The organism is Thermopetrobacter sp. TC1 (genome assembly GCF_000746275.1).
Classification (GTDB): domain Bacteria; phylum Pseudomonadota; class Alphaproteobacteria; order Rhizobiales; family Aestuariivirgaceae; genus Thermopetrobacter.
In genome coordinates this window covers 72,129-129,679 of sequence record NZ_KN050829.1, presented here as the reverse complement: position 1 = coordinate 129,679, position 57,551 = coordinate 72,129, and the positions used below count along the sequence as shown (strand labels likewise).

The 57,551-nt window shown below is 62.1% G+C and carries 52 protein-coding genes and 1 tRNA gene (1 of these 53 only partly in view); 25 read left to right on the top strand and 28 right to left on the bottom strand.

The window, feature by feature from the left end; genetic code table 11:
- Positions 1-421: the 5' portion of a hypothetical protein gene (locus EK16_RS09015; RefSeq protein WP_038036476.1), read on the bottom strand. Its footprint begins 338 nt before the window's first position; only the first 421 of its 759 coding nucleotides appear in the window; its start codon is at positions 419-421; its stop codon lies off the left edge, out of view.
- A 406-nt stretch (positions 422-827) separates the two neighbouring features.
- On the opposite strand from EK16_RS09015, the gene EK16_RS09010 reads away from it, so the two are divergent.
- Positions 828-1,778, top strand: a complete 951-nt coding sequence (locus tag EK16_RS09010; protein ID WP_051929165.1) for a methyltransferase domain-containing protein — start codon at positions 828-830, stop codon at positions 1,776-1,778.
- 123 nt (positions 1,779-1,901) lie between these two features.
- On the opposite strand, the gene mce is transcribed toward EK16_RS09010, so the two are convergent.
- From mce to yajC, 6 genes are all read right to left on the bottom strand, one after another.
- On the bottom strand, positions 1,902-2,324 hold the full coding sequence (mce, locus tag EK16_RS09005) for a methylmalonyl-CoA epimerase (protein WP_038036475.1): 423 nt from the start codon (positions 2,322-2,324) through the stop codon (positions 1,902-1,904).
- A 187-nt stretch (positions 2,325-2,511) separates the two neighbouring features.
- Positions 2,512-3,369: a squalene/phytoene synthase family protein gene (locus EK16_RS09000; RefSeq protein ID WP_156098549.1), complete on the bottom strand. Its 858-nt coding sequence runs from the start codon at positions 3,367-3,369 to the stop codon at positions 2,512-2,514.
- 19 nt (positions 3,370-3,388) lie between these two features.
- Positions 3,389-3,865: an Mth938-like domain-containing protein gene (locus tag EK16_RS08995; protein ID WP_081910438.1), complete on the bottom strand. Its 477-nt coding sequence runs from the start codon at positions 3,863-3,865 to the stop codon at positions 3,389-3,391.
- A gap of 99 nt (positions 3,866-3,964) precedes the next feature.
- Entirely contained in the window at positions 3,965-4,909 is a 945-nt protein-coding gene (gene secF, locus EK16_RS08990; protein ID WP_038036472.1) for a protein translocase subunit SecF, read from the bottom strand.
- Positions 4,910-4,989: 80 nt separating this feature from the next.
- Positions 4,990-6,603, bottom strand: coding sequence for a protein translocase subunit SecD (gene secD, locus EK16_RS08985; protein ID WP_038036470.1), 1,614 nt, complete (start codon positions 6,601-6,603; stop codon positions 4,990-4,992).
- Between the two features lie 82 nt (positions 6,604-6,685).
- A complete protein-coding gene (gene yajC / locus EK16_RS08980) occupies positions 6,686-7,021 on the bottom strand; it encodes a preprotein translocase subunit YajC (protein WP_038036590.1) in 336 nt (111 codons plus the stop codon).
- 149 nt (positions 7,022-7,170) lie between these two features.
- On the opposite strand from yajC, the gene EK16_RS08975 reads away from it, so the two are divergent.
- Entirely contained in the window at positions 7,171-8,058 is an 888-nt protein-coding gene (locus EK16_RS08975) for an ATP-binding protein (RefSeq protein WP_231573657.1), read from the top strand.
- Positions 8,059-8,302: 244 nt separating this feature from the next.
- Complete coding sequence (locus EK16_RS08970) at positions 8,303-9,616, top strand: TadE/TadG family type IV pilus assembly protein (RefSeq protein ID WP_038036469.1); 1,314 nt, start codon at positions 8,303-8,305, stop codon at positions 9,614-9,616.
- A gap of 185 nt (positions 9,617-9,801) precedes the next feature.
- On the opposite strand, the gene EK16_RS08965 is transcribed toward EK16_RS08970, so the two are convergent.
- From EK16_RS08965 to EK16_RS08915, 11 genes are all read right to left on the bottom strand, one after another.
- Positions 9,802-10,464, bottom strand: a complete 663-nt coding sequence (locus EK16_RS08965) for a protein-L-isoaspartate(D-aspartate) O-methyltransferase (RefSeq protein WP_038036468.1) — start codon at positions 10,462-10,464, stop codon at positions 9,802-9,804.
- 82 nt (positions 10,465-10,546) lie between these two features.
- Positions 10,547-11,326, bottom strand: a complete 780-nt coding sequence (surE, locus tag EK16_RS08960; protein WP_038036466.1) for a 5'/3'-nucleotidase SurE — start codon at positions 11,324-11,326, stop codon at positions 10,547-10,549.
- Between the two features lie 46 nt (positions 11,327-11,372).
- A complete protein-coding gene (gene serS / locus EK16_RS08955) occupies positions 11,373-12,659 on the bottom strand; it encodes a serine--tRNA ligase (RefSeq protein ID WP_038036465.1) in 1,287 nt (428 codons plus the stop codon).
- Between the two features lie 103 nt (positions 12,660-12,762).
- The gene (locus EK16_RS08950) at positions 12,763-14,052 is read right to left on the bottom strand and encodes an MFS transporter (protein ID WP_051929164.1); all 1,290 of its coding nucleotides are present in this window, start codon (positions 14,050-14,052) and stop codon (positions 12,763-12,765) included.
- A gap of 83 nt (positions 14,053-14,135) precedes the next feature.
- Positions 14,136-14,654 (bottom strand): transcription antitermination factor NusB, encoded by a 519-nt coding sequence (gene nusB / locus EK16_RS08945; protein ID WP_038036463.1) that lies wholly within the window; start codon positions 14,652-14,654, stop codon positions 14,136-14,138.
- Positions 14,651-15,133, bottom strand: a complete 483-nt coding sequence (gene ribH, locus EK16_RS08940) for a 6,7-dimethyl-8-ribityllumazine synthase (protein WP_038036462.1) — start codon at positions 15,131-15,133, stop codon at positions 14,651-14,653. Before ribH ends, nusB begins: the two co-directional genes overlap by 4 nt.
- A gap of 64 nt (positions 15,134-15,197) precedes the next feature.
- Positions 15,198-15,809 (bottom strand): riboflavin synthase, encoded by a 612-nt coding sequence (locus EK16_RS08935; protein WP_038036461.1) that lies wholly within the window; start codon positions 15,807-15,809, stop codon positions 15,198-15,200.
- A 52-nt stretch (positions 15,810-15,861) separates the two neighbouring features.
- Complete coding sequence (gene ribD, locus EK16_RS08930) at positions 15,862-17,043, bottom strand: bifunctional diaminohydroxyphosphoribosylaminopyrimidine deaminase/5-amino-6-(5-phosphoribosylamino)uracil reductase RibD (RefSeq protein ID WP_038036460.1); 1,182 nt, start codon at positions 17,041-17,043, stop codon at positions 15,862-15,864.
- A complete protein-coding gene (gene nrdR, locus EK16_RS08925; protein ID WP_038036458.1) occupies positions 17,040-17,561 on the bottom strand; it encodes a transcriptional regulator NrdR in 522 nt (173 codons plus the stop codon). Before nrdR ends, ribD begins: the two co-directional genes overlap by 4 nt.
- Before the next feature lie 113 nt (positions 17,562-17,674).
- Positions 17,675-18,973, bottom strand: a complete 1,299-nt coding sequence (gene glyA / locus EK16_RS08920; protein ID WP_038036456.1) for a serine hydroxymethyltransferase — start codon at positions 18,971-18,973, stop codon at positions 17,675-17,677.
- 177 nt (positions 18,974-19,150) lie between these two features.
- Entirely contained in the window at positions 19,151-20,269 is a 1,119-nt protein-coding gene (locus EK16_RS08915; protein WP_038036454.1) for a pyridoxal phosphate-dependent aminotransferase, read from the bottom strand.
- Positions 20,270-20,552: 283 nt separating this feature from the next.
- Here EK16_RS08915 and EK16_RS08910 point away from each other — a divergent pair, with 283 nt between their 5' ends.
- On the top strand, positions 20,553-20,996 hold the full coding sequence (locus EK16_RS08910; RefSeq protein ID WP_197059665.1) for a hypothetical protein: 444 nt from the start codon (positions 20,553-20,555) through the stop codon (positions 20,994-20,996).
- A 30-nt stretch (positions 20,997-21,026) separates the two neighbouring features.
- Here EK16_RS08910 and EK16_RS08905 read toward each other — a convergent pair whose 3' ends face one another.
- Positions 21,027-21,683 carry a thioredoxin family protein gene (locus EK16_RS08905; protein ID WP_081910436.1) on the bottom strand — a complete coding sequence of 219 codons (657 nt, stop codon included), beginning with the start codon at positions 21,681-21,683 and terminating at the stop codon, positions 21,027-21,029.
- 91 nt (positions 21,684-21,774) lie between these two features.
- Between EK16_RS08905 and EK16_RS08900 the strand changes: the two genes are divergently transcribed.
- From EK16_RS08900 to EK16_RS08880, 4 genes are all read left to right on the top strand, one after another.
- Positions 21,775-22,734, top strand: coding sequence for a patatin-like phospholipase family protein (locus EK16_RS08900; protein WP_038036450.1), 960 nt, complete (start codon positions 21,775-21,777; stop codon positions 22,732-22,734).
- A gap of 60 nt (positions 22,735-22,794) precedes the next feature.
- Entirely contained in the window at positions 22,795-24,069 is a 1,275-nt protein-coding gene (locus EK16_RS12295; RefSeq protein ID WP_156098548.1) for a hypothetical protein, read from the top strand.
- A gap of 119 nt (positions 24,070-24,188) precedes the next feature.
- A complete protein-coding gene (gene crcB / locus EK16_RS08885; RefSeq protein ID WP_038036447.1) occupies positions 24,189-24,575 on the top strand; it encodes a fluoride efflux transporter CrcB in 387 nt (128 codons plus the stop codon).
- A gap of 125 nt (positions 24,576-24,700) precedes the next feature.
- A complete protein-coding gene (locus tag EK16_RS08880) occupies positions 24,701-25,723 on the top strand; it encodes an RluA family pseudouridine synthase (protein WP_038036446.1) in 1,023 nt (340 codons plus the stop codon).
- 153 nt (positions 25,724-25,876) lie between these two features.
- On the opposite strand, the gene EK16_RS08875 is transcribed toward EK16_RS08880, so the two are convergent.
- From EK16_RS08875 to EK16_RS08865, 3 genes are all read right to left on the bottom strand, one after another.
- Positions 25,877-26,131: a hypothetical protein gene (locus EK16_RS08875; protein WP_038036445.1), complete on the bottom strand. Its 255-nt coding sequence runs from the start codon at positions 26,129-26,131 to the stop codon at positions 25,877-25,879.
- A gap of 106 nt (positions 26,132-26,237) precedes the next feature.
- Entirely contained in the window at positions 26,238-27,035 is a 798-nt protein-coding gene (locus EK16_RS08870) for an RlmE family RNA methyltransferase (RefSeq protein WP_051929162.1), read from the bottom strand.
- On the bottom strand, positions 27,013-28,092 hold the full coding sequence (locus EK16_RS08865) for a Ppx/GppA phosphatase family protein (protein WP_051929161.1): 1,080 nt from the start codon (positions 28,090-28,092) through the stop codon (positions 27,013-27,015). The genes EK16_RS08870 and EK16_RS08865 overlap by 23 nt, the downstream gene beginning before the upstream one ends.
- A 361-nt stretch (positions 28,093-28,453) precedes the next feature.
- Here EK16_RS08865 and EK16_RS08860 point away from each other — a divergent pair, with 361 nt between their 5' ends.
- The 5 genes from EK16_RS08860 (at position 28,454) to der (ending at position 34,777) form a co-directional block, all read left to right on the top strand.
- Positions 28,454-29,335 (top strand): sensor histidine kinase, encoded by an 882-nt coding sequence (locus EK16_RS08860; protein ID WP_051929160.1) that lies wholly within the window; start codon positions 28,454-28,456, stop codon positions 29,333-29,335.
- Positions 29,336-29,398: 63 nt separating this feature from the next.
- Positions 29,399-31,507 carry an ATP-binding protein gene (locus EK16_RS08855; RefSeq protein ID WP_051929159.1) on the top strand — a complete coding sequence of 703 codons (2,109 nt, stop codon included), beginning with the start codon at positions 29,399-29,401 and terminating at the stop codon, positions 31,505-31,507.
- 181 nt (positions 31,508-31,688) lie between these two features.
- Positions 31,689-31,762, top strand: a tRNA-Gln gene (locus EK16_RS08850).
- 124 nt (positions 31,763-31,886) lie between these two features.
- Complete coding sequence (locus tag EK16_RS08845) at positions 31,887-33,173, top strand: RsmB/NOP family class I SAM-dependent RNA methyltransferase (protein ID WP_038036444.1); 1,287 nt, start codon at positions 31,887-31,889, stop codon at positions 33,171-33,173.
- 128 nt (positions 33,174-33,301) lie between these two features.
- Positions 33,302-34,777 (top strand): ribosome biogenesis GTPase Der, encoded by a 1,476-nt coding sequence (gene der / locus EK16_RS08840; RefSeq protein WP_051929158.1) that lies wholly within the window; start codon positions 33,302-33,304, stop codon positions 34,775-34,777.
- Positions 34,778-35,209: 432 nt separating this feature from the next.
- Here der and EK16_RS08835 read toward each other — a convergent pair whose 3' ends face one another.
- The 3 genes from EK16_RS08835 to EK16_RS08825 all read right to left on the bottom strand — a co-directional run bounded on the left by EK16_RS08835 (position 35,210) and on the right by EK16_RS08825 (position 37,905).
- Positions 35,210-35,851 carry a L,D-transpeptidase gene (locus EK16_RS08835; RefSeq protein ID WP_081910435.1) on the bottom strand — a complete coding sequence of 214 codons (642 nt, stop codon included), beginning with the start codon at positions 35,849-35,851 and terminating at the stop codon, positions 35,210-35,212.
- 452 nt (positions 35,852-36,303) lie between these two features.
- Entirely contained in the window at positions 36,304-37,560 is a 1,257-nt protein-coding gene (locus EK16_RS08830) for a nicotinate phosphoribosyltransferase (protein ID WP_231573656.1), read from the bottom strand.
- 15 nt (positions 37,561-37,575) lie between these two features.
- Positions 37,576-37,905, bottom strand: a complete 330-nt coding sequence (locus tag EK16_RS08825) for a DUF1476 domain-containing protein (RefSeq protein ID WP_038036578.1) — start codon at positions 37,903-37,905, stop codon at positions 37,576-37,578.
- A gap of 708 nt (positions 37,906-38,613) precedes the next feature.
- On the opposite strand from EK16_RS08825, the gene purC reads away from it, so the two are divergent.
- The 8 genes from purC (at position 38,614) to EK16_RS08790 (ending at position 47,988) form a co-directional block, all read left to right on the top strand.
- Complete coding sequence (purC, locus tag EK16_RS08820) at positions 38,614-39,387, top strand: phosphoribosylaminoimidazolesuccinocarboxamide synthase (protein ID WP_038036443.1); 774 nt, start codon at positions 38,614-38,616, stop codon at positions 39,385-39,387.
- Between the two features lie 192 nt (positions 39,388-39,579).
- Entirely contained in the window at positions 39,580-40,353 is a 774-nt protein-coding gene (locus EK16_RS11990) for an NYN domain-containing protein (RefSeq protein ID WP_081910434.1), read from the top strand.
- Between the two features lie 160 nt (positions 40,354-40,513).
- Positions 40,514-40,756 (top strand): phosphoribosylformylglycinamidine synthase subunit PurS, encoded by a 243-nt coding sequence (purS, locus tag EK16_RS08815; RefSeq protein WP_038036442.1) that lies wholly within the window; start codon positions 40,514-40,516, stop codon positions 40,754-40,756.
- Positions 40,757-40,761: 5 nt separating this feature from the next.
- Complete coding sequence (gene purQ, locus EK16_RS08810) at positions 40,762-41,436, top strand: phosphoribosylformylglycinamidine synthase subunit PurQ (protein WP_038036441.1); 675 nt, start codon at positions 40,762-40,764, stop codon at positions 41,434-41,436.
- Between the two features lie 247 nt (positions 41,437-41,683).
- Positions 41,684-43,921 carry a phosphoribosylformylglycinamidine synthase subunit PurL gene (purL, locus tag EK16_RS08805; RefSeq protein WP_051929157.1) on the top strand — a complete coding sequence of 746 codons (2,238 nt, stop codon included), beginning with the start codon at positions 41,684-41,686 and terminating at the stop codon, positions 43,919-43,921.
- 601 nt (positions 43,922-44,522) lie between these two features.
- Positions 44,523-45,230, top strand: a complete 708-nt coding sequence (locus EK16_RS08800; RefSeq protein WP_038036440.1) for a hypothetical protein — start codon at positions 44,523-44,525, stop codon at positions 45,228-45,230.
- 299 nt (positions 45,231-45,529) lie between these two features.
- Entirely contained in the window at positions 45,530-46,552 is a 1,023-nt protein-coding gene (ilvC, locus tag EK16_RS08795; protein WP_038036439.1) for a ketol-acid reductoisomerase, read from the top strand.
- A gap of 617 nt (positions 46,553-47,169) precedes the next feature.
- On the top strand, positions 47,170-47,988 hold the full coding sequence (locus EK16_RS08790) for a trypsin-like serine peptidase (protein WP_197059664.1): 819 nt from the start codon (positions 47,170-47,172) through the stop codon (positions 47,986-47,988).
- A gap of 154 nt (positions 47,989-48,142) precedes the next feature.
- Here the strand turns inward: EK16_RS08790 and EK16_RS08785 are convergent, their stop codons facing one another.
- Both EK16_RS08785 and EK16_RS08780 read right to left on the bottom strand, forming a co-directional pair.
- Complete coding sequence (locus EK16_RS08785; protein ID WP_156098547.1) at positions 48,143-50,404, bottom strand: GGDEF and EAL domain-containing protein; 2,262 nt, start codon at positions 50,402-50,404, stop codon at positions 48,143-48,145.
- 837 nt (positions 50,405-51,241) lie between these two features.
- Positions 51,242-52,186 (bottom strand): uracil-DNA glycosylase, encoded by a 945-nt coding sequence (locus tag EK16_RS08780; RefSeq protein ID WP_051929155.1) that lies wholly within the window; start codon positions 52,184-52,186, stop codon positions 51,242-51,244.
- A 972-nt stretch (positions 52,187-53,158) separates the two neighbouring features.
- Here EK16_RS08780 and EK16_RS08775 point away from each other — a divergent pair.
- On the top strand, positions 53,159-54,334 hold the full coding sequence (locus EK16_RS08775) for an acetyl-CoA C-acetyltransferase (RefSeq protein ID WP_038036437.1): 1,176 nt from the start codon (positions 53,159-53,161) through the stop codon (positions 54,332-54,334).
- Between the two features lie 61 nt (positions 54,335-54,395).
- A complete protein-coding gene (gene phbB, locus EK16_RS08770) occupies positions 54,396-55,121 on the top strand; it encodes an acetoacetyl-CoA reductase (RefSeq protein WP_038036436.1) in 726 nt (241 codons plus the stop codon).
- Positions 55,122-55,205: 84 nt separating this feature from the next.
- Here phbB and EK16_RS08765 read toward each other — a convergent pair whose 3' ends face one another.
- Positions 55,206-56,516, bottom strand: coding sequence for a hypothetical protein (locus EK16_RS08765; RefSeq protein WP_038036435.1), 1,311 nt, complete (start codon positions 56,514-56,516; stop codon positions 55,206-55,208).
- A 356-nt stretch (positions 56,517-56,872) separates the two neighbouring features.
- On the opposite strand from EK16_RS08765, the gene EK16_RS08760 reads away from it, so the two are divergent.
- Complete coding sequence (locus EK16_RS08760) at positions 56,873-57,241, top strand: hypothetical protein (protein ID WP_051929154.1); 369 nt, start codon at positions 56,873-56,875, stop codon at positions 57,239-57,241.
- Between the two features lie 122 nt (positions 57,242-57,363).
- Positions 57,364-57,551, top strand: a 188-nt coding sequence (locus EK16_RS08755; protein ID WP_038036434.1) for a hypothetical protein, incomplete at its 3' end; no start/stop codon positions are given.

Genomic DNA, 57,551 nt, shown 5'->3' with positions numbered 1-57,551 from the left:
ATTCATCCGGGGCGGAGCCTTTCATCAGCACGTCCTGCAGGAGGGTGGGCACGTGCGTCTTGTTGAGGTCGGCCTGTTTGATGAATACGCGGCTGCGCAGGAAGATGTCGGACTTGTCCATGAGATGACGGATGCGCGGCAATGCCAGCAGCACATCCTCGAAATCCTCGGTGAACCAGCCGGCGGCGAAATATTCGAGACGGCAGCGCCCCTCCTGCACCGCCAGCCAGTCCATGGCATAATAGAGCGATGCCCAGTTGGGCGCGAAGAGATGCCAGCGCACCGTGATCAGATCGCGCTCGACGATGATCTGCACATAGCCATCGCCCAGCAGGCGATCCTCCACCGCCAGATCACGGGCGGCGGTGGTGTTGATGCTTTCCAGTCGCCCTTCGCGGATCCACAGCTGTTGCGTATCCATGCCGTCCCCAAACCCTTGAGAACGCTTGCCCCCGCGAAGCGTTTCGTGGCGAATCCAAGACTGACAATAGGGGGACAATCCCTGCGGAAACGTTAAAGCCACAGGTCAAATCCCGGCGTCCTTAACCATATTCACAGTCTTTCGCTGCGCTGGCGGGCCGGATGGTTAAGAATTCCTTGCCAGAGGGTGCGCATCAAGACCTGAGCCCTTTGCCTTTTCAGCGCGGCGGGGGCCCTGAAAGGGCAAGGCCAGGTCTTTCCACACCCTCCTTGGCATCACGGGCGGCAGAAGGCCGGTGCGGCAAGGGCTGTGCCCTGCCCTGCGCTTGAGCCCTCTGCTTCCGCCCGCCGATTTTCAGGGGACGCCAACCGGAAAGACACCGGTTCATCGAGGGGATGGACGAACCATGACGCAGCAGGTGAGCAAAGCCGCCCTGAACGGGGCGCAAACCCCCGCCAACGACACCGTTCACACCCTGCCGACAGGGCGGGACAAACGGGCGATCGGCCCGGAGAACAGGCCCTTTCCGGCCTGGCATTACGCCATGCTCAATGATCACGCCCGCAACGGCGCCATCGCCGCCGCCATCGCCGATCTCGACCTTGCCGGCAAGACGGTGGTGGAAATCGGGGCCGGCTCGGGCATCATCGCCATTCTCTTCGCCCGCGCCGGGGCGGCGCGCATCGTGGCCTGCGAGATGAACCCGGCCATGGCGGAGGTGGCCCGCGAGACGATTGCACGGGCCGGCATGGCGGACCGCATCGAGCTGCTGGCCTGTTCCTCCACCGAGGCGATCGAGAAGGGACTTTTGCCCGAGGCGCCGGATGTGATCTTCACCGAGACGGTGGACTGCGGCGTCATCGGCGAGGGATTTCATGCCATCGCCCGCGATATCCGGCGCCTGGCCGGCGAAAAGACCATCGTACTGCCGCATGAGATCCGCCAGTATGGCCTGCCCGTGTGCGCGCCGGCCATCTGGGGGCTCAATCATGTGGATCAGGTCTTTGGCGTGGACATGGCGCCGCTGAACGCCTGGGCCACGCGCACCTATTTTCCGGTGCGTGCCGCCTGGCACGGGTTTGAGACGGCGGCCTCGCCACAGCGGGTGCGCACCTATGACTATCTGCAGGAGCGGCCGGCAAGGCCCGTGATCTTCGAAAGCCGCATCAACGGCATCGTGCACGGCCTGCTCAGCTGGTTCGAGCTGCAGATGGGCCGGCATGTGATCACCAACGCCATCGGCGAGCACAGCCACTGGCATCAGGCCTTCCACCCCTTCCCAGAACCGCTGAAGGTGCACGAAGGCCAGAAGATCGCCCTTCGCATCGCCGATGACGGCCGCGTGGAATTGCTCTGAAAGACTTTCGCGTTAAGGCCCTGAAACGACGAGGCCCGGCCATTGATCGATCGGCCGGGCCTTCTTGCGTTATGCGCCCTTGTCGGCTCAAGGGCGGGCTTGAAATGGCTTCTGCAGGATCGTTCAGGACTTTGACGCCTCGCCGGATTCCTCGAGCTCAAGAAGGGTGCCGAAAAGGTCCTTGGGGTGCAGAAAGAGCACGGGCAGGCCATGAGCACCAATCTTCGGTTCGCCATCGCCGAGGATGCGAATGCCCTGTTCCTTCAGCCGGTCACGGGCGGCATGGATATCGTCCACTTCCACACAGATATGATGAATGCCGCCAGAAGGGTTGCGCTTGAGGAAATTGGCGATGGGCGAATCCGCGCCCAAGGGTTCCAGAAGCTCGATGCGGGTGTTGGGCAGCTCCACGAAGGCGACACGCACGCCATGATCGGGCTGATCCACGGGCCCTTTCACCTCCGCATCCATGACATCGCGCCACAAGCGCATGGCCGCCTGCAGGTCGGGAACGGCAATGGCAACATGATTGAGCCGGCCGAGCATGGGCTTTCCTCCCGGTTCGGTTCATTCCATCAGGCCCTGATGCAAGCGCAGGCCGGCGTTGTTGACAATGCCTCTTTCCGGTGAATGCGCCGGGGTGTGTGGTTTGAGAGATTGATTCAAGAAATTGGAATCCGGATTCGAAAACGGCTCGTAATATGCTGAATTTATTCACGATCCGTGAGCGGCTTCAGATGATTTTTCCGCGCAGCCAGTGTGAGAGCAGCCAGAGCTGACGGCGCGGTTGCGCAATGTGCAGAATGGGATAGTCCGTGCGCGTGTGCGAAGCTCTGGTGGATGGGGCGGCTGTGTGTGCCTTGCGCGCCGCTTTCAGCCACAGGGCGCTCATGCCAACGGGCAGCAGGGCGGCAAGGCATTCACGCGGCGGGCGCGGCAGGCGGCGCATGTGCGCAAGATCCCTGGCCAGCGCATCAAGAAGTGCCGTGCGCACAGATGGCTCCTCTGCCAGCAGCGGCAGGCCGCTGCGGCGCTTGAAGGGCGCGCGCTTGAGCAGCTGCGCATGGCCCCAAACCCGGCAGAGAAGATCAAGGCGCGTCTGATCCTTTTCCCCCCGGGCCACTTCCTTGGGCATTTTCTCATGCAGCCAGGTTTCTTCCCTGCCCTCAGCGGAAGCGATGCACGCAAACAGGGGCTTGAGTGTCTGTGTCCAGGCAGCGGCGCGCTCCATATCGAGCGGTCCTTCAAACAGTCTGGCCTGCCCCTGCACGAAAGGCTGCAGGGCCTGCCGCGCTTTCTCATCAAGCCAGGCATGCAGCACACGCCCCAGTGCGAAAGGCGCGGGATACGGGGCTTTTAACGCATCGATCCACCATTGCAGGCGAATGAGGCCAAGCGCCGGCTCGGAGACCTGCCAGGGCAAATTGAACACATCGGCGGCAAAGGCCCACAGGGCGAACAGCCGGGGCCTGTCGTCCGGGCGGGCCAGAAGGGTGGCCAGCCAGGCATCGAGGTCATGGGCGCGCAACCGGGCGGAGACCTCCTGAACATCGGCTGCTGCTGCGGGCGGGCGCTGGCTGCTTTGCGGCATGGGCATCGCAATGGCGGCTTTAGGGCACGGGCAGCAGGAAGGTGGCAGGCAGGCGCTCTTCCTCGCGGCAGACATTGTAGGTGCGCACCGCCGCGCCGGTAGTCATGACCTCAAGGCCGATGCGCAGACGCGCACAGGCGCGCACGAGCCACTCCGGCGGCGGCCGGTGCTGTTCACCAAGGCCAAAGAGAACGAAATCCACATGCGCATCGCTCTCCTGCGGCGAGGGTTGGTCAAAGGCAAAGGGATCGGCCCGGGCGTTCATGCGTGCGATCAGCTCAAAGGCGGGGGTGAAATCCTCTTCCCGCACCTCATCAAAATGCTGGCGCGGCCAGGCGTAGATCCCGGATGGGAGGATGCACAAGCCTCCCGCATGACGCAACTCAAGAAAGCGAAAGGCGCCATTGCCATAGCCCTTCAGGGGCACAGGCTGGGGATGCAGGCGGCGCAAGCCTCCTTCTTCCTCACCGCTTCTGTCTGGCATCATGCCGCTCATGGCGCGTATCCAACCCTGCCCTGTCCAAGGACTTTCGCTTTTGCAAACACAACGCAGTGTTTCACGAGAGCCTGTTCCGCACAAGGGCCGGAAAGTCCCTCAAGGGCGGCTGGCCGCTTTCTCCTTGGCGGCGGCGGCCTCTTCTTCCGTGGGCAGGCGCGCGCCCAGCCAGATGAGAATGGGCGCGGCGATGAAGATGGAGGAATAGGTGCCAACGAGAACGCCCCAGATCATGGTGAAGGTAAAGCCGCGGATGACCTCGCCGCCGAAGAAATAAAGCGCCAGCAGCGCCACCAGCGTGGACAGCGAGGTGAGGATGGTGCGGGAGAGCATCTGGTTGATCGAAAGATCAATGAGTTCCGGCAATTTTTTCTTCTTGTAGCGGCGCATGTTCTCGCGGATGCGGTCATAGACCACCACCGTATCGTTGAGCGAATAGCCGACGATGGTGAGAATGGCCGCAATGATGGAAAGGTTGAATTCCAAGCGCGTGAAGGCGAACAGGCCGATGGTGAGCAGCACGTCATGTGTTAACGAGGCGACGGCGCCGAGGGCGAACTGCCACTCGAAGCGGAACCAGATGTAGATCATCACGCCGACAAGGGCGGTGAGCACGGCGATGATGCCGTCCTTGGTCAGCTCGCCGGAAACCTTCGGCCCCACGATTTCCACGCGGCGATATTCCACCTCCGGGCCCAGGGCCTCCTTGACCTTGCGAATGGCCTTCTGCTGTGCCTCCTCGCCGCCCGGCTGGGTTTCAAAGCGGATGAGAATGTCACGGGGATCGCCGAATTCCTGCAACTCGTAACTGCCCAGGCCCAGCTTGCCGATGGTCTTGCGCAAAGCTGCAATGTCGGCAGGGCCCTTGGTGCGGATCTCGATTAGGGTGCCGCCCTTGAAATCGATGCCGAAATTGAGCCCCAGCACGAAGGCGCCGGCGATGGATACGAGGATGGCGATGGTCGAGGCGATGATCGCCACCTTCGACCAGCGCATGAAGCCAATGTTGAGATTGTCCGGTATCAGCTTGATCGGCTTGAGCATCGTGCGTGTCCCGTATCCTCTGCTCTGTCCTTGCGCCCCTTTTTCCGCGTCCGTCCCTGACGGGCAGATGCCATGTGCTCCTAAAGCGGCAGTTCCCTGGGCCGGGCATAATGCACCCAGATGGCCACGATCAGGCGGGTTAGGGTATAGGCGGTGAACACCGTGGTGACGATGCCAACGCCCAAGGTGACGGCAAACCCGCGCACGGGGCCGGAGCCCAGTCCGAAGAGAACGACGGCTGCAATCAGCGTGGTGATGTTGGCATCAAGGATGGTGCCGAAGGCGCGGGAAAAGCCCGTCTCCAGGGCATTGAGCACGGAGCGCCCCGCCCGCAGCTCCTCGCGCACGCGCTCAAAGACGAGCACGTTGGAGTCCACCGCCATGCCAAGCGTGAGCACGATGCCGGCGATGCCGGGCAGTGTCAGCGTGGCCTGAAAGGCGGTGAGCACGCCGATGAGCAGGATCAGGTTCGCCAGCAGGGCGATATCGGCGAAAATGCCAAACAGCCCGTAGGTGAAGATCATGAACACCAGCACGGCAACGAGGCCGATGACGGAAGCGGTGACGCCGGCACGGATGGAGTCCGATCCCAGCGAGGGGCCAACGGTGCGCTCCTCCACGATGGTCAGCTTGGCCGGCAGGGCGCCGGAGCGCAGCACGATGGCAAGCAGCTTGGTCTCCTCCACGGTGAAGCGCCCGGAGATCTGTCCGGTGCCGCCGAGGATGGGGGTTTGGATGACGGGGGCGGAGACCACCTTGCCGTCAAGGATGATGGCGAAAGGCTTGCCGACGTTGGCCTTGGTCAGACGCCCGAACTTGAGCGCGCCTTTCTGATTGAAGCGGAAGGTGACGATGGGCTCGCCCGTTCGGGAATCGAAGGCGGGCTGGGCATCGACGAGATCGGTGCCTTCCACGGTGGCGCGGCGGGAGGTCTGCACCCAGTATTTCTGGTTCGGGTTCTGGGCATCGGGCAGTTCGATACAGCCAGGCGGCACACGCTCCCCGGGCCGGCCCGTGGGCTGCGCCTCACACAGAAGCTGGAAGGTCAGCCGGGCCGTCTGGCCGATGGCCTTCTTCAGCCGGGCCGGGTCCTTCATGCCCGGCGCCTGCACGATGATGCGGTCCGGCCCCTGCTGCTGGATGGTGGCCTCGGTCATGCCCAGCTCGTCCAGACGGCGGCGGATGACCTCGATGGCCTGTTCCACCGCCCGGCGGATGCGGGCCTCCAGCCCGGCCTCGGTAAAGCGCAGGATGAAGCGGTTGCCATCCTGGCGCACCTCGATCTCCGGCGCGCTGCCGCCGGTGCCGAACAGCCCCACCTGCACCGGCCTGGCCAGATCCTTGAGCACCTTGGCCGCTTCCTCCACCCTGGCGGGATCGGTGATCGTCACCAGCAGCGAGCCATCCTTGCGGATGGAGATGGTGTGCCGGATCTTGCGCTCCACCCACAGCCCCTGGCGAATGTCGCCGCGCAGCTGCGTGAGCAGCGTCTTCTTCAGGGCCTGCTTGTCCACCTCCCACAACAGGTGCGAGCCGCCCTGCAGATCCAGCCCGAGCACGATGCGGTTCTTGGGCAGGAAATCGGGCAGTTTGCTGAGCACGCTATCCGGCAGGGCATTGGGCAGGGCGAAGAGAAAGCCCAGGAAAATGATGCCGAATATGCTGACGATCTTCCAGGTGGTGAGGCGGAACATGACCTCGGGTCTCTCCTTCGCAGACGATTCTCAAGACAGGGAAAGGCTGCCCCGGCATGGGAAAGCGGGCATGCCCCCTGCCCTACGATGCGCTCGAATCGGCCGGCGCGCCCTTCACCCGCACTTCGGCGATGTAGGATTTCCTGACCTTCACGCGCACATTCTCGGCCAGCTCGACAGTGACCTCGTCATCGGCCACTTTGGTGACCTTGCCGATGAGACCGCCGGAAGTGACCACCGTATCGCCACGCCGCAGGTTCTCCAGCATGGCCTGATGCTCCTTCATGCGCTTCTGCTGCGGCCGGATGATGAAAAACCAGAACACGGCCATGATCAGCAGAAGCGGCAGGAACATGCCGAGAAAATCGCCGGCGCCACCGGGCGCGGCGGCTTGGGCATAGGCTGGGGTTACCAACATGGATCCTTCCATCGTTTTCCTGACTTGCCCCCGGATGCGAAAGAACGCACAGAACGCATAAAGGGGAGTATGATGACAGTTCAAGCTTCGCGTATATATCGCCCATGCGGGCTTTGCAAAGGCATTTGCGGCGCAGGGAGGGCTTTTTCGTGACCAGAGGCATTAAAGATCGGCAATCATCGGCGCAGCACACGTTAAACGCCCTGTTGCGCATTGCCGAGGCACTGGAGCGGTTGAGCCCGCCGCCGAAGCCTTTCGACCCCGAAGCGGCCGAGGCTTTCGTCTGGGAGGAAGAGAGCGGTTCGCTGTTGCCGGTCGATCGCGTCAATCGCGTGCCGCTTTCCCTGCTTCAGGGCATCGATTCCCAGAAACGGGTGCTGCTGGACAACACCCGGCGCTTTGCCAAAGGGCTGCCGGCCAACAACGCGCTGCTCTGGGGCGCGCGCGGCATGGGCAAGAGCTCGCTGGTCAAGGCGGTGCACGGCGCGCTCATTGAGGATTATCCCGCGCTCAAGATCGTGGAGATTCACCGCGAGGACATCGACAGCCTGCCCAAGGTCCTCGCTCTCCTGCGCAGAAAGGCGGCATTTCGCTTCATCGTCTTTTGCGACGATCTCTCCTTCGATGCCGGCGATTCCAGCTACAAGTCGCTGAAAGCGGCACTGGAAGGCGGCGTGGAGGGCCGGCCGGAGAACGTGATCTTCTATGCCACGTCCAACCGCCGTCACCTGCTGCCGCGGGAAATGATCGAGAACGAGCGCTCAACCGCCATCAATCCCTCTGATGCCGTGCAGGAGAAGGTCTCCCTTTCCGACCGCTTCGGCCTGTGGCTGGGCTTTCACAATTGTTCGCAGGAGGACTTCCTGCGTATGGTGGAGGCCTATGCCGAGGCCTTCCGCCTCGATATCGGGCGCGAGGCGCTGCATCGCGCCGCCCTGGAGTGGGCGAGCGGCCGCGGCGCGCGCTCAGGCCGCGTGGCCTGGCAGTTCATTCAGGACCTGGCCGGGCGCATGGGGAAAAAGGCGACCTTCCAGTGAGACTCTCTTGCTGATTGCAAAAAATTTACGAGTTCAATCATATGACCAAAGTATAATGCAAAGCAGTCATGTCATTATCGCGGGTTGCGTTTTTTCTCTTTACATATTTCTGAGTGCGTTAATAAAAAATGGCACCTAAAAATAAAAAGTTCTACTTCGTGCAAAACGTGTATTCATTTGATTGTGCCAATAATGACGCCCAGAAACGTTCGACCGACCAGTTTCGACACAAGGGGCGTCAAACATGTTCAGGACCTTTAACGACCGCATCCGCAAGGATGAGCGGGGCACCGTGGGAATCCTCTTCGCTTTGGCGGCGGTTCCCGCTTTCGTGCTCTTCGGCGGCATGACCGACCTTGCCTATGTGAACAACCAAAAGGCAAAGGTGCAGGCCGCCATCGACGCGGGCACGCTCGCCGCCATGCACAAGAACAACCTGACGGCCGCAGAAGCCCGCAAGGTCATCCTCAACTATCTGAAATCCAACTTCGAAAATGACGGCCGCATCGAGCTGGATTACGACTCCCTTCAGGTGAGCGTCACCGAACCCGGCCGGGGCCAGGTCAAGGTGCATGCCTCGATCAAGGCGCAGGTCCGCACGGCTTTCCTCGGCCTCATCGGCATCAAGCGGCAGGACTTCACGGTCACGGCCGAGGCCAAGAACGGCTCGGCGGGTCTGGAGGTGGTCATGGTGCTGGACAACACCGGCTCCATGCGCGGCAGCAAGATCCGCGAGCTGCGCCGTGCGGCCAAGAAGCTGGTGAAAATTCTCAAGGACATGTCGGCCAGCACCGGGGCCTCGACGGTCAAGGTCGGGCTTGTGCCCTTCACGTCCTATGTGACGGTGGGACGCAAGATGTGGAATGCCGACTGGCTGGATACCAGCAACTGCCACTGCAGCAAAAGCGCCTGGGAGGGCGTGGTCGGCTATCGCGAGCCGGACTATGACATCAAGGATCAGGAATACGACGCCTACAAGGTGCCGGCCATCCACAGCTACTACGTCTATAAGTGGTGGAAATGGTATTACACCTACTACACAACCCCGCCCAAGGCCATTGCGCCTTTGCGCGAGCTGGATGACGATGGCGTGAATGATCTCAACAAGGAAATCGACGGCATGAAGGCCAGTGGCTGGACCTACATCCCCGCCGGGCTCGTGTGGGGCTGGCGGGTGCTGAGCCACAAGGCGCCCTACACGCAGGGTGTGGATGATGCCACGGCCAACCGCAAGAACATCAAGAAGGTCATCGTTTTGATGACCGACGGCGCCAACACATGCAAACGGTATGACAAAAAGGTGTTGAATGGCCGCGGGTACATGCGCTGCGGCACCTCCAGCACGGAAGCGGACAAGACCATGCGGCGCCTCTGCAAGAACATCAAGGCGCGCGACATCGGCATCGTCACCGTGGCTTTCGATGTGCGCAGCAGGCGCATCAAGGATTTGCTGGCCGAATGCGCCAATCTCGGTTCCTATGACCCGAGCAGTGGCGAGCTGGAGAACGTTTTCGGCACCATCGCGCGCAAGATCTCGCGGCTGTATCTTTCCAAGTGAGGAGGACACGATCCCGCGTCTTCATTGCATGCCCGTTTCTTTCCCCTCTCACGCCGCAGATGGCCCCTTTCCGGTATGTCGGAAAGGGGCCGTTTGGTCTTTGCAATTCATATCCCTGCGCGCACCCCACATTGGGTTGCGGCCCGCTTTCGCTTCCGGATGATATTTCCTCTGCGCCTTGAAAGTTATTTGCGCTCGTCATCGCTGCGGGATTTGCGGGCGATGCCGTGCAGCATGGGCACGAAGCGCACCGGAATGAGGGTTTCGCGCTCAAAGCCCTCCGGCGTGCGCCTGATCTTGACCAGCTCCTGATAGAGCGGGCCGGCATCGACGGGAATGATCATGATGCCGTCCTCGGCGAGCTGATCGAGCAGCGCCTTGGGCGGACGCGGCGCAGCGGCGGTGACGATAATGCGATCGAAGGGGGCGGCCTCCGGCCAGCCGCGATAGCCGTCGCCAATGCGGCTTTCGATATTGGTCAGGCCCAAGGCCTCGAAGCGTTTTCGCGCCTCTTCCAGCAGCGAACGGTGGCGCTCGATGGTGTAAACACGGCGGGCAAGGCGGGAGAGAATGGCGGCCTGATAGCCGGAGCCGGTGCCGATTTCCAGCACGCGGTGGGTGGGCTTCAGTTCCAGCTGCTCGGTCATGTAGGCGACGATGTAGGGCTGGGAGATGGTCTGGCCGCAGGAGATGGGCAGGGCCATGTCATCCCAGGCGTGATCCTGAAAGGGCCCGGGCACGAACATGTCGCGGGGAATGCTCTCCATGGCCTCCAGCACCCGCTGATCGCGGATGCCCTGATGGCGAAGAGCCATGATCAGGCGCGCCTTTCTGCTCTCGTCGGTCATGCCCAGCCCCCGCGCGCGGATGGCGCCTTTTGCTGATTTTGCCGATGAGCCCCAAGGCTTCGGCCTTGCGATTCAAGGTTTTTCACGAACCCGCAGCCGGGTCAAGCGCCCTGCGCAAGGTCTTGAGCACCTGCTCGTGGGTGAGGTTCATCTGCAAGGGGGTTACGGCTATCAGGCGGTGGGTGATGGCATAAAGATCGGTATCCTCAGGCGGGCGCTCCACCCCGCGGCGAAAGCCCAGCCAGTAATAGGGGCGGCGGCGCAGGTCGATGCGCTCTTCCACGATCAGCTCGTTGATATCGCGCTTGCCCTGCCGGCAGAGGCTGATGCCGGCAACCTGTTCAGGGGCGCAGTCGGGAAAATTGATGTTGAAGAGCACGCCGGTGCTCCGGCAGGCCTCCATCACGGCGCGAATGACGGCAGCGCCATGATGTGTCGCCACCTCGAAGGGGGCTTCCTTGCGCTCGATGCCATAACACTGGGAGAGGGCAAAAGCGGGAATGCCGAGCTGCGCGCCTTCCATGGCAGCGGCGATGGTGCCGGAATAGGTGATGTCATCGGCCAGATTCTGACCGCGGTTGACACCGGAAAGGATAAGATCGGGCGGCTCGGTCATGAGATGGCGCACGGCCATGATCACGCAATCGGCCGGCGTGCCGCGCACGGCAAAGCGGCGCGCGGCAATGGCATGCAGGCGGATGGGCATGGACAGCGACAGCGAGCGCGAGGCGCCGGACTGTTCATCATGCGGCGCCACCACCCAGACCTCGCCGTCCTCTCCGGCGAGATCCCGGGCAATGGCCTCCGCCGCCCTCAGCCCCTCGGCATGAATGCCGTCGTCATTGGTCACCAGAATGCGCACGAGACCTCTTCCGTTTCCGCCCTTTTGTGAAATTCCTCAAAGATCGTCACGCGGCAGGAGGGCCGATCCGCTCCAGGCCGCCCATGTAGGGGTGCAAGGCCTCGGGGATGGTGATGGAGCCATCGGCGTTCTGATAGTTTTCCATCACGGCGATGAGGGTGCGGCCCACCGCCAGGCCGGAGCCGTTGAGCGTGTGCACGAAGCGCGGCTTCTTTTCGCCTTCCGGGCGGTAGCGGGCGTTCATGCGGCGGGCCTGAAAATCGCCGCACAGGGAGACCGAGGAGATTTCCCGATAGGCGTTCTGGCCGGGCAGCCAGACCTCGAGATCGAAGGTGATGCTGGCGGAAAAGCCCATGTCACCGGCGCAGAGCAGCACGACGCGATAGGGCAGCCCCAAGCGCTTCAGGATCTCCTCGGCACAGGCGAGCTTTCTGTCCAGCTCCGCCCTGCCCTCTTCCGGGGTGGTGATGGACACAAGCTCCACCTTCTCGAACTGATGCTGACGGATCATGCCACGGGTGTCGCGCCCGGCAGCACCGGCCTCGGAGCGGAAACAGGGGGTTAAGGCGCAAACGCGCATGGGCAGCTTTGCCTGGGGCACGATCTGCTCGCGCACGAGATTGGTAAGCGGCACTTCCGCAGTGGGGATGAGCCAGCGGCCGTCGGTGGTGCGGAAAAGGTCTTCCTCGAACTTGGGCAACTGACCGGTGCCGAAGACGGCCTCGTCCCGCACCAGAAGCGGCGGGTTGACCTCCTCATAGCCGTGCTCGCCCGTCTGCACATCGAGCATGAACTGCGCCAGCGCCCGTTCCAGGCGGGCGAGCGGCCCCTTCAGGATGACGAAGCGGCTGCCGGCGATCTTGGCCGCGGTCTCGAAATCCATCATCCCCAAGGCCTCGCCGAGCTCGAAATGCTGCTTCGGCTCAAAGTCGAAGCGGGGCGGTTCGCCCTCGCGGCGCACCTCGACGTTGGAACTCTCGTCCTCGCCGTCGGGCACTTCATCGAGGGGAATGTTGGGCAGGGCGGCCAGCGCGGCGCGCAGTTCGGCCTCCTTCTCGCGGGCGGCCTCCTCCAGCTCCTGCAGGCGCTGTTTCATGGCCGCGACCTCGGCCTTCAATGCCTCGGCGCGGTCCTTCTCGCCGGCGGCCATGGCCTTGCCGATCTCCTTGCTCAGCGCATTGCGGCGGTTCTGCAGCTCCTGCAGCTCGGTAAGGCTCTTGCGGCGTTCCTCATCCAGCGCGATGAGCTTCTCCGACTGTGGCGCAAGGCCGCGGCGGGCCATGCCGCGATCGAATTCTTCTGGGTGTTCGCGAATCCAGCGGATATCGAACATGATCGGGCCTTTTGCTGTTTTTCCGGCCAGAAGCGGCCGTGCCGACTTAATTTTGCGTTTCCTGCCGCTTTTAGGGCCGTGCGCCCCTCATGGCAACACGGTTTCACTCCGGGCGCGGGCCGGAAGGGGGCAGCTCGCAGGCGACTTCGCCGCGGGTCTTCACCGCCAGCCAGGCAAGGCCGCCGGCGGCCAGCGCCAGCATGGGAAAGAGCGCGAAGTTCACGGCCTTCCAGCCAAGCAGGGCATAGAGCTGACCGGAGAGGAAGGAGGTGAGCGCCACGGTGGAGAAGACCATCAGGTCATTGAAGCCCTGCACGCGGGCGCGATCGGCCGGTGCGTGACATTCGGCCACCATGGTGGTGGCGGCGATGAAGGCGAAGTTCCAGCCAAGCCCGAGGAGCACGAGGCCGAAGCCAAAGTTCTCCATGCGCACGCCAAGCAGGTGAATGACGGCGGAAACGGCAGTCAGCAGCAGGCCCAGCGCGGCGATTCGTTCCGCGCCGTGGCGGGCAATGAGGGCGCCGGTCATGAAAGAGGGGGCATACATGGCCAGCACGTGCCACTGAATGACCCAGGAGGACTGCTCCACGGTGAAACCGCAGCCGACCATGGCCAGGGGCGTGGCCGTCATCAGCAGATTCATCATGCCATAGGCCAGCATGCCGGTCAGCACGGCCACGCGCAGCCGCGGCTGGGCGAGGAGCGCCTTCAATGGGCGGGCGCGCGTGCTCTCCCCCTGCCCTGCCCCCTCCTCTTCCTGCGGCCTGGGCAGGTTGATGAAGCTCAACAGCAAAGCGGCAAACAGCGTGATCACGCCGGCGGCCGCGAAATTGCCGGCAAAGAGGACAGGGGCGAAGAGATCCTTGGTGGCGCTGATGAGAACAGGGCCGAAAAGCGCCCCGGCGATGGAGCCCATGAGCACCCAGGAAACGGCGCGGGGGCGGAAGGCGGGGCTGGCGACATCCGTGGCGGCAAAGCGGTAATACTGGGCGAAGGCCTGATAGATGCCCTGCAGGAAGGTGGCGAAGACGAAGACGAGAAAGGTGCGCTCGAAGATGGCCCAGGTGGCGAGCAGGCCGGCGATGATGCCGGCGGAGGCGCCGATGAGAAAGCCGGCGCGGCGGCCAAAGCGCTGCATGAAATGCGCGGCCGGCCAGGTGAACAGGGCGGTGCCGATGACATAGGTGGTGATGGGCAGGGTGGCCCAGCGCTCCGCCGGCGCCAGGATCTGCCCTGCGAGCGCGGCGGTGGAGAACATGTTGATGCTGGCCAGGGAATAGAGCGCCTGCGCCATGGAAAGCAGCCGGGCATTGTAGCGGGCGCGGGCATCATCAAAACGGGCCGCACTCCCTCCCGGCTGATCCTTCAACAGCGGTATCGGCGCATCGCTCATGGCCGGTTCGTTCTCCCGTCTTGCGAAAGGATTTCAAAAACCTGCGCCGCACAGTCAATGTGGCATCTTGGCCGGGCACCCCCTTAGCGCGTGTGCAGGTCATCGGCGCGCTTTTCGCGGGCGATGGCGTCCAGCACGCCGTTGATGAAGGCCGCTTCGTCGCCCTCGTCGAAAAAGGCGTGGGCGAGATTGACATATTCCGAGATGGTCACGCGCGGGGGGATGTCCTCGCGGAACATCAGCTCATAGGCGCCGGCGCGCAAAATGGCGCGCACGGTGGCATCCAGCCGCGGCAGCTTCCAGCGTTCATCGAGATGGCGGTTGATCACCCGGTCCACCGCCGTCTGCTCGCGCACGACACCGCGCACGATATCCTCGAGAAGGGCCAGGTCCGGATGGCCGATCTCGCCGTCCTCGATGCGCTCGCCAATGCGGCGGGAGGCACACTGGGCCAGAACCTCGGCAAGCGGCGCACCGCCCACCTCCATCTGATACAGGGCCTGCACCGCGCCCAGACGCGCCTGACGCCGGGCGAGACGGCGCGCCTCGCCCTTGCGCGGACGGTTCGGCTTGTCGCTTTCCGGCGCGGGATCGGAGCTCATGCGAAAGCCTCTTCGCTGAACTTGTGTTTGAGCCGCGCCATGGTCACGGCCGCGCGCGCCGCATCCGCGCCCTTGTTCTTCCCGGACACCCTGGCGCGTTCTTCCGCCTGTGCACGGTTTTCCACGGTGAGGATGCCATTGCCGATGGCCACGCCCTGCAGGCTCAGCTCCATCAGGCCGCGGGCGGATTCGTTGGCCACGATCTCGAAATGATAGGTCTCGCCACGGATGACAACGCCAAGCGCGATATAGGCATCATAGCGCGGCGGGGCAAAAAGTGCATTCTCGTCCTCGCTCAAGAGGCCGGCCAGGGTCTCCGAGCCCTCGGCCATGGCAATGGCGGCGGGAATTTCCAGCGCACCGGGCACATGCACGACGTCATAATCAATGCCCTCGGCCTCCAGCCAGCGCACCGCGCCCTCCTCCAGCTCGTCAAGGAGGTCGTCATAAAAGCGTCCTTCCACAATCAGAACCCGCATGTCGTCCTCTTCCTGTTGTTCATCTGCCGACCTCGGCCCGGCCGCATCCTCCGCCTTTCAAGGCTCAGCATCCCGAGAATTCCACCAGACGTGCCATGTAGCGCGCCAGCATGTCGATTTCCACGTTGACGGCATCGCCCACTTTTGCCTCGCCCCAGGTGGTGACTGTCAGGGTGTGTGGAATGAGGTTCACGGTGAAACGACAGCCGTTGACCGCATTGACCGTCAATGAGGTGCCGTTGAGCGCAACGGAACCTTTCGGCGCGATGAAGCGGGCAAGATCCTGAGGCACCTCGAAGGTAAAAACGCGGGAATCATCCACCGGCTCGATGGAGACGACATGGCCGATGCCATCGACATGGCCGGAGACGATGTGTCCGCCCAGCTCATCCCCCACCTTCAAGGCCCGCTCCAGATTGACGCGGCGGCCCTGGCGCCAGTGGCCCATGGTGGTGCGGCTTAGGGTCTCGGCGGAGGCCACGACGTCATGCCACATGCCGCCTTCTTCAAACAGGCCCTTGTCCACCACGGTGAGGCAGACGCCATCATGGGCGATGGAGGCGCCGATGGCCACCGTCTGCGGATCCTGATGCGAGCGGATGCGAAAGCGGGCCTCCGTGCCCGTATCCTCGCGCGCAATCACCTCGCCGATGTCGGTGATGATGCCGGTGAACATCCCTCAACTCCGTTGCCGGTTTTCTCGCCGGGCCCGCAGGTTTGCGCCCCCATCAGGCCGCGGGGAGCATGCCGTCCTTCTCATAGACGCGCAAAACATCCGGGCCAAGGGGGATTTCCTCCTTGAGCGCGAACGGGCTTTCGACAAGACGCGAAAGCGGCAGGCCGGCCAGGGCCTCAACCCCTTCCGGCCCCAGCGTTTTCTCCGATGCGGTAAACAGCGCGACGCGATCCACCATCCCCGCCTCGACAAAGGCGCGGGCCACCTTCGCGCCGCCTTCCACCATCAGGGTGTTGATGCCCTCTTCGCCCAGGCGGGCAAGCAGCGCGGGGATGTCCACCCGCCCCTCCTTGTCGGCAGGCAGCGGCAGGATGCGCACATGCGGCAGGCGTTTCTGCAAGGCATAGGCCTGTTCGCGGGCGGCGGGCGTGGTGATGATCCAGGTGGGCGCGGGTGCATCCTTTTTCAGAAGGCGCGCGGTCTGCGGGATGCGCAAACGGGAATCGAGGACGATGCGCAAGGGCGAGCGCTCCTCAAGCCCGGGCAGGCGGCAGGTGAGCTGCGGATCATCGACGATAACCGTCTGAACGCCCACGAGAATGGCATCGCTGCGCGCGCGCAGAAGATGGGCGCGGGCACGGGCGCGTTCAGCGGTGATCGGCGTGGCCTCGCCGGGGCGGGCGGCGATCCTGCCATCGGCGGACACGGCGAGCTTGAGCAGCACCAGCGGGCGGCCCGCACGCTTGCGCATGAGGTAGCCTGCGAGCACCTCCTCGGCGTCTTTGCGCATCAGGCCGGTTTCCACGATGATGCCGGCAGCGGCCAGTCGGTCGCGGCCGCGCCCGTTTACGCGCGGATCGGGATCCTCCACCGCCATGACAACGCGACGCACGCCGGCCTGAATGAGCGCATCGGCGCAAGGGGGCGTGCGGCCATGATGGGCGCAGGGCTCCAGCGTGACGTACACATCGGCGCCTCTTGCCGCCTCACCCGCCATGGCAAGCGCCCGGGTTTCCGCATGCGGGCGGCCGCCCGGCGCGGTGTGGCCCACGCCCACCACCCGGCCCGCCTTGACGATGACGCAGCCCACCGGCGGGTTTTCCGCCGTGTTGCCCAGGGCGCGGCGGGAAAGGCGCACGGCATGGGCCATATGGCTGGCATCCGCATGCGCGTGCGCAGTCATGGCGCAGGCGGCTGCTTCGTCATTATTCTTCTGCGGGCGGCTTTCGCTCATGCCTCCTCCCCGTCGCTTCCGGTGGCGTGTTGCGAGTCCGCCGCCTGATCATCCGGCGCAGGCTTCGCCTGACTGTCCAGGGTGGCGAGGAATTCGCAGAAATCGGAGGCCTCGCGGAAATTGCGGTAGACGGAGGCATAGCGAACAAAGGCGACGTCATCGAGCGCGCGCAGCCCCTCCATGACCAGCTCGCCGATGACCTCGGACGGCACCTCCGGATCGCCGCGGCTTTCCAGCTGGCGCACGATGCCGGAGATCATGCGCTCCACCCGCTCCGGATCGATATCGCGCTTGCGCAGGGCGATCCAGACGGAGCGGGCGAGCTTTTCGCGATCGAAAGGCACGCGGCGGCCGGAGCGCTTGATCACGGTGAGTTCGCGCAGCTGCACCCGTTCATAGGTGGTGAAGCGCCCGCCACAGTCGGCACACTGGCGCCGGCGGCGAATGGCCGTGCCATCCTCGGCCGGGCGCGAATCCTTCACCTGGGTGTTCTCGGAGCTGCAGAACGGACAGCGCATGATTCCCTTCCCTGCCGGGCCGGCCCTCTTTCTGTCGCCCCTCTTGTCACGCTTTCCCCGCCCGCCTGCACCTTGCGCCCGTTCAGGCGCTCAAGAGCGGGCGAATGAGCCATTCAGCACACGCCCGCCTCATAGATGGGAAAGCGCGCGGTTAAGGCCAGCACCTTCTCCTTCACCGCAGCCTCCACTGCAGCATTGCCCTCCTCGCCGTTCTCGGCCAGACCTTTGAGCACCTCAAGGATGAGCTCGCCGGTCAAACGGAACTCCTCAGTGCCGAAGCCGCGGGTGGTGGCGGCAGGCGAGCCCAGGCGAATGCCGGACGTCACGAAGGGCTTTTGCGGATCGTTGGGCACGGCGTTCTTGTTGCAGGTGATGTTGGCGCGGCCCAGCGCGGCCTCGGCTGCCTTGCCGGTGAGATTGAGCGGCCTGAGGTCCACAAGCACGACATGGGTGTCCGTGCCGCCGGAGACAATGGCCAGCCCGCCCTCCTGCAGGGTTTCGGCCAGGGTGCGGGCATTGTCCACCACCGCCCTGGCGTAGGCCTTGAACTCCGGGCGCAGGGCCTCGCCAAAGGCCACAGCCTTGGCGGCGATGACATGCATGAGCGGGCCGCCCTGCAGGCCGGGGAAAATGGCGGAATTGATCTTCTTGGCAAGATCGGGGTCGTTGGTGAGGATCATGCCGCCGCGGGGGCCGCGCAGGGTCTTGTGGGTGGTGGTGGTGACGACATGGGCCCAGTCCAGGGGATTGGGATGCACGCCACCCGCGACGAGCCCGGCGAAATGGGCCATGTCCACCATCAGCCAGGCGCCGACGGAATCGGCGATCTCGCGGAAACGGGCGAAGTCGATGATGCGCGGATAGGCGGAGCCGCCGGCGATGATCAGCTTCGGCTTGTGTTGTTCGGCCAGGCGCGCCACCTCGTCGTAATCGATGCGGTCCGTGCCTTCCTCAAGCCCGTAGGCGATGACGTTGAACCACTTGCCGGAGAGGTTGACGGGCGAGCCGTGGGTGAGATGGCCGCCCGAGGCCAGGGACAGGCCCATGATGGTATCGCCCGGCTGCAAAAGGGCGAGAAAGACGCCCTGATTGGCCTGGGAGCCGGAGTTGGGCTGCACATTGGCGAATTCAGCGTTGAAGAGTTTCCTGGCGCGTTCGATGGCCAGCTCCTCGGCGATATCCACGAACTGGCAGCCGCCATAATAACGCCGGCCGGGATAGCCCTCGGCATACTTGTTGGTGAGCACGCTGCCCTGCGCCTGCATGACGGCGCGGGAAACGATGTTTTCCGAGGCGATGAGCTCAATCTCGTTTTGCTGGCGGGCCAGCTCCTTGTTGATGGCGGCCATGACTTCAGGATCGGCCTCGGCCAGGGAGGCGGAAAAATATCCCTCTCGCACGAAATCGTTCATTGCAGGGGTCTCTCTTGTGCACACGAGCGTTTCACATCCGGTGCGTCCTCGGTAGAGCAAAACGCTTAAACGAACAAGAGCGACATGGTGTCGGCAGCCACGTCAGTTTCACCATGCGCACAGCGAGGGGCCGAATAGCCCTCTTATGCGGTGGGTAAAGCCGGTTTCGCTGCGTCCCTAGCGCGCCGCGGCTGCGGCGAGGGCGTCCGGCAGGTGGCGCTCGAACAGATCAAGATGGTCATCCGTGCCGGCGGAGACGCGGATGCAGCGGTTCTGCGGCGGGCCGAAGGCCATGCGGATGAAGATGCCGCGGCGGCCCATTTCCTCCACCAGCGCGCGGGCAAAGGCGGCATCGCGCCCGGTATCGATGGCGAGAAAGTTGGTGGCGGTGGGAAGAGGCTTAAGGCCATGGGCGCGGGCAATATCGGCCAGCCGCTCAAGCGAGGCGCGCACGCGGCGCAGCATGTCGTTGAGCCAGTCCTCATCCTCAAGCGCGGCCAGCGCGGCGGCCTGGGCGAGGCGGTTGACGCCGAAGTGATTGCGGATCTTGTCAAAGGCGGAAATGAGATGCTCATGCCCAATTGCATAGGCGATGCGCATGCCGGCGAGGCCATAGGCCTTGGAAAAGGTGCGCATGCGGATGATGCGGGGATCGGAGACATCGATGGGCGGGGCGGTGCCCTTAGGCGCAAACTCGATGTAGGCCTCATCAAGACAAAGCACGGCATCCTCCGGCAATTGCGCGATCATTTCGGTGAGGGCTTGCGCCTCATGCCAGGTGCCCATGGGATTGTCGGGATTGGCCACATAAACAAGCGGCGCGCCGCTTTCGCGGGCAGCACGGGCCAGACCGGCGAGATTCTCGCGGTCGTCTTCCGTGTAGGGCACGGCGACAAAACGGCCGCCATGACCGGCGACATGATAGTTGAAGGTGGGATAGCCGCCTTTTGAGACGACAACGGGCGTGCCGGGCGTTACGAGCAGGCGCACGAGCAGGCCGAGCAGGCCGTCAATGCCCTCGCCGATCACGATGTTTTCCGGCCGCACGCCGTGCCGCTCGGCCAAAGCCCGCTTGAGATCGTGATTTTCCGGATCGCCGTAGGCCCAGACGTCATCAAGCGCGGCGGCCATGGCGGCACGGGCTTTGGGCGATGGGCTGAAGACATTCTCATTGGCGCCGATGCGGGCGGCGAAGGGCTTTCCCATGGCGCGTTCCAGCGCCTCAGGCCCGGTGAAGGGCACGCTGGCGGGCAGGCTGGCGATCAGTGGCGTGAAACGCGGCGCGGATGCGGACATGGCACACTCCTTCCTCTCCCACTCCCGCAAGGCGCGGTACTGCTCGTGCTGTTTTACACACCGCACAAACCCCGCGCCTGGCGCCGGCATTCTGCCCGTTCGCGCCCATCCTGTTCAAGAGCGCGCCCGTTTCGACATTGGCCCAATGTTCTGGCCCTTGAGCGATTCGAGAAAACGGAAGGCGGCTGCGGGCAGCGCTCTTGACGGCGGGGCCAGGCATCCCTCACCTTGCGCGGGCGCATTTGCTTGCAAAGAGACCGGGAAGGTGGGGGACTTGGGTTTCTTGGGAGGTCATGACGCGATGAACTGGATGCTGGCGCTGCATCTCGTGGTTCTGGCCATGGGCACGGGCATGAGCTTTTCCAATCTGGTCAATTTCGCTCTTGCCGCCCGGCTGCCGGCGGAACAGGCGCGGTTGCTGGCGGGCCTGCGCATGGTGATGGGCCGCATTGGCGATGGCGTGATCGCCCTGATCTGGTTGAGCGGCTTATTTCTGGCGGCGGGCATGGGCGGCGGCGCCGGCATGGATGCCTTTCCGGTGGCCTTTCATGTCAAGATGCTTTTCGTGCTGTTGCTGACGCTATCGCACATCGGCGCGCGCTACAGCGCCAGCCGCGCGGCAAAGGGCGGCGGGGCTGTGTGGATCATGCGCGCGCGCCTGTTCACGGCCGGGGTCTTTCTCTCCGCCGTGGCCTCCATCGTGCTCGCCGTCCTCGCCTTCCGCTGAAAGGCTTAGTGTCTGGCTTTTTTCACGCTCCTAGCTCTTCTTTCGCATGTATTGCAGGAAGGGCACCTTCTTGTAAGCGCCGCTGGTGACATACTTGAAGGCCTTCAGGAAATCCGCAGGCGTTGCGGCAATCAGGCCCGGCAGGCGATGAACGATGCGCATCTGCGGCGTGCGCTTGCCCAGGTTCTCCGGGTCCTCCATGTCAAAGAAGAGGATATAGGGCGTGGTGAAGGCCATGTATTTGCGGCACCAGTCGCGCTCGCTCAACGTTTCGCCATCGAAATCGGTCACTTCGCGCAGGCCCTTCAAGTTGATCTGCAGGATGGCGAAGTGCTTTCTCAGATAGTCGCACACCTCGGGCCGCACGAGGATTTTCTCGTGCATCTTGGCGCAATAGGGACAGCCCTTCTGCTCCACGACGACAACGAACCACTTGCCCTGCTTCTTCGCCGTCTTCAGCTCCTCGTTGAGATCAAGGAAGGAATCCTGGATGAACCACGGCTGCATGTGCAGGCCGTCTTCGGTGATGACATACGTGCCGCAAGCGGCCTTGTCATCGGTGGCGGCCTGTGCGCGGCGCAGACGGCCGCCGAATGCGGAAAGGGCCATGGCGGATACCGCAGCACCGCCCAGAAGGAGACGGCGGCGGGTGAGATGCGCAGAATCAGTCCTTGGTGTTTTGGTCATGTCTGCCTCGTTCCTGTGCGTTTTCTCCCGGATTTTCTGTTATGGTGGGTGACCCGCCCCCGGCTGGGAGAGGATCGACCGTGTAAAAACCATGACAGAACCACGCAAAAAGGCAAGAGAGCTGAAGGTGGGGCTGGCGCTGGGCTCCGGCGCGGCGCGCGGCTGGGCGCATATTGGCGTTATCGAAACCCTCATTGAGGCGGACATTCCCATCGACATGATCGCCGGCAGCTCCATGGGGGCGCTCATTGGCGCGGCGCATGCGGCAGGACGGCTCGCCGCCTTGCACGAATGGGCGCGAAAGCTGACCTGGCGCGGGATTGTGCGCCTGCTTGATGTGCATTTGTCGGAAGGCGGGCTGATCCGGGGCGAGGAGATCGTGCGCCTGCTTGAAACCTTAGGCATTCACGGCGCGATCGAGAGCCTGCCCCTGCCCTTTCTTGCCGTGGCCACGGATCTGGTCACGGGCCGGGAAATCTGGCTGCGTGAAGGGGAACTGACGGATGCGGTGCGCGCCTCCATTGCCATTCCCGGCATCTTCTCGCCCTGGCATCACGGGCGGGAATGGCTGCTGGACGGTGGCCTGGTCAATCCGGTGCCGGTTTCGGCCTGCCGCGCCATGGGGGCGGATGTCATCATCGCGGTCAACCTCAACGGCGATCTTGTGGGCTCTGCGCGCTTTCCCGTCCGTCGTAGGCGGGAGGTGGATCCCCTCGCCCTGATGACGGAGCATCTGCCGGAATCGATGCAAGCACTCATGCGCGAGCTGTTCGGCGACCCAGAGACGGAAAAGGAGGCGCAATCACAGGCGCTGCGCCCCGGCTATTTCGATGTGCTCGCTTCCGCCATCAACATCATGCAGGATCAGATCACGCGTGCGCGCCTGGCTGGTGAGCCGCCGCATGTGCTGATTTCGCCGCGTCTGGCCGATTTCGAGCTGCTCGACTTTGACCGGGCGGAAACCGCCATCGCCGAAGGCCGGCGCGCCACCGAACACCTGCTTTCCCATATCGAACACGTTCTGACGCTTTACGAAAGAGGCCATGTGTGAGATGCATGCGGCGGTCGGATACTTGCCGGAACGAAGGAGAAAGCGGATCGTCTACCTGGCATGATGATAGCCACTTACAGACAATGCCGTTTATTGCAGAAAATTCGCTGGGTGTGGTTTGCACTGAAAAATTATGCTTTCAAAAAATTTATTGGAAAGGCTCCGGATAAAATCAAAACGGTCCAGCTCCCTAATAATAGAAAAAATCTGGACAAATTCATTCTTGAAAATGCCAAGGATATGAATTTGTTTGCTTATTATTTGTTTTATAATAATTTAACCGAAGAAGGATATATACTGAGCAAAAAGCTGGAGAAAGAATTATCAAAATATTTGCCCTGGAAAAGATTACTAAGTCTCGATAAAAATGATTATAGAGGCTATTATGATTACACTTCCGAACAACTTATTGATAACATCCATTCAAAAACAAGAGATCATTTGACAATAAAAAGATATCAGGGTGAACCCATTGATGAAAATGATGCCATTCTGATGTTTCCAGGCATTGGTGATGAGATTTCTGCATGCGTTCTGTTTTCCATGATCGAAAAAAGAAACTTGAATATTTATTGCGATCACAGGCTCAAGCCGATCATTGAAAGCACCTTCGAAGGAATACGCGTTCATCCTGTCCGGAGGATCAACCCCTTTTCCGCCGGTTTACGAGAACTTCTCACCTTCACAGATCACTTCTGCAACCTGCCCACTTTCCACCTGGCGAAGTTCATGGATGGACGAACGCTTTCCTTGCTCGGGCAATACAGAAATGTCTATAGTGTCTTCGATCTGCTTGCTCATCACAGGACGGATGACAATTACAGGCACGTCACATACTTCAAACCCGCAAGATCCGTGTCTCTCCCCGAAATTCCTAAAGGAAAGAAACGAGTAGGTATTTTCTGGCGAAGCTTGAGCCGGAAGGGCGAAAGGGACATGTACGCCCTTCCTGAAAAAGCCGTCAGAACCATCCTCAATCAGGGGGATGCCATATTCGTGAATCTGCAATACAGATCCCGTTTCACCCATGACAAGATGATCAATCCGAACATCGACAAGGTAAATGACATCGAAGGGCTGTGCGCTCTTGTCAAAGAGCTCGATCTCGTCATCGGGCCAGCAACGGCAACAGTGCGCATTTCGGCCATGTCCGGCACGCCGACCCTTATCTATTCTGCCGGGTTGGTCAGCAAATTCTACAGAGATGCAGAAAACCGCGACAAGCGCATGCCCCTCACCCGACATATTCCCTGCGACAACGTTTCGGACGTGGACAAGGCCACCCAAGAAATCATCGACATCATCAATGACAGAAAGGTGATCGATTTTTCATGAGAATGAATCCCTTGCAATGAGATCTTGAGTACCCTTGCCTTTTTCCGGCCGGCGCGGGTATCAAGGCGGCGGCTTTCGCGTTTTTTACGCATTAGAAACGGAAAAACGAACATGAGGCCATGACACCTGCGCTGATCAGTGCGGTCGCCGTCGGCGGCGCCATCGGGGCCACGGGGCGCTATCTCGTCACCGTTCTGGCCACGCGCCTGTTCGGTCACGCCTTTCCCTGGGGGACGGTGATTGTCAACGTTCTGGGCTCCTTTGCCATGGGCGCGCTGATCACCTACATGGCCCTGAAATGGTCGGCCACACAGGAGGCGCGCGCCTTTCTGGCCGTGGGCGTGCTCGGCGGTTTCACCACTTTCTCCACCTTTTCGCTTGATTTCGCCACGCTTTATGAGCGCAAGCATGCCATTGTGGCCGTTCTCTATGCGGCGGGGTCGGTGGGGCTGTCGCTCATTGCCATCTTTGCCGGCATGGCCCTGATGCGCCATCTTTATGGATGAGGCATGTCCTTGCCGGCTTGCACGGAAAACTGTTTTTTTCAGGCTTTCGTGCTTGAGGCGCCGGCATGAAGCTGGGCAAGATTTATTTTTGAATTCAGAAACTTAACTCCTGGAGTTTCAAGGCGGTGGCAAAGGTTCGCAAGGAGCGCGTGAGAAAAGAGGATGCCGGTTTGCGGCTGGATCGCTGGCTGAAGGCGCGTTTTCCCACCCTGCCGTTTGCGCGCATTCAGCGCCTGTTGCGCAAGGGCGAGGTGCGGGTGAACAGCCGGCGTGCGAAGCCGGCGCTCAGGCTGCAGGCCGGCGATGAAGTGCGCATTCCGCCCATCGCCGACGGGCCTGCGGCCGATGCCGATGCGTCATCCGCGCTCAAGCTCTCGGCGCGGGAGCGGGAGATGTTCGAATCCCGCATCCTGTTCGAGGACGAAGATCTCCTCATCATCAACAAGCCTTCCGGCCTTGCCGTGCAGGGCGGAAGCCGCACTTTACGGCACATCGACGGGCTTCTCGCCGCCCTGACCCGGGAAGGGCGCTTTCGCGAACGGCCGCGGCTGGTGCATCGGCTGGACAGGGACACTTCCGGCGTTCTCGTCATTGCCAAGCGGCGCGCCATCGCCGCACATCTGGGGCGGCTGTTTGCCAGCCGGGCGGTGCGCAAGATCTACTGGGCGGTGGTGAAGGGCGTGCCGCATCCGCTGCAGGGAAAGATCGACATGCCGCTCATCAAGGCGCGCACGCGCCCCGGCGAGGGTGAGCGGATGCGTCCGGCAAAACCGAACGAACCGGAGGCGCGCCCGGCCACGACCCATTATGCCGTCATCGACCGGGCAAGCCCGGTGGCCGCCTGGGTGTCGCTGAAGCCGGTGACCGGCCGGCAGCATCAGCTGCGGGCACACATGGCCTTCATCGGCCATCCCATTTTCGGCGACGGCAAGTATGGCGGCCTGAAAGGGCTGCCCGAAGGCGTGGCCAGGGCCCTGCATCTGCATGCGCGGCGCATAAGCTTTCCGCATCCGTCCGATCCGGCCCGCACCGTGGACGTGACCGCGCCGCTGCCCGATCACATGAAACAGACCTTTGCCCTGCTCGGCTTCGATGCGGCGCGCTACATCGATCCGCTGGGCGATCCCTCATGCCGCAGCTGCCGCTGAAGAACAAAGCGCCCGGTGTGGATTTGTGAAACGGGCATGAAAAAAGCCGGCGCAAATGCCGGCCGGTGCTCCCTTCGCCCTTCTTGAGAGATCATCTCCAATTGCCGGGAGAAGGGACAAAAAAAGCGAACGTTTTCGTTCGCCTGTCAAACTTCAGCCCTGTTCAAGCGCCCGCTCCAGCTCACGCAGCTCTTCCTCCACGGGCATGGCGATGCGCTCCGGCGCGCCGCAGCGGTTGTACCAGTAGGCGGCGTTGGAGCGGTCGCCCTCGATCTTGTGCAAAATGGCGTGAAGCCAGTTGCCATAAGAATCGGGGTTGCGCTGGGCGATGCGGTGTGCCGCTTCCCAGTCTCCCATCTCGAGCAGTCTGATGGCCTTCAGCAGCATTTTCCTGTCCGATTCGAGCATTGTCCTTTCTCTTGCACGTTTCAGTATGAAGGGCTTTTTCTTACTAAAGTGTAACAGATCGATGGCGCGGGCAAGGCGGTGGGCTGCCGCATGCGCTCCTTATTTGTCAGGATTCTGCTCTATCCTCGCTTTGCCTGGTGTGATCCCTGGTCGATTCTTTTTCTTCCGCCCCAACCTTTCCGCCGCGGAAGCCCAGGGCGATGACATAGAGCTCGGCCGAATCCGGGCGCGAGGCCTCCGGCTTGAAATGGCGCACGGTGCGGAAGCTGCGTTTCAAGCGCTCAAGCAGGCCGGTTTCTGTTCCGCCGCGCAGGACCTTGGCGACGAAGGCGCCGCCCGGCGCCAGCACGCGCTCGGCAAAATCCGCCGCCGCCTCGGCCAGGGCCATGACCTTGAGGTGATCGGTCTGTCTGTGACCGGTGGCGTGGGCGGCCATGTCGGAAAGCACGACATCGGCGGCGCGTCCGCCCAAGGCTTCGCGAATGGCCTCTTCCGCCCCCTCTTCCAGAAAATCCTGCTTGAGCACGGTCACGCCGGGGATGGGCTCCACGGAATGGATGTCCACGGCGATGACACGCCCCTCGCCCTCAGCGGCGCGGGTGCGCTCCGCCGCAACCTGCGACCAGCCGCCGGGCGTGGCACCGAGATCAACAACACAGGCGCCGGGCTTGAGGATGTGAAACTTGTCGTCGATGCCGATCAGCTTGAAGGCGGCGCGGGAGCGATAACCGCGGCGGCGGGCCTCGGCGACAAAGGGATCGTTCAGCTGCCGCTGCAGCCAGCGCACCTGCGAGGTGGTGCGGCCGCGGGCCTTTTTGACCCTGACCTTCAGCCGGCGCGCCTCGCCACGGCCGGAATCACCGCGTTTCCTGCGGAAGCCTTCAGGTCGTCTCGGCCCGGGCATAGGTGCCATCCTCCATCATCAGTTCGGTCAGGATGCCCTCGCGCAGACCACGATCGGCCACGCGAATGCGCTCCGCCGGCCAGATGGCGCAGATCTCCTCGAGAATGGCGCAGCCGGCAATGACGAGATCGGCGCGCTCCGGCCCGATGCAGCCGTTGGCGGCGCGTTCGGCCAGCGACATGCGGCGCAGCTTCTCCGAAACCATGCGCACCTGCGCGCGGCTCAGCCAGCAGCCGTCCACGCGGTTGCGGTCATAGCGACGCAGGCCCAAGGAGACGCCGGAAATGGTGGTCACGGTGCCGGACGTGCCCAGCAGATGATCGGGAACCTCCGGCAGGCCGAGCTCTCTTAACCGCGCGGCGAAATGTTCAAGATCCCGGCGCACGAAACGGCGCATCTCGGCATAGGTCTCCCTGGATACCTCGCGACCGCCGAAGCGCTCCGAAAGTGTCACCACGCCGACGGGAATGGAGGTCCATTCCCGCACTTCCAGCCGCTCATGCGTCTTGCCGGCGGCAGAGAGCCAGAGAAGCTCGGTGGAGCCGCCGCCGATGTCGAAAACAAGGACATTGCGCGCTTCTTCCGCGATCAGCGGACAGGCGCCGGCAGCGGCCAGCCGCGCCTCGGTTTCGGCATCCACCACCTCAAGATCGAGCCCCAGCTCCCGCCTTACGCGCTCGATGAAGGCCGGGCCGTTCTGTGCGGCGCGACAGGCCTGGGTGGCGATGAGGCGGGCACGCCGCACCTTCCACCAGCGCAGCTTGTTGGCGCAGACACGCAGGGCATCCAGCGTGCGCGCCTGGGCTTCCTCGGAGAGGCGGCCGGTTCTGGACACGCCCTCGCCGAGCCGGACGATGCGCGAGAAGGCATCGACCACGACAAAGCCGTTCTCCGCCGGCATGGCCAGCAGAAGCCGGCAATTGTTGGTGCCGAGATCAAGGGCGCCATAAACCGGGCGCCCCGAATCACGCAGCTTCAGCAGCCGCTCGGCATGGCGCGAGCCGGCCGCCTTCTTTCGGGCGCGCCTGATGCGGCCCGAAGCCTTCTTGCTGTTCAATCCTCAAACTCCCGCACCTCCCTTCGGGCAGAAATTGCCGGCGCCGTGCCGAAACCGACGGCTGCCTGGCCAATGGCGCAATCCCGAAACGGGAAGTGACATGTTCTGGTGTTCCGTGTGTCGGTGACAAGCTTATCAGCCTTTCGGCCCATGCAAAAGGGCAAAGGGGCACAGGGCCAGAAGCGAGAGCAAACGTGCGCGGCGAAGGCTTCCATGGCCTTGCAATAGCCCTTGCCAGAATGGCGCGAAAATGCGCGCAGGCGTTAACGCATCCTTATGGCCTGCCTGCTAGGCTGCAAGGCAGAATTGGGTTCGAGTGGCAGGCGAACAGACGCATTTCGCAAACGGGGCTTCAAAAACCATGTCCTTCGGATTTTCCATCAGCCGCAGACGCTGCCCTGAGGACGATGGCCGTCCCGGCGCGCTGCTCTCCAATTATGTGGAAAATCTGGGCTCGTCGATGATGCGGCGCAAGACGGCGCTGGCGCTGAAAGCGGCGCGGGCGGAAGCGGAGCTGGCCTCGCGCGCCAAGTCCGAGTTCATCGCCAACATGAGCCATGAGCTGCGCACGCCGCTCAATGCCATCATCGGCTTTTCGGAGATGCTGAAGGACGCGCCGAGGATGGATGATACGCAGCGGGCGCAATACGCCGGCTACATTCATGAGGCCGCCCAGCACCTCCTGCATCTGATCAACACCATTCTCGATACGTCCAAGATCCAGGCCGGCAAGCTGGCGCTGGAGCTGCGCCCGGTGCCCCTGGATGACATCATCGAGGCATCCTTACGCCTGGTGGCGCCGCGGGCGAAGGAGCGCAACATCGCTCTTGAATGGAAGGAGGAAGCCCTGCCGGTCATTCAGGCCGATCCGCTCAGGCTGCGGCAGGTGTTCATCAACATTCTCTCCAATGCGGTGAAGTTCACGCCGGAAGGCGGACGCGTGCGGGTGCATGTGAACGCGCAAGACGATGCCGACATGGTGCTGGTGAGCATCAGCGACACCGGAATTGGCATGACGGAAGAGGAAGTGGAAATCGCCATGCGTCCCTTCGGCCGGGTGGACAATGCCATCAGCCGCAATGCGGAAGGCACGGGCCTGGGCCTGCCGCTGGCGGAGGCTCTCGTGCGCCTGCACGGCGGGCGTCTGGAGATCGAAAGCAAGCCTGACAAAGGCACCACCGTGCGCCTTTATCTGCCGCGGCAGGCGCCGGCGGCGGGCAAGCCTGCACAGCGGGCGGCATAAGAGAACGCATTTGCGAATGAGCAGGGCTGTTTGAGCATTTGGAGCGAAATTGGGGGGTAGACCGTGACGAAAACGAGCGCGCTGGCCATGGACATGAATGTGGATATGCCCTCTTCCCTTGCCGATCCGGCCTTTGAGCGGGTGGGCAGGATCGTCGCCATCAGCGGCGGCCGGGCGGTTGTGATGCTTGAGGATGACTCCGAGACCGCCCAGCAGCAGAGATCGCCTGAAATCGGCACGCTGCTGAAGGTGGAGCTGGATCACACCATCGCGCTGGCGCTCGTTTCCGGGCTTTCGCAGCCGATGCCCGATGAGAGCGATGGCGGCAACAGCGTGCGCATCGCGGAAGTGGAGTTCATCGGCGAGCTGGTGCGCGGCAAGGACGGGTCATTGGAGGCCTTCCGCCGCGGTGTTTCGCAATATCCGGGCCTGGGTGACGTGGTGGCGCGCGCCACGCGCGAAGAGCTGAAAAAGGCCTATGCCTGCGATGGCGAGGCCTCGATCAAGGTGGGGGTGATCCATCAGGATCCCTCCATTCCGGCGATGGTGAAGATCGACGAGATGCTGGGCAAGCATTTCGCCATTCTCGGCACCACGGGCACGGGCAAGTCCTGCTCGGTGGCGCTGATCCTGCGCCGGATTCTGGAGAAGAACCCGAATGCACACATTCTGCTTCTGGACGTGCACCGGGAATACGCCGCAGCCTTTCGCGACATGGCCGAGATCATCTCGCCGGAAAGCCTCAATTTGCCCTTCTGGCTTCTGAATTTCGAGGAAATCTGCGAAATCCTCATCGGCGAGCATTCCCAGAAGGAGGTGGATACCGAAGTTCTGCGCGAGCTCATTCCGCAGGCAAAGGCGCGCTATCGCAACGGCCGCAGCAGCAACGGGCGGCTCAATCGTTCGCGTGAAATGATGGATGCGCAGAACATTGGTGTCGATGCCCCCCTGCCCTATCGCGCCTCGGACCTGATGAGCCTGCTGGACGAGCACATCGGCAAGCTCGAGAACAAGAGCAACCTGGCGCCCTATAAGCGGATCAAGGCCAAGCTGGACATGCTGACGCGCGATCCGCGCTATGCCTTCATGTTCGGCTCGCTGACGGTGCATGACACCATGGCCGAGGTGCTGGGCCGGCTTTTCCGCATTCCGGTGGCGGGGCGGCCGATCACGGTTCTTGAGCTGGGCGGACTGCCGTCCGAAGTGATCAACGTGGTGGTTTCGGTGCTGGCGCGGCTGGCCTTTGATTTCGGCCTTTATTCCGGTGGCAAGGTGCCCATCACCTTCGTCTGCGAGGAGGCGCACCGCTATGTGCCCAATGATCCGCGCGCCGGTTTCGAGCCCACGCGCCGGGCCATCTCCCGCATCGCCAAGGAGGGGCGCAAATATGGCGTTTCCTTATGCATCATCACGCAGCGGCCGGCGGAGCTGGATCCCACCATTCTTTCGCAGTGCAACACCGTATTTTCCTTGCGCCTGACCAACGAGCGCGACCAGGAGATCCTGCGCGCCGGCATTTCCGATTCCGCCGCATCCCTGATGGATTTCATGCCGACCATGGGCGTGGGCGAGGCGGTGGCCTTCGGCGAAGGTGTGGCGCTGCCCACCCGTATCCGTTTCGACCGGCTGCCGCCGGAGCATCTGCCACATTCGGCCACGGCGAGCTTCTCCGAACACTGGCGGAAGGATATCAACGAGCCGAATTTCCTGCATTCGGTGGTGGCGCGCTGGCGTCAGCAGGCGATGGACATGCCCGTGCCCACGCCGGAGATGGCTCCTTCGGCAGCGCCGGCAGCGCAGACGGGAACCATGAACGGCGGCACAGGCCCGGTCACTGCAGGAACATCCGCAGCCGCATCCACGGGCATGGCACACCCCGCCTCCACGGCAGGCGGTGTCGCAGCCACCGGCCCTGCGCATGGAGCTGGCCACGGCGGCGGTTTTGCAGCCCCGCATGCGGGCGATCCGCGCCTGAATGCACAGGCGCAGGCCATGCCTTCCGCTGCCGCCGGTATGGCAGGCACTTCTGCGCATCCCGCCGGCATGGCCCGCCCTGCCCCGGGTGGTGTGCATCCTGCGGCTGGCCAGAGCATGCCAAGCGAGGATCAGATCAAGCAGGAGCTGCGCGCCTCCCTGCAGGATATGCTCAACACCCTGCGCAGCAATCGCTGAGCAATCAGGAGAGCACAGGTTCACCGGAACGGAGGGCGGCATCGTCCTCCGTTCCTTTCGTTTTTCAGGGGCGCGTTTTTGGCCCATTTCGCCTTCCGTCGGGTCTTGACTTCGCCCCTCGCCTTCGCTACTTGCCAGAAAGCCGGTGGCACTGAAAGGAACATGGCCAGCGGCTTCGTGCTGGGGACTCGTCTAACGGTAGGACAGCGGACTCTGACTCCGTAAGTCCAGGTTCGAATCCTGGGTCCCCAGCCATTTTTTTGTCCTGAAACCATCCGCAACCGGCGAGGCTGGCCGTGCGCCGTGCTGCCTGAGAAACGGCGTGTTTCACGTGATCTGCCGCCGGTTCGCCGCCTATCCGCATCATGGGAGAGACGCCATGAAACCCGCCGGGCATGCCGCCGCGGCCATTGAGGTTCTGCATGACATTCTGGCGCATCACAGGCCGGCGGCGGTGGCGCTTGCCGACTGGGGGCGGCGGCATCGCTTTGCCGGCAGCAAGGACCGGGCGCATATCGGCAATCTCGTCTTTGATGTGTTGCGGCGGCGGGCAAGCCTGGCCTGGCAGATGCAGGATGATTCCCCGCGGGCGCTGGTTCTGGCGCATCTGGCCTTCACCGAAGGGCTTGCGCCGGAGGCCATTGATGCCCTGGGGCGGGAGCGCCATGGCTTTGGCCCGCTCAGCGATGCGGAATGGCAAAGACTGGCCGCACCTGTACCCCTTGAAAAGGCGCCGGCATGGGTGCGCGGCAATGTGCCGGAATGGCTGTGGCCCTCGTTCGAGAACGCTTTCGGCGTACGGGCGCTTGAGGAAGCGGCGGCTCTGGCCAGGCGCGCGCCGGTGGACATTCGCACCAACATCTTACGCACGCAGCGGGCGCGGCTGAAGGCGGCACTTGCGCGCTTTGACCCTGAGGAGACGCCCTATTCCCCCTGGGGCCTGCGCTTTTTATCGCAAAAAGACAGGCGCCTGCCCGATCTTGAATCGGATGGCACCTTTGCCCGCGGGCATTTCGAGATTCAGGACGAGGGCTCGCAGGTTGCTGCCCTGCTCACCGGGGTGAAAGCCGGGGAGCAGGTGCTGGACTTATGCGCAGGCGGCGGCGGCAAGACCCTGGCCATGGCGGCGATGATGAATAATCGCGGGCAGATTTTCGCCTTCGATGCCGAGCGGCAGCGCCTGAAACCCATCTGGCAGCGCCTGCAGCGGGCGGGCGTGCGCAATGTGCAGGTGATCGAGCCGCATAAGCGGCAGCGCCTTGATGACCTTGCGGCGCGCATGCATTGCGTGCTCATCGATGCGCCCTGCTCCGGTACCGGCACCTGGCGGCGGCATCCGGACGCGCGCTGGCGCCTGCGGCCGGGCAGCCTGGAAAAACGCGTGCAGCTGCAACGCACGCTGCTGGCGCAAGGGGCGCGATATGTGCGCCCGGGCGGGCGGCTTGTCTATGTCACCTGCTCATTGCTGCCGGAAGAGAATGAAGCGATGATTGCCGCGTTCCTGAAGACCAATGAGGAATTTACACAGCTGCCCTGGCAGGCGTTCTGGCCGGAGGATTGGCCGCGGCCTGAAAGCACGGCGGAGGCGCGCGCTTTGCGCCTGACCCCGGCGCAGCACGGCACAGATGGCTTCTTTATCGCCATCTTGGGGAGAAAAGAGACTTGAGGGCCTCATTTCTTGCTTCCTGGAGCCCGGAGAGGAAGACGCATCCCTCTCTTTTCCGCTAATAAGACGGCAAGATCTTTGAAACCGCCTGGCAGCCGCATCAGATTCCAGCAACGGAAAGACACGTCATGTCCGCAGCGAAAAGCCGCAAACGCAAGCCGATCGTGGCCATCGTCGGCCGGCCCAACGTGGGCAAGTCCACGCTGTTCAACCGGCTGGTGGGCAAGCGCATCGCCATCGTGGACGACACGCCGGGTGTGACCCGCGACGTGCGCGAGGGCGATGGGCGCATCGGCGCCCTGAAGTTCCGCCTGCTCGATACCGCGGGGCTGGAGGAAGCGGAGGAAGGCACGCTTCCTGCGCGCATGACGGCCATGTCGGAGCGGGCGGTCGATTCCGCCGATGTGGTGCTGTTCATGGTGGATGCGCGCAGCGGAATCACGCCGGAGGATGAACACTTCGCCAACTGGCTGCGGCGCAAGGACAAGCCGGTGATCGTTCTGGCCAACAAGGCCGAACGCGGCGAGGACGAGGCTGCGGCGGCGGAGGCCTGGGCCCTGGGGCTTGGCGAGCCCATCCCCTTCTCCGCCGCGCACGGGCTGGGGCTGGATGTGTTGCATGACCGGCTGGAGGAGGCCTTCGAGCTCATCCGCGAAGAGCTGAAACAGCCGGCGGGCAGGCCCTCTTCCGCGGAAGAAGTGGCCGGTGAAGACGCCGCCGCGGGAGAGGAGGCCCATACGGAAGAGCGCGCGGGCGGAGAGCGGCGGCTGAAGCTTGCCATCGTCGGGCGGCCCAATGCCGGCAAGTCCACGCTGATCAATCGCCTGCTGGGCGAGGAGCGGGTGCTGACCGGGCCGGAGGCCGGCATTACGCGCGATGCCATCAAGATCGACTGGTCCTGGCAGGGGCGGCCGATCACGCTGTGGGACACTGCGGGCATGCGCCGCAAGGCGAAGGTGAAGGAGAAGCTGGAGAAGCTTTCGGTGGCCGATGCCCTGCATGCCATCCGTTTCGCCGATGTGGTGGTGCTGCTGCTTGATGCCACGGAGCCGTTGAAGAAGCAGGATCTGGCCATCGCCGATCTGGTGGCGCGGGAAGGCCGGGCGCTGGTGATCGCTGTGAACAAATGGGACCTGATCGAGGACCGCGAGGCTTATCGCAAGGAGCTGGAACGGGCCGTGGACCGGCTGTTGCCCCAGGTGATCGGTGCGCCGGTGGTGACGCTGTCTGCGCTGACGGGACGGGGGGTCAAGGACCTGATGCCGGCCGTGCTTGGTGTTTATGAGGTCTGGAACACGCGCATTCCCACCGCGCAGCTCAACCGCTGGCTGGCGGAGGCCACCCGCCGGCATCCGCCGCCAGCGCCCGGGGGCAAGCGCATCAAGATCCGCTATGTGACGCAGGCGGGCGTGCGGCCGCCCACGTTTGTTGCCTTCTCGCAGCGGGCGGAGAAAGTGCCGGATGAATATGTGCGCTATCTGGTGAAGTCGCTTAGGGATACCTTCGATTTGTGGGGCACGCCGATCCGCTTTCGCATGCGGGAGGTGGAAAACCCCTATGACGACGAAAACGGCAAGGGAAAGCGCCGGCGCAAGCGCTCCTGACACACTCTACGCCCCGCATCGTCATACCGCGGATCAGCTAGGGGAGAGGTGTCTTAACTCATTGATAAACCACAAAAAAATTCATCGCCGACCCTAACCTGTCCCGGGCTTGAACCGGGATCCCGGTAATCCAGGGCCAGGAATGAGGCGATATTGGAGGGCGATGACGCGCGCCAACAGGCTTGATTTGTGCCTTATGGAAATAAAATGCCGGAACGGGATTTTATCCCGTTCCGGAATGTTTTGGCGGGGTTTGAAACCCCGCCGAACTGTTCCGGAAGGATATGAAATATCCTTCCGGCGGTAGTAGTGCCCTGTGCCAGGGTTTATCCTTTAACTCATTGACAAGCCAAGAGAAAACGTCATTGCCACCCTTCACGCCGGCAATTCGGGAGTCACAAGCGGATAGCGCGCGCCGACAGGGTTTTTCGCTCAGTAGGCGCGTTCGAGGCGGCCGCCGAAAATGATAACCTGCCAGGGATCGAGCACCTTCTGCTTGCGGGATATGCGTTTGGCCGGAGACTTGCGCCGTTTGACAGTGCGATATGTGCGCCTGATCTGACGTTTTTTATAGAAGCGCTTCTTCACCGTGCGCTTGCGGTAACTGCGGCGGGGGGTATAGCGCGGGGTGACGCCTGTGATGCGAATGACGGTGTTCTTCTTGCCATAGCGCTTGATCAGGTCGAAGAATTCCGCAGCATCCCGCGGATGCAGGCGCACGCAGCCATGCGAGGCCGGGGTGCCGAGGCGGGAAATGACATTGGTGCCATGAATGGCATAGCCGCCGCGGAAGAAGACCGAATAGGGCATGGGCGCGTTGTCATACTTGCGGGAATAATGCATGCGCTTGAGCAGATAGGGGCGAAAGGTGCCGCGGGGGGTGTAATAACCGGGGCGACCGGTTGAGACCTTCCAGGTGTCGTAATATCTGCCATCGACATAGACGGTCATGCGCTGGCGCGAGAGGTCGATATTGGCTTCCACGCGCGCCTTCGCCTGCGCAACGGCATAGGCGAACATGACCACAAACACCGACAACACGGGCAACAGGCGCCTGATAACACACCGGACCATGTCTCACTTCCTCTCGTGCTTCCCCCACAAAAGCCAGGCGATATGGCCTTTCCGACCTGACACTGGTTCATATGCGGCCCATGAACCATGACTTGAGCTTCATGCGGCCCTGTTCCACACATGCTAGAACAATTCCAATTCCAAGTCGCATTAAAAAGACGTCAGCATGTATTTCAGAGCCGCCCTGCCCCACCATAATGGGCACATTGCGGAGCCGTTGCTGAACCAAAGCTGAATGATTTTTCGCTTTGTGCTGGCCTGATTCCCCCCTCGATCTCTGGTGGTTGCGAGGGATAGACCATGGCGGAAGGTCAGGCAAGCGATACAAGCAAAAAGGGTTTCCCGATTGCGGGATCGGCCTTGTTTCCGTTGCGCGTGGGATGCCCAACGCGTGCCCATTCGTGAAGGGGCAATCTTTTGGGAAAACAGCACCATCCATACAGAGATGGATTTCAAAGCAGGTGTTCGCGGCCGCTTTTCACGCGCGGTGTGCCGTCATAGGCAATGACATCGGCGGTGGCGTAGGTATCGTGAAAATGCACGGGCAGGAAGGAGCCGGTGCCGATGATGTCCACCGGGGCGCGTGCTGCGCCGACGACTTCGCATTTTTGCGGCCCGAAGCCGGAGGAGGCGACGATGATGGCGTCGCGATAGCCGGCGGCATCCAGGGCGCTGCGCATGTGGATGATGGCGGCAACGGAAACGCCGGTGCCGAAAAGATGGCGGCGGGCCCTGTCCACGAGAATGCTGTCCTCGTCCAGGCGCACGGCGCGGCGGCCGAGGACCTTCTCAACGATGGCATATTCCCCCTCCGCGGAAAGCCAGCCGCCTACCGTCTCCACCGACTTCTCATAATCCAGCCCCTGACAGAAACGGCCGCCGTGCGTGTCCAGCCGCACGCCAAAGATGCGCCCCTGTTCGTGCAGGCGCGCCTCCTCGTAGAACCAGCGGGCACAGGCCAGGGCATCGTCGATCTCCCGCCCGCGATAGTCCACCAGGGCGATGACATGGGTGCTTTCCGGCACGTGTTCGACAAAGAGCTTGACCGCCTCGAGCACATCGCCGCCGGTGAAACCGATGAGCGCGTGCGGCATGGTGCCCATGCCTTTAAGCCGGCCGAAGAAGGGGGCGGTGAGATCCTGCGAGGAGCCGATGAAGCCCTTCACCTGCGGATCGGCCCGTTTCGCCGCCTGCGAACCGACGGCGGCGCCATAGGCGGCGAGCAGGTTCATCACCGGCCCGGCGGCATGGCGCGCGTGCATGTCCATGAAGGCGGCGCGGGGCACGGCGGTGCACATGTCGAAGGCATTGGCGGCACAGATGCAGGGCAGCCCCACCGTCTGCAGCAGCAGGGTTTCCACCTCCGAAAGGCGGGCGAAGGAGCCGGTCACCTCCATGAGCTTGTGTTCCGCCGGCACCTCCTCACCTTCGGCATAAAACAGGCGCACGCGGGCATCGGGCACAAGGCGGGCAAGCAGGCGGCGGGCCGGCTGCAGGGCGGTGACACAGCGACGGCGCAGGAAAATGGCATAGGTCACCTCCGCATCGCCGGATGAGGCGGCGATTCTGGCGGTGTTGGTGAAGTAGCGATCGGTAAGCGCGGACAGCGGCCCGGCGGCGAGCATGAGATCGACGATATGCTCAAGCGCCCGCTCCCTGGCCTCTTCAAGGGCGCGCTCATCCATTCCCTCGCCTTCCTGCGTCGTCATGTATCCTCCGAAGCCTCAGTCCGCTTCCCTGGAAATCTGCTCCATGGCCTCGATGAGCAGCTCCTCCATCCTGCGGCGGATGCGGTGATCGGAGATGTCCACGCCCTTGGCGTCAAGATCGGCGCGGATCTTGCGGAAAACGTCCTCGTCTCCCGGCTCCTCCAGATCGGCCATCACTACCTCCTCGGCGTATTTTTCCGCCTCCGGCCCGGAAAGGCCAAGCAGCTCCGCCACCCAGAGGCCAAGCAGGCGGTTGCGGCGCGCCTCCGCCTTGAAACGCAGCTCCTGATCATGGGCGAACTTTTCCTCATAGGCGCGCTTGCGTTCCTCAAATCCGTCGGTCATCTCCTTCACGGCTCCCTTGCACGTTATGCGAAAACACCGAAATACGCCACCCGCAAGCGGAGAAACGCTTTATGCGGGCGAAGATCCATCCCTGTCGGGGAACACATACATGGGCCGCCGGGCGCGTTCAATGCGCATTTCCGGCAGAGGTGCGCAGGTTATGGACGATAACAATTTTTGCATACTACACGGCACAACGTTGCCATCTTCCTCGTCACCCCGTAGATCAGCCGGGGGCTCGTGCCGCAAACTCATGCGCTTGTGGCCTTAGATACCGGCTTTCGCCGGTATGACGATGCATGTATCGTGTAGCGTGCAATTTTTGTTTTTCAGGCAGACTTGGGGCTATCCCCCTTCCCGGCAATCAAGGACCACAGGCTGAGGTGCGCATGGAGGGCTATGGCCCTGGCCCACAGGAAGGCTTAAGAGTTCAAGTGCAAACCATAAAAGCAGCCTTGTGTCCGGTGAGGGGGGCCGCAAAAGAGCTGTGGACAGTTTAGGGGCATTCTATCGCAAAAAGCTCCCTTGCGGCTTCACAGGGGGGCCTCTCCGTGCCTATATGGCATCCTGAAAGGAGATGTTTTCCTGCCGCGTGCGCCCGCGGGCGATCCGGCCTGTGTCTAGAACGGCAAAGCGAACTTCAGCTTGAGGGAACAAACCGGCCGTTCCGCCGCGGGGCAGCGCTGGCCATCAGATGGATGACATTCCATGAATCACAAGGGCAGACGGCTTTACGAGGGCAAGGCCAAGATCCTGTATGAAGGCCCCGAGCCCGGCACGCTGGTTGTGCACTTCAAGGACGACGCCACCGCCTTCAACGGCGAGAAGTTCGAGGTGATCGAGGGCAAGGGCGTCCTCAACAACCGCATCTCGGAATTCATCTTCACGCGCCTTGGCGAGATGGGCATCCCCACCAGCTTCATCAAACGCCTGAACATGCGCGAACAGCTGCACAAGCGCGTGGAGATCATTCCGCTTGAGGTGATCGTGCGCAACATCGCCGCGGGGTCCATCGCCAAGCGGCTGGGGCTGAAGGAAGGCGATCCCCTGCCCCGCTCCATCATCGAATACTGCTACAAGAACGATGAGCTGGGCGATCCGCTGGTGGCGGAGGAACACATCACGGCCTTTGGCTGGGCCAGCCCGCAGGAGCTGGATGACATCGTGCAATATGCCATTCGCATCAACGATTATCTCTCCGGCCTTTTCGCCGGGGTGGGAATTCGGCTTGTGGACTTCAAGCTGGAATTCGGCCGTGAATATTCGCCGGACGGCATGGTGCGCACGGTGCTCGCCGATGAGATCAGCCCCGATTCCTGCCGGCTGTGGGACATGAAAACAGGCGAAAAGCTGGACAAGGACCGATTCCGCCGCGATCTCGGCGGGCTTGTGGACGCCTATACGGAAGTGGCGCGCCGGCTCGGCCTGATCACCGGCGGCGGCAACGGCATGCGCCCCGGCCCGAAGCTGGTGAAGGGATGATTCAGCATATCTTCAGCCCCATCTAAGTGCTGGAATTTTTGCTGTTAATGTCACAACTCTTCATATTGATTTCGGACTCATTTTTGTATATATTCTTGGTGGTATCCGCCCCTTGGGAGTACGCCTGCTCGTCTATCCTGAGCATGTGCAGAAACCTTGGGGCTTTTTTATTGGCAATGGGGTTGAGACCTTATGCGAGTACGCCGCATAGCCATATTTATTGATGTAGGATTTTTTCTTAAAAGGCTTCCACATATAGTTGAAGAAAAATATCGCTCCACGCCACAACAAGTAGCTGAAACAGCAAGAATATTATGTAAACGCCATGTTCAGAGGTTGGTAGGCGAGAAAGATCGCTGGCTCGACCATGTTTATCGCCTTTTTTATTATGATGCTTATCCCTATTCAGGGCACGCCCATCATCCCTTGCTCAATCAACAGATAGATTTTTCCAAAACTCCCGAAGCCCATTTCCGGCTACAACTTTTTGATGAGCTCAGGCGCAAACGGAAATTTGCCCTTCGTCTTGGGCGGGTTGAAAAAACTGGTGATTGGCAAATCAACTACCGCTTGACCAAAATCCTGCTAAAAACACACCGATGGCACGATGTATTTTCAGCATTGGCGGAAGGAAAAGACCCGAGAAAAAAATATCCGAATTTAACCGATGAAGATATAAGAGAGTTATATAAACTTTCAAACACATGGAAGGAATTTGATAAACATAGCTTACATTATTCTTTACGTCAGAAGGGTGTTGATATGAGATTAGGGATTGATATAGCATCAATAACATTAAAAAATCAGGCTGATACTTTGATTTTGGTTACAGGTGACAGTGACTTTGTACCAGCTGCAAAACTTGCCAGACGAGAGGGGGCAGAAGTCATCCTTGATCCACTCAGACAATCAATAAAAGAGCAATTACATGAACATATAGATGGCCTCGCTTCAGTATTGCCCTGATTAACACGAACCAAAATAGACAATGCGAATGTGAAAATTCAATTTTTGAAAGTTGGATGAAAAGTCCTGTGCATTGCGCCTCATGATGGGGTGCAAGAAACCACAGAATTTGCTAAAGCCCGCCGCATGGAAGCAACGGTTCGCAGGAGGCGGCGGTTCCATGAAAGCCATCGTGAAGATCATGTTGCGGCCGGCGGTGCTGGATCCGCAGGGCAAGGCCATCGCGCATGCGCTTTCCGCGCTGGGTTTTTCCGGCGTGGGCGAGGTGCGGCAGGGCAAGCTGATCACGCTGGAGCTGGACGAGACGGACGCGGAGAAGGCGCGCGAGACGGTGAAGGAGATGTGCGAGAAGCTGCTCGCCAACACCGTGATCGAGGACTACGAGATCGAGCTGGAGGCGTGAGCGCCATGCAATCCGTCGTCGTCCTCTTTCCCGGCATCAATCGCGAGCACGACATGATCCGCGCGCTGGAAATCGCCAGCGGGCGCAAACCCCACGTGGCCTGGCACACGGACACGGCGCTGCCCAAGGGCGTGGATCTCGTGGTCATCCCGGGCGGCTTTTCCTATGGCGATTACCTGCGTGCCGGAGCGATTGCCGCGCGCTCGCCCATCATGCGGGCGGTCATCGCCGCGGCGGAGAAGGGTGTTAAGGTGCTGGGCGTGTGCAACGGCTTTCAGATCCTCACCGAGGCGCACCTGCTGCCCGGGGCGCTCATGCGCAACGCGGGGCTCAAGTTCGTGTGCAGGACGGTGAGGCTCAGGGTGGAAAATGATTCAACCTTCTTCACCAACCGCCTGAAAAAAGGCGATATTCTGCCCTGCCCCGTGGCCCATCATGACGGCAACTATTATGCCGATGAGGAGACGCTCAAGCGGCTGGAGGGCGAAGGCCGCGTCGTCTTCCGCTATGCCGAGGGCACGAACCCGAACGGGTCGGTCAACGACATCGCCGGGGTGATGAACGAACGCGGCAATGTCATCGGCATGATGCCGCACCCGGAAGACCGCGTGGAGGCGCTGCACGGCGGCGATGAGTGCCTGCCGCTGTTCCTGTCCATCGTCGAGGAGGTGGCGGCATGAGCGTGCTCCTCCGCACACTCCTGCATGCGCATGATGCCGGCCGGAAAGATGGTGTTTCACCCGGAAGGCATGTGCCTGTTCTTCCCCTCCCCCTGGCAGGGGGAGGGGCAGGGAGGGGGTCGGGCGGCAAACTCCGGCGTTTGTGGCCCGCCCCCCTCCCGGCCCCTTGCGGGGCCGACCTCCCCCTATCAGGGGGAGGAAAAGGGCTGGTCATGCCCTTGAGCGAAGAAGTCTTGGAGGCGGTGGCATGAGTGAGAATGCAGCCAGCAATGCGCCGGTGAACGAGATCGATATCGAGATCACGCCGGAGCTGGTGGCGGAGCATGGGCTGAAGCCCGAGGAATACGAGAAGATCCTTGAGCTTCTCGGGCGGGAGCCGACGTTTACGGAGCTTGGCATCTTCTCGGCCATGTGGAACGAGCACTGCTCCTACAAGTCGTCCAAGAAGTGGCTGCGCACCCTGCCGACGGAGGCGCCCTGGGTGATTCAGGGGCCGGGCGAGAACGCGGGCGCCATCGACATTGGCGACAATCAGGCCATCGTCTTCAAGATGGAAAGCCACAACCATCCCTCCTACATCGAGCCGTATCAGGGCGCGGCCACGGGCGTGGGCGGAATCCTGCGCGATGTATTCACCATGGGCGCGCGCCCCATCGCGGCGGCCAATTCCCTGCGCTTCGGCAGCCCAGAGCACTGGAAGACGCGGCATCTCGTCTCCGGCGTGGTGGCGGGCATCGCAGGCTATGGCAACTGTTTCGGCGTGCCCACGGTGTGCGGCGAGGTGAACTTTCATGCGCGCTATGACGGCAACATTCTGGTGAATGCCTTCGCCGCCGGGCTGGCACAGGCCGACCGCATTTTCTACTCCAAGGCCAAGGGCGTGGGCCTGCCCGTTGTCTATATCGGCGCCAAGACGGGGCGTGATGGCATTCATGGCGCCACCATGGCCTCGGCCGAATTCGGCGAGGACGTGGAGGAAAAGCGCCCGACCGTGCAGGTGGGCGATCCGTTCACGGAGAAGTGCCTGCTTGAAGCCTGCATGGAGCTGTTTGAGAACGACTGCGTGATTGCCATTCAGGACATGGGCGCGGCGGGGCTGACCTCCTCGGCGGTGGAAATGGGGGCGAAGGGCAACCTCGGCATTGAGCTGAACCTGGATGCGGTGCCGCAGCGCGAGGAGGGCATGACGGCCTACGAGATGATGCTCTCCGAAAGCCAGGAGCGCATGCTGCTGATCCTGAAGCCTGAGAAGCGTAAGCTGGCGGAACAAATCTTGCGCAAGTGGGAGCTGGATTTCTCCATCGTCGGCAAGACCACCGATAACCTGCGCTTCAAGGTGTTCCACAAGGGGCGGCTGGTGGCCGATCTGCCCATCAAGGAGCTGGGCGATCAGGCGCCGGAATACGACCGGCCGTGGGTGGAGCCGAAGGTGCAGCCGCCGCTGAAGCCCGAGGATGTGCCGGCGCCTGCGGATTACAATGATGCGCTCTTGCGCATGATCTCCTGCCCCGATTTGTGCTCCAAACGCTGGGTCTATGAGCAATACGACTATCTGGTGCAGGCGAATACGGCGCAGATTCCGGGCGGGGATGCGGCGGTGATGCGCGTGCATGAGAATGGCAAGGCGATTGCCATTTCCTGCGACGTGACCCCGCGCTATGTGGAGGCCGATCCGTTTGAGGGCGGCAAGCAGGCGGTGGCGGAATGCTACCGGAACTTAAGCGCCGTGGGCGCGGAGCCGAAGGCGATTACCGACAACCTGAACTTCGGCAATCCGGAGCGGCCGGAGATCATGGGCCAGTTCGTCAGGGCCGTGCAGGGCCTGGGAGAGGCCTGCCGGGTGCTGGACTTTCCCGTCGTGTCCGGCAACGTTTCGCTCTACAATGAGACGAACGGGCGCGCCATTCTGCCGACGCCTACCGTTGCCGGCGTGGGCGTACTGCCCGACTGGCGGCAGATGGCCACCATCGCCTTCAAGCGCGAAGGTGACATTCTGATGCTCATCGGCGGGCACGGCACACAGCTGGGCCAGAGCATTTTCTTGCGCGAGGTTCTGGGGCGCGAGGAAGGGGCGCCGCCGCCTGTGGATCTTGCGCGTGAGAAGAAGCATGGCGCCTTCATCCGCCGGCTCATTCGCGATGGCGTCACCGACACGGTGCATGACATTTCCGATGGCGGGCTGGCGGTTGCGGTGGCGGAAATGGCCATGGCCTCGGGCCTGGGTGCTTCCGTTGACACGCTGCCGCCGGGCAGCCCGCACGTAGCCCTGTTCGCGGAGGATCAGGCGCGTTATGTCATCGCCATTGCGCCGGAGCGGCTGGAGCAGGTGATGATGGCGGCGGCGGAAAAGGACATCCCGGCTGCGCCCATCGGCCGGGTAGAGGGCGACCGGCTGAAGCTGGGCGAGGTCATCGACCTTTCCGTTGCCGAACTCAAAGAGGCGCACGAGCGCTGGCTGCCGGAATACATGGAAGCGGAGCTGTAAGCCTCCTGCCCCGCTCCGTACAATCAACGGAAGACTGTAGCGAGCAAAACAAAAGGCCGCGCCTGAGCTTGGCTTCGCTCATAATGCGCGGCCTGCCGCAAATTGCGGTCTTCGGGCGTGTCCTCATGAAATCCAACGCGCCAGCCCCTTAAAGTCAGCATTTTCGCTTCATCTCGCTGGCCTTTCGCCCTTGAAAATAGCATTGGCTATTCTCTGCGGGCGAAAAGACCAGCGATATTTTGCGAAAATGCCGCTGGCATCGCTGTCTTTCATGAGTCCACGCCCTAAAGCCCGATGCCAAAAGGCAGAGCGGGATCAGTACACATCTTATACAAATGTCCTTACCGCCGGAAGGGTATTTCATATTTTTTCTGAAACAGTTCGGCTGCGTTTTTCAATTTCGCCTAGGGGTCCTGTAACCTGAGGTCTGGAAATTTTGTTGGAGGCTTGCGCTGTGTGCCCCTGCCGAAGCATGCCCCGGCAGGGGCGGTCCATTCCGGTTTCATGGCGCGGAAATTTTGCATGGGGTGCTTGCGTTGCCCCTGCTGGCGCGGTTTGCTGCGCAGGGTGGAACAGGCACGCAAAGCCCAAGGATGACACTATGCGCGATTTTTCCGAGCCCCGGGTGATGGCCCCCGTGGACGAAGACTCTGCCGGGGATGATCCGCGGCGATCCTATTGCCTGCCGCTTTCGGCAGATGATGCGATGATCTTTCGCTGGCTGACCGATCCGAAAGGGGAGCGGGAGGCCATCGTCAACCATCACAAGGCGCGGTTCGTGGCGATGTCGCAGCAGGAGCGGCAGGTGCTGGACGACATCAACGAACGCCTGCCGGCGTCCGCCCAGGTGGCACCCTTTTCGCTGCTGCCGCCGGCGGTGTGGGAAACGGAACTGGAAGCGCGGCTGATGTCCTGGGGGCTGGTGCCGGTGCATCCCTATCTCAACATGTATCTGCCGGTTTCGGACGGCGGCAATCCCGTCTTGCACCTGCCGGCGGCGCCGCAAACCTATCCCGACAGCTATACGGAAGGCGCGCTGAGGGAACTGCACCGGATCTGCAACCACTATGGCGAGGCGTGTGCGGCGCTTGAACGGCCGCAGCCGGATGATGCATGCGCCCTGGCCGACTGGCTGGAGGAGGAAGAGGCGCTGAGGCTGGATGCGGTGGAGGAGATCCTGATGCTGGCGGAATTCCTCGCCCGCCGCCTGCTTGGCAACGAGATCGTCGAGCGCCACGAGGGGCTGTTTGGTGCGGTGATGAAAAAGGCCATGGGCTTTCCGCCCGGCCTGCTCATGGAGCGGGTGTGAGCGCTTTTTGCTTCCGCCCGGGCGCCATTTGCGGCCCTTGCGCCTCATGACGGAAGGGGGCGCTGCCTGATCATCTCCCAACAGGTCTGGCCTGGCGAAAAACGCATGCGATACCAGCACCTTTCATACGTGCCAGGAGCGAATGATTGCACCTGGTGCGTGTGCCATTTTGTGCAGCCGGGATTTTCAGAAGCAATCAGGCGCTTGTCAGGCCGGCGGGCTTGTGTATGAGTGGCGGGCGGGTATTCTGGGCCGGATCGGGGATCCGGCAGCTTTCATCGAAGAGGGGATAAAAGTCGATGCGCGTGTATTATGACAGCGACGCGGACGTCAGTCTGATCAAGGAAAAGAAGGTGGCCATCGTCGGCTTCGGATCCCAGGGGCATGCCCATGCCATGAACCTCAAGGATTCGGGGGTGAAGGACGTGGCGGTGGCGTTGAGACCGGGGTCGCAGTCGGCCAAGAAGGCGGAATCGGCGGGGCTTGCCGTGATGACCGTGGAAGAGGCCGCGGCCTGGGCCGATCTGATCATGATGGCCATTCCCGATGAGTTGCAGGCTGACGTGTGGAAGCGGCAGATCGCCCCGCACATCCGCGACGGGGCGGCGCTGGCCTTCGCCCATGGCCTGAACATTCACTTCAAGCTCATCGAGCCGCCGGCAACGCTGGATGTGATCATGGTGGCGCCGAAGGGGCCCGGGCATACCGTGCGCGGCGAGTATCTGAAGGGCGGCGGCGTGCCCTGCCTGATTGCCGTGGCGCAGGATGCCACCGGCAACGCCCATGACCTGGCGCTGGCCTATGCCTCGGCCATTGGCGGCGGGCGCTCCGGCATCATCGAGACCACCTTCCGCGAGGAATGCGAGACCGACCTGTTCGGCGAGCAGGCGGTGCTATGCGGCGGGCTGGTGGAGCTGATCCGCAACGGCTTCGAGACGCTGGTGGAGGCGGGCTATGCGCCGGAGATGGCCTATTTTGAATGCCTGCACGAAGTGAAGCTGATCGTGGATCTCATCTACGAGGGCGGTATCGCCAACATGAACTATTCCATCTCCAACACGGCGGAATATGGCGAATACGTCTCCGGCCCGCGCGTCTTGCCCAAGGAGGAGACGAAGCGGCGCATGAAGGAGGTCTTGCACGATATCCAGACCGGCAAGTTCGTTTCCGACTGGATGCGCGAGTGTCAAGCCGGCCAGCCGGCCTTCAAGGCCATGCGGCGGCTCAATGATGAGCATCCCATCGAGGCCGTGGGCGAACGCCTGCGGGCCATGATGCCCTGGATCGCCGCCAACAAGCTGGTGGACAAGGAGAAGAACTGAATAGTCCTGAGCGTGATACCGCATTCCATCGTCACGACAGGCGAAAAAGCCGCTCCGAAAAGGGCGGCTTTTTCTTTGGCCCAAATGACCAGTGAACGGCTTGAGGCGCCTTTCTCATAACGGGCTGTTCTCTTGGCCCGCTTTTGGATATTCATTTGCGCGAAAGAGCAATTGGCTGCTATTTCTAGATGAAATTGCCTGCTTGTAATAAGGCACAAAACCGATTTCATGGAAGGGGGCTCATGGAAAATCGCCAATTAATGGATCCTGCCCGGCAGGGAAAAATGGACGTTGGACACCGGCTTGCGGCAGGCTTTAGCTTTTGCGCCACACTACACGACACATATACCGTCATACCGGCGAAAGCCGGTATATCAGGCCACAAGCGCATGAGTTTGCGGCACAAGACCCCGGCTTTCGCCGGGGTGACGAGAAAGATGGCGACGCTATGTCGTGTAGTGTGCTTTTGCGTTCTGCTTGCGGGCGTTTTGGCATCGTTTCAATGCAGGGCACTTGCCGATACCGCCGACAAGTTTTTCAAAAGCCCCCCCAAAGCCGAAGAGAAATCGCTTGCAAAAACGCGTATTGGCATTCTGGGGCGCGATGAACGCAGGCTTTTGCCGCGGGCATTGGCGCCCCTGCAGGACAGGGTGGGGCTTTTGATCACCCGGCGATATGACAAGGTGCGCAAGCGCTGGCACATGTCCACCTGCACGGCAAGCTGTGTCTCCCGCCATGTTCTGCTGACGGCGGCCCATTGCATCATGCCGACACGCAACAGCAAGAGCAGAGGCCCTGTCGATTTTTCGCGCATGGTTTTTCTCCTGCGTCCCTGGGCCGGGCGCCACAGCATCAGGCTGCTGCCAAGAGGCAAGACGGCGGAAAAACGCCGCATGCTCATGCGAACAGGCCCGGGCTGGCGCAAAGGTGTGGTCAGTCATGCCCTTGAAGACTGGGCCCTGATCCCCTTGAGCGACATGACGCCCTGCCCCGCCACGCTGCGCGTGCATCCGGTGCGGGCAGACAATCCGCACATTCGCAAAAAGCGCCATGCCCTGCTCGTCGTCGGGTTTCAGGGCGACAAAATGCGACACAAGGACCGACGCCTGTATGGCTCGACTTGTCGCGCCACGCGCGCAGCGCGCTATGCATCACGCGTCAGGCGACTGGAACACAACCTCGGTCACAAACTCATCCTGCACTTTTGTGATCTGTCCAAGGGATCTTCCGGCGGGCCGGTATTTGCAAAAATCAGGGGACGGCCGGTGATCATCGGTGTGGTTTCCAGCACAATCAGGGTGCATGAAGGCAAAAGAGGCGGGCTTTCCGGCAAGGGCGGCATGAGCCGTCAGACAGAACGGATCAACGTGGCTACTCCGGCCACGGTGTTCTACCGCTCGCTCAAGGACATGATCCGGAAATATGACGGCCAGTGATCAACGCGCTTGAAGTGCATGAGGGATCCGTTTAACGGCACGGAAGGCAGGCCTGCATGACTTCATAAGCCGTGCATGCATGCGCCTTATTTTTTCATTCTACAACAGAAACATGCGCAGGCAGCGAAGCGATGGTGCACAGACCCGTTTGCGCTCACTGGCCATCGCCGGAGGCGGCTGCGGACGCCCCATGTGGCGCGCGCAAGGACTCCAGCATGCGCTTCAAGGTTTCCAGTTCGGCATCCAGTGTGGCCACCACATCGCGAAAATCGCCTTTTGCGCTCTCCTCGCCGGCATCGGCAACCGGGGGTGTCGCCTCCTGCCCCGCCGGGGCCCTGGCAGAATGGGCAGTGGCCTCCGATGACGCCGCTGCGGGCTTCTCGGGCATGGCCACATGTTCGCTCTCCTCGGAGGGGAGCGCCGCATCGGCGAACACGGGCGGCTCGGGCCTTTGCGGCATGTCTTGCGCGGTCTTTGGCGCAAGCGGCGTTGCGAAGGCGGAAAAGATGCGACGCCCTTCCAGAGCTTCCTCAGGCATCATTTCATCCTGCCGCGCCAGCTTTTCGAGAATCTCGACGGGATCGACGCTGCTTGTGTGCATGGCCTCATCGGCGGAAGCGGGCAGCGCGATCGGCGAGGAGAGATCGGCAAGCTCCTCCGGTGCTTCCACCAGGGTGAGAATGCCGGGGCGCTCCTTCAGCTGCGGTGAGCGCCAGGGATCGTCGATGCGGGCGGCACCAAAGAGATGGCCCTGCAGATAGTCCACCCCCCAGTCGCGCAGCATGGCGGCGTCGGCCTCGGTCTGCACCCATTCGGCCACCACCTTCATGCCCAGCTGATGGGCCAGGTCCACCAGTGAGCGCACGAAATACTGGTTTTCGGTGTTCTCGCTGAGCCGTTCACAGAAGCCGCCATCAAGCTTGACGATATCGGCATCGAGCAGCTTCAGGTTCTTGTAAGAGGAATAGCCGGCGCCGAAATCATCGATGGCCACCTTGCAGCCGAGGTCGCGCAGGCGGGCAATGAAATCGCGGGTGGCGTCAAGCTCGTTCATCACCGTGGTTTCGGTAATCTCCACCACCAGGCGATCGGTGACGCTGACATGATCGGCGAGCAGATCGGTGATGCGCGCATTCCAGCGGGCATCGGCGGTGGTGACGCCGGACATGTTGACGGATAGCCGGGCCTCGGGCTCGGCGCGCAGGGTCTCCAGCGCCAGTTCGATGACATTGAAATCCACAAGCCGGATGAGCCCGAGCTTCTCGGCAATGGGAATGAGATGGGCGGCGGCGACGATATCGCCGTCGGAGGTGCGCATGCGCAGCAAGGATTCGTGATAGACGGGCCGTTCGGTGCGGGCATCGACGATGGGCTGGAAGGCCAGCGTGAAATGATTGTTGCGCAGGGCATCGACGATGTCCGCCGCACAGCGGGCGTTGAGCATGCGCTGGGAGATGCGGTGCGGCTCGGAGGTGTGAATGACGCCCTTTTTCAGCGGCTGATCGGCGGCTTCGGCCAGGGCCTCCTCGGCGCGGGCAATGGCCTCATCACGATTGCGGGCATGTTCGGGCAGAACGACGGCGCCGATGGAGAGCATGGCCCAGACGGGGCCGTTTGCGGTTTCGATCACGCGCTCGTTGGCCACGGAGAGGAAGCGCTCCATGGCCACCTCCAGATCCTCGCGCGTGCAGTGATGGAGAATGAGGCCGAAACGGGAATCGGAATAGCGGGCAACAATGTCCTCGCTGCGGGCGACGCGGCGCAGGCGGCGCCCAACGATGCGCACGACGTCATCGGCGGTGTCATAGCCGTAGGCATCGGCGATCACGGCGAGGTTGTCCAGCGAGGCGATGAGAAAGGCCGCCGGGGCATTGTCGGCCACGGCCTTCAACGCCACGGTTTCCAGCGCGGCATTCAGCGCGCTGCGGTTCATCAGGCCGGTCAAGGGATCATACTGGCCGAAGATCTTCAGCTCATTGTGCATGTGATGGCGGCCATTGACGCGCCGGACCATGCCCAGCACGCGCACGGGCCGGCCGTCGCTTCCGGCAAACCAGCGGCCGCAGTCCTCCACCAGCACGGGCTGCGAGCCGGTATCGCCCGAAGGCCGGATGGCATATTCCACGCAGAAAGGCACACCGGAGCCCGCATCGCGCCCTTCGCCCTCGAAGATGGCGGCATGGCGGGTGGAATCGCTTTCGGGATCGATGAGCGCGGCAAAGCCGGTGCCGGTTTGCAGCAGGGTGGGATCATCGATCTCAAGCAGGGCTGCGGCATTGTCGCTCCAGACAATGCGGTCGCTCTCGATATCCCAGTGATAGGCCGCCGCTCCGGCCGCCATGACCGCCAGCCGAAAAGCGCTGTCACACAGATTCGTCCTGTCGCTCCGTTCGGAAGTGGCTTTCTTGTCCACCACGTCTCGCCCCTGTGTCTTGTCCCCGCAACACACCAACCTGCCGACGATATCTCGGCCCTTGAGCCGAAGCCTTCTTTAAAGAACGCCGGCGAAAAACGTTTTTCATCCCCTGCCCCCGCAGAGGGATCCGTGAGATATCCCGATTAGAGCGCCAAAACGTAAAGAAATGCAAAATGATGAGAGACAAATGCCGCTTCTGGCGGGCAGTGGGGCTGTGATCTCGCGGCGGGGGCAGGGCGTGCGCCGTGCGGCAGGGCAGCGGGTGTTTTCCGGCGATGTCCCGGTCTGACACAGGCGGGTAACAGATTCCGTTATTGCGGCAGGATGAAGGGCTTCGCGTCTTGTGGTGTCGTTACCGCCGGCTGCCACATTTTGTGGGAACAGGTTGAGAACTCTGATGTATTAGCTGATTCGGACAGGGTTCGTTCTCAAAATCTTCATATCCTGACCATCATGGCGGCAAAGCGGCCTGAGGGCGGCAAGATATCGTTAACTCTTTTTGGCTGCGGGAACCGACAATGGTTAACGGCGCCAGTGATAACCGGCCCGCTCTTGCCCTCCTCTCACCTTGAGGAACCATTCCCGAAAATTGTTCAATCTCCGGGTTCTCTCTACCTGAAAGCATCATCCGGCCGTGAACAGGAGGAAAACACCGCGCCATGCGCTGATTCGAACAGGGTTCGTTTCATGGGTGTTCGAAAGCGTTAACGGCCTATCCCGGAATGAGGCATAAGGGTTGATGAAACATTGCCGGGCCCTGGACTCCGGGATGGAAAGGCAATGAGGCCGGAGATCCGTTTCACACGCGGGAAAAGATGCCCGCCGCTTGCCCTGCCCTTACCAGCCGGCGTCTTCCGGCAGCAGGCCGAGTTCGATCAGCTTGAGTTTCAGCGTGAGCATGTCGCGCCAGGCCAGCCGCTTCTGCAGGGGCTGGCGCAGGAGATAGGCGGGATGCAGCATGGGCAGCAAGGGCGCGCGCACCGCGCCGACCTCACACTGCAGCCAGCCACCGCGCAATTTCAGGATTCCTTGCGTGCGCCCGGTGAGGCGCTGGGTGGGCGTGGCGCCAAGACAGACGATGATGCGGGGCCGGACGATCTCGATGGTGCGGATCAGCCAGGGCATGCAGAAGGCCACTTCCGCTTCCTCGGGCTTGCGGTTTCCCGGCGGGCGCCAGAAGACGACGTTTGTGATGAGCACGGCGCGGGCCGGATCCTCGGCGGTGCGGGACAGCCCGATGGCCTCGAGCATGAGATCGAGCAGGCGGCCTGAGCGCCCAACAAAAGGACGGCCCTGCAGATCCTCGTCGCGCCCCGGGGCCTCGCCGATCAGCAGCACCGGCGCCTCCGGATTGCCGTCCACATAGACGGTGTTGGTGGCGGTCTTGCGCAGGGGAAAATCGCGCATGGAATCGAGGGCGTGATAGATTTCCTCGATGCTGGCACAATCCTGCGGCGATATGCCTGCTGATCCCGCATCAGCAAGCGGCAGGGCGGGCATGGACGCAGCGCCCTGAGCCGGGCCGGGCGCGCGTTCTGCCGAACCGGGTGTGGCATGGGCGGCAATGCCTTCAGGCAGGCCCGGGGCGGATTTCGGTGGAGGTGCCTTTATCGGGCCCTGCGCATCATCTGGCTGCGTGGCCGGGCGCTGTTGCGCCCGTGAGCCGGTGAAGTCCGCAGGGCGATCAAGCACGGCCTCATCCGCACCCATCTCCGCCTGCCAGGCAAGAAGAGCGGCGAGAGCGCGCACATCCGTGCCATTGCCGTTCGCTTCTCCGTTCATGACTTAAAACATGACACGATCCCGCCCTTGGGAAAAGAGGCGCGCAGAGGAAAGGGCCGGCACACGACACATGCATCATCATACTGCAGATCAGCCGGTATCGCAGGCCATTGACTCATGCGTCTGTGGCTCAAGACCCAAGGCTTCCGCCCCTGCCTGTCCAAGAAAATTCAGGAAGCGTGTTGTTGCCGTTAAATCGACCGAAGAAAAAAGACTTTCCATGAGCTAGGGGGTTTGTTATTTAATTCATTGATAAAACACAATAAAACGTCATTGCCGGGCCCCGTCCCGGCAATCCAGGGGCCAGGAATGAGGTGTTTTTGGTGGGCGGTGATGCTCACCAGCAGGCTTGATCTGAGCCGTATGGATATAAAATGCCGGAACGGGATTGTATCCCGTTCCGGAATGTTTCGGCGGGGCTTTCAGCCCCGCCCAAGGCATGAATGGCGGGGTAATATACCCCGCCCAAACGTTCCGGAAGGATATACAATATCCTTCCGGCGGTAAGAGGTTCCTCTCGAAGGGTAGAGTCCTGAAGAACCCTTCTTGACTGCCATCACCGCATGCGTAAACCGCCCCTGGATGCCCGGGACACGCCCGGGCATGACGTAACTTGTTGATATTCCACATAAAAACAACACTCTCCAAGTTTAGGCAATGGTGGGAGAATGCCTTGGTAAAAGCATCTGCATAGTATGTGAGTGCTCACCTTTTTCAGGGTAAAAATCACTCGCAACGCATGGAGCAAATTAATTGGACACGCCTGGGCTTTCGCCGGGGTGACGAGATAGAGGGCAATCTTGTCGTGTAATGTGACGGGCCGGGCCTGTGCATTCCGGTCAGGCTCTTAGACCATTGCCGCATTGCGGGACGGGGCTTTCGCCCCGTTAACTTTTATCAGGACGGGCGGGCCCTCGTGGCCCGGCATTTTACCCGGACATGCGCGGTTCATCACGGGAAGGAGAAGGCGAGATGGCATCCTCGGTGGTCATCGTTTCGGCAGCACGCACGCCGGTGGGCTCGTTCAACGGCTCCCTGTCCACGCTGCCTGCCCATGTTCTGGGGGCAGCGGCGATGAAGGCGGCCCTGGAGCGCGCGCAGGTGGAGCCCGGCGAGGTCAACGAGGCGATCATGGGCCAGGTGCTCACGGCAGCGCAGGGGCAGAACCCGGCGCGGCAGGCCGCACTTTCCGCCGGCCTGCCGGAGAGCAGCACGGCCTTTACCCTCAATCAGGTGTGCGGCTCCGGCCTGCGCGCGGTGATTACCGGCATGCAGCAGATCCTGCTGGGGGATGCCGACATCGTTCTCGCCGGCGGGCAGGAATCCATGTCGCTGTCGCCGCATGCCCAGCATTTGCGGGCAGGCGTGCGCATGGGCGATGCCGCTTTTGTGGACACCATGATCCGCGACGGGCTGTGGTGCGCCTTCAATGACTGTCACATGGGCATTACCGCCGAGAACGTGGCCGAGCGCTGGCAGATCTCGCGCGAGGAGCAGGATCTCTTTGCCGCCCGCTCGCAGAACAAGGCGGAGGCGGCGCGGCGCGAAGGGCGCTTTGACGAGGAAATCGTGCCGGTGACGGTGCGCACGCGCAAGGAAGAGATCGTGGTGGACAGGGATGAGTACATCCGCGAGGGCGTGACCCCGGAGCAGCTGGCCAAACTGAAGCCCGTTTTCAAGAAGGACGGCACGGTCACGGCCGGCAATGCCTCCGGCATCAATGACGGTGCGGCGGCACTTGTGCTGATGCGCGAGGAGGAAGCGGAACGCAGGGGGCTTGAGCCGCTGGCGCGCATCGTCAGCTGGGGTCAGGCAGGCGTGGATCCGGCGATTATGGGCACCGGCCCGGTGCCGGCATCGAAGAAGGCACTGGAAAAGGCGGGCTGGCGCGTGGACGATCTCGATCTCGTCGAGGCCAACGAGGCCTTCGCCGCTCAGGCCATCGCCGTGAACCGGGAGATGGGCTGGAACGAGGAGATCGTGAACGTCAACGGCGGCGCCATCGCCATTGGCCATCCCATCGGCGCTTCCGGTGCGCGCATACTCACCACGCTGCTTTACGAGATGAAACGCCGCGATGCCAGGCGCGGGCTGGCGACCCTGTGCATCGGCGGCGGCATGGGCATTGCGCTGTGTGTGGAGCGCTGAGAAGGCCCGGCCCGGCGCGTTTTTTCACGTGTGTGAATGGTGAAAGAGGGAGTGGACGATCATGGGCAGGGTGGCTCTGGTGACCGGCGGCACGCGCGGGATCGGCGCGGCGATTGCGCGGGCGCTGAAGGACGCGGGCTATGCGGTGGCGGCCAATTTCGGCGGCAATGAAGAGGCCGCCAATGCCTTTGCGGAGGAAACGGGCATTCCCGTCTATCGCTGGGATGTGTCCGACTATGATGCCTGCGCGGAAGGGGTTGCGCGCGTTGAAGCCGATCTCGGGCCGATCGAGATCCTCATCAACAATGCCGGGATCACGCGCGATGCCTTCCTGCACAAGATGACGCCGGAGATGTGGCGGGCGGTGATTGCGGTGGATCTCGATTCCGTGTTCAACATGTGCCGGCTGATCATTCCGGGCATGCGGGAGCGCGGCTTTGGCCGCATCGTCAATGTCTCCTCCGTCAACGCCCAGAAGGGCCAGATGGGTCAGACCAACTACGCCGCGGCCAAGGCGGGCATGATCGGATTCACCAAATCGCTGGCGCAGGAGGTGGCGGCGAAGGGGATCACGGTGAATGCGATCACGCCGGGCTATTGCGAAACCGACATGGTGCGCGCGGTGCCGGAAAAGGTGCTCAACGAGCGCATCCTGCCGCAGATTCCTGTGGGGCGGCTGGCGCAGCCGGAAGAGATCGCCCGGGCCGTGCTCTTCCTCGTTGATGATGATGCCGGCTTCATCACCGGCGCGACGCTGGCCATCAACGGCGGGCAGTACATGGCCTGATGGTCTTTTTCAGGCGCCCTGCCCCACCTAATGCGCTCCTTTTAATATTGCAGGCTGCATAGCAGGATCGCGCTTGCGTCTTCATCAAGAGCGGAGAAGGCCGCGCAGGTTTCTGCCGATCTTGCGCAGCATCTGGGGTTCCTTGCGGGCAAAGGCGGAAAGGGGCGGCAGCCTGTGTTTCGGCATCGCGGAAACGGGCGGCTCATCCTTCATGCGGGCACGCTGTTTTAAGCGATGGCGCATGAGGGCGACGATATCCTTTTCTTCCGCTGCCGGTTTCTGAACCGAGGTCTTTTGCACCATATCTTCCGAGCCGCGGGCCTGTGATTGCGCTGCGGGGTCCTTCCCGGGAGCGGCAGCGGGCCTTGATGCATTGCCTTGCGGCAGGCTGCCGCGCAGAGCAGAGGGCGACCCTGGCGTTGCCTTGTCATTCTTCTCGCCGGGCTTTCTGATCACACCGCCCGGATGAAGCTGGCGCGATTGACCGCCAATGTTGAATTCCGGCGCATGCAGCACCACAAGATGCACTTCGCCGGGATCATACATGTCTTTCGGATTTTTCGGCTCCTCATGAACAACGCCGATCTTGGCGCTGTCGCCCTCGATCTGGAAGGTGTCCATGTGGGGGATGACGGCATTGCGCATTATGCAATAGCGCAGAAAGGCGAGGCCTTTCTCCATCATCCAGGAAAACGGCACCGGCGCCTCATCGAAAATAAGCGCCTTTCCGATCAGATAGGGCGCGCCGCGAAAGACACAGCCAACGGGCCCGTGCGGCTCATGCCTGCGCCTTGAAGAAAAGGGCACGGGCTTTGCGCTGAGGGCGATGTTGTCTTCATCCGTCCTGAGGATATCGAAGATGCGGGGCGGCATGAGCATATCGCTCATGCACCAGTGCACCGCGCTTGCCTTGCGCTGTTCAAGAACGGCCTCGGTGAGGCGGCGGCAGAGGGTCATGGCCTTCATCACTTCGGCGCTGTCGGTGAAGGCCACATCAGCGATGAGGGCCTCGCCAAGGATCTGTAACAGTTCTTCCGGCACCTGTGCGGCCAGCGGCCCCTTACCCACGGTGATCAGGGTATAGGCGGCATGCCCGTTCACGACCGAGCGCGCCTCGGGAAAGATCATGCCGGTATAGGGACAGGTGAGCGCGGTGCGAAAGCCTTCCGTGCCGAGCGGCCGCTCCACCTGGGATATGAGAATGAGAAGCTGGCCGCGCGGAATGAAAACGGTGAGATCCTTCTCCGTTGTGCCCATAAGCGGCGTGACCTCTTCGCCCAGGCCGAGCTCTTTGGCCATCCTGCCGATGGTATCAAGCAGACGGCGGGCAGGTACGGGCCTGTGTTCGTCATGAAGTATGGCGCATTCCACCTGCTGAAGAGGAACGATCCGCATCTTTCACCCTCAACCCCCGGTTCATCGATTCCGATCACAAGCTTTATGCGCGTATGGTTAGTTTTTGGTTGATAAAGGGTTTATGAATGCCCTTTTTACGCGCATGAGCGGGCACCTGACATCCTGTCAGACCCTGACAAAGTGGCAGAATGGCATTTTCCCTGATTGTTCAATGGATTATGGGAAGAGCCTGCCATCGTCCCTGACAAGATGTCAGGGTGTTGCCGGGGCAGGCATGAGGCATGAAGGAAGGGTGATCAAAAATATCCTTTATTATCAAAGCGTTAAACTTTTGTTTCATTTTGGCACGCTTGTTGCAGCCTCTCTGGCGGGGACTGCCAGGGAGGATGTGATCCATGACGAGCCGCACGGGCATTATCGCAACGCTTCTGATCAGTCTGGCCGGCATGGCGGCACTGACGATGACCGCAAGTGCCGCGCCGCGGTATTCGCCGGAGCATCCCTTCATCACCGGTGTGCATCCGGACAGGCGGCCTGAAGGCGCGCCAGTGCTTAAAGCGTATCCGAAGGATGCCGCCTGGTATGAGCGGGCGCTGCACGGCATTTCGGAGCCCTATCCCTACAGCCTGAAATTTCTGGAGGATCAGGGGGCGTGGTACACGCCGTTCATTCACCCCGGCATGACGCCCCCCTACGACATTCGCCACTGGCACACATCCCCCAAGACCACAGGCAAGACGAAGAAACGCGCCTTACGCAAGTGAGGGGCGATGCGCCGGAATCTGTTTTTCCGGCGACCGGGGGCTGCTGCTTCGCCAAGGAGCCGCACGGAGCAGCATTCACCTCCAACAGCGGCGGACATCTGAAAATCAGGGGAGACGTTCTCATGAACAAGACACTGAAGCGTATCGGTCTGACGGCTGCGGCCATGATGATGGCGGCGGCGGCGCAGGCCGGCATGTCGGGCATGTCCGGTATGTCCGGCATGGGTGGCATGTCGGGCATGGGCGGCATGTCCGGTATGGGCGGCATGGCGGGCATGTCCGGCATGGGCGGCATGTCCGGCATGGCGGG

Coding starts and splice junctions, on each gene's coding strand:
- EK16_RS09010 (WP_051929165.1), top strand. CDS start 828: ATGACGCAGCAGGTGAGCAAAGCCGCCCTGAACGGGGCGCAAACCCCC.
- mce (WP_038036475.1), bottom strand. CDS start 2,324: ATGCTCGGCCGGCTCAATCATGTTGCCATTGCCGTTCCCGACCTGCAG.
- EK16_RS09000 (WP_156098549.1), bottom strand. CDS start 3,369: ATGCCGCAAAGCAGCCAGCGCCCGCCCGCAGCAGCAGCCGATGTTCAG.
- EK16_RS08995 (WP_081910438.1), bottom strand. CDS start 3,865: ATGAGCGGCATGATGCCAGACAGAAGCGGTGAGGAAGAAGGAGGCTTG.
- secF (WP_038036472.1), bottom strand. CDS start 4,909: ATGCTCAAGCCGATCAAGCTGATACCGGACAATCTCAACATTGGCTTC.
- secD (WP_038036470.1), bottom strand. CDS start 6,603: ATGTTCCGCCTCACCACCTGGAAGATCGTCAGCATATTCGGCATCATT.
- yajC (WP_038036590.1), bottom strand. CDS start 7,021: ATGTTGGTAACCCCAGCCTATGCCCAAGCCGCCGCGCCCGGTGGCGCC.
- EK16_RS08970 (WP_038036469.1), top strand. CDS start 8,303: ATGTTCAGGACCTTTAACGACCGCATCCGCAAGGATGAGCGGGGCACC.
- EK16_RS08965 (WP_038036468.1), bottom strand. CDS start 10,464: ATGACCGACGAGAGCAGAAAGGCGCGCCTGATCATGGCTCTTCGCCAT.
- serS (WP_038036465.1), bottom strand. CDS start 12,659: ATGTTCGATATCCGCTGGATTCGCGAACACCCAGAAGAATTCGATCGC.
- EK16_RS08950 (WP_051929164.1), bottom strand. CDS start 14,052: ATGAGCGATGCGCCGATACCGCTGTTGAAGGATCAGCCGGGAGGGAGT.
- nusB (WP_038036463.1), bottom strand. CDS start 14,654: ATGAGCTCCGATCCCGCGCCGGAAAGCGACAAGCCGAACCGTCCGCGC.
- ribH (WP_038036462.1), bottom strand. CDS start 15,133: ATGCGGGTTCTGATTGTGGAAGGACGCTTTTATGACGACCTCCTTGAC.
- EK16_RS08935 (WP_038036461.1), bottom strand. CDS start 15,809: ATGTTCACCGGCATCATCACCGACATCGGCGAGGTGATTGCGCGCGAG.
- ribD (WP_038036460.1), bottom strand. CDS start 17,043: ATGAGCGAAAGCCGCCCGCAGAAGAATAATGACGAAGCAGCCGCCTGC.
- nrdR (WP_038036458.1), bottom strand. CDS start 17,561: ATGCGCTGTCCGTTCTGCAGCTCCGAGAACACCCAGGTGAAGGATTCG.
- glyA (WP_038036456.1), bottom strand. CDS start 18,973: ATGAACGATTTCGTGCGAGAGGGATATTTTTCCGCCTCCCTGGCCGAG.
- EK16_RS08915 (WP_038036454.1), bottom strand. CDS start 20,269: ATGTCCGCATCCGCGCCGCGTTTCACGCCACTGATCGCCAGCCTGCCC.
- EK16_RS08905 (WP_081910436.1), bottom strand. CDS start 21,683: ATGACCAAAACACCAAGGACTGATTCTGCGCATCTCACCCGCCGCCGT.
- EK16_RS08900 (WP_038036450.1), top strand. CDS start 21,775: ATGACAGAACCACGCAAAAAGGCAAGAGAGCTGAAGGTGGGGCTGGCG.
- EK16_RS12295 (WP_156098548.1), top strand. CDS start 22,795: ATGATGATAGCCACTTACAGACAATGCCGTTTATTGCAGAAAATTCGC.
- crcB (WP_038036447.1), top strand. CDS start 24,189: ATGACACCTGCGCTGATCAGTGCGGTCGCCGTCGGCGGCGCCATCGGG.
- EK16_RS08875 (WP_038036445.1), bottom strand. CDS start 26,131: ATGCTCGAATCGGACAGGAAAATGCTGCTGAAGGCCATCAGACTGCTC.
- EK16_RS08870 (WP_051929162.1), bottom strand. CDS start 27,035: ATGCCCGGGCCGAGACGACCTGAAGGCTTCCGCAGGAAACGCGGTGAT.
- EK16_RS08860 (WP_051929160.1), top strand. CDS start 28,454: ATGTCCTTCGGATTTTCCATCAGCCGCAGACGCTGCCCTGAGGACGAT.
- EK16_RS08845 (WP_038036444.1), top strand. CDS start 31,887: ATGAAACCCGCCGGGCATGCCGCCGCGGCCATTGAGGTTCTGCATGAC.
- der (WP_051929158.1), top strand. CDS start 33,302: ATGTCCGCAGCGAAAAGCCGCAAACGCAAGCCGATCGTGGCCATCGTC.
- EK16_RS08835 (WP_081910435.1), bottom strand. CDS start 35,851: ATGGTCCGGTGTGTTATCAGGCGCCTGTTGCCCGTGTTGTCGGTGTTT.
- EK16_RS08830 (WP_231573656.1), bottom strand. CDS start 37,560: ATGACGACGCAGGAAGGCGAGGGAATGGATGAGCGCGCCCTTGAAGAG.
- EK16_RS08825 (WP_038036578.1), bottom strand. CDS start 37,905: ATGACCGACGGATTTGAGGAACGCAAGCGCGCCTATGAGGAAAAGTTC.
- purC (WP_038036443.1), top strand. CDS start 38,614: ATGAATCACAAGGGCAGACGGCTTTACGAGGGCAAGGCCAAGATCCTG.
- EK16_RS11990 (WP_081910434.1), top strand. CDS start 39,580: ATGCGAGTACGCCGCATAGCCATATTTATTGATGTAGGATTTTTTCTT.
- purS (WP_038036442.1), top strand. CDS start 40,514: ATGAAAGCCATCGTGAAGATCATGTTGCGGCCGGCGGTGCTGGATCCG.
- purQ (WP_038036441.1), top strand. CDS start 40,762: ATGCAATCCGTCGTCGTCCTCTTTCCCGGCATCAATCGCGAGCACGAC.
- purL (WP_051929157.1), top strand. CDS start 41,684: ATGAGTGAGAATGCAGCCAGCAATGCGCCGGTGAACGAGATCGATATC.
- EK16_RS08800 (WP_038036440.1), top strand. CDS start 44,523: ATGCGCGATTTTTCCGAGCCCCGGGTGATGGCCCCCGTGGACGAAGAC.
- ilvC (WP_038036439.1), top strand. CDS start 45,530: ATGCGCGTGTATTATGACAGCGACGCGGACGTCAGTCTGATCAAGGAA.
- EK16_RS08780 (WP_051929155.1), bottom strand. CDS start 52,186: ATGAACGGAGAAGCGAACGGCAATGGCACGGATGTGCGCGCTCTCGCC.
- EK16_RS08775 (WP_038036437.1), top strand. CDS start 53,159: ATGGCATCCTCGGTGGTCATCGTTTCGGCAGCACGCACGCCGGTGGGC.
- phbB (WP_038036436.1), top strand. CDS start 54,396: ATGGGCAGGGTGGCTCTGGTGACCGGCGGCACGCGCGGGATCGGCGCG.
- EK16_RS08765 (WP_038036435.1), bottom strand. CDS start 56,516: ATGCGGATCGTTCCTCTTCAGCAGGTGGAATGCGCCATACTTCATGAC.
- EK16_RS08760 (WP_051929154.1), top strand. CDS start 56,873: ATGACGAGCCGCACGGGCATTATCGCAACGCTTCTGATCAGTCTGGCC.